Genomic DNA, 57,671 nt, shown 5'->3' on the forward strand with positions numbered 1-57,671 from the left:
GAATAAGGATGTGGTCTATCCCCCCCAAGGATGCATGAGCTTGGCCACTACAACCAACGTCATCCCTCATGACCGGCTGGCCAAACGTCTGCGCACCGGATCACAAGCGTCATAAGAGAGCAGAGGGTGGCCTATATAGCCACCCAGTGACGGCATAAGCCTGGCCGTCACGGTCAGCGTCATCCCCCATGATCGGCTGGCCAAGGGTCATCGGTCAGATTGAGCCCGCCTTTCCTGCTTGAGGCCCCGTAGAAAATCACTGTAGTAGTCGAGCAAGTGATTCTCCCGGTAGAGCCTGGTCAGCTCCCCGCTGTCGATGAGACGCGCCATGCCTCTATCCCACTCTTGCTGCAACTTGAGCCCGGCGTCGCTGCGCGCAAAGATGGGGTAGCTTGGCAGCCAGCGCAGGAAGACCCGGCTGACATCGGGTGGCAGAGGGTCATTGGCATAGAGCACTCCCGCACTCAGGTAATAACGGTGGCGCCCCTTGGGCAGCAGCGCCATGGCATCCTGATGGCTGTTCACTTCATGCCAGCGCATCGGCACCTTGATGTACTTGTCGAAGGCCCAGCCGCGCTGCCAGAGCACCCGTTGCTGGGCCAGACTCTGCTCTCCCTGCCAGCTCTTGCGCCACTTGTCGAGCATGAAAACTGTCACATCGTCGGCACCGTCCGGATAATGGGGCCAGTGCACCCCCTCCACCTCGTTGAGATAGACCCCCATGGTGATGCCATATCCACCCTTGACCACCATGGCCAGCGCCCGCTTGTAGGGCATGGATTGCGGCTTCACCCGGTAACCGAGCGGCTCATAGATGTGCCGTGCCAAATCCAGATAGAGCCCTCCCCCGTCCGCCTCGCAAAAGCCGGGCCAGTCATCGCAATAGACGGGGAGATCCTCGGCCCGACTCATCAGGGGACAGAGGCAACCGCAGAGCAACAGGATTCGTATCAGTATCTGCATTCCCTCTCCTCTCGCCTCCTGGCGCCATGCTTTGGATTATGCACGGCTTACCCAGAAGATCAGTCTGTTCAGGATCACACCGAGCACCATTTTTCAAATTTGCGAGCCAGTCGCAAGTTATTGTGCGGCAAGCAGGTATAACGGTAGGTGAGATTCATTGGTGGCCCATTTGCGATGGGCTACCCCTCATAAACCACTCGCGAAAGGAGCCTTCCATGTCTATCCGCACCCTGCTCTGTCCCGTCGATTTTTCCCAGATGTCCCAACCCGTACTGGACTATGCCGTCTTCATGGCCAAGAGCCACAATGCCAGCCTCAAGCTGATCCATGTGGTCGATCAGCTCCACGGCTTCGACAGCTACAAGATTCTGCACATGACCGCCATCGAGATCACCCACGAGATGGAACGCCACGCCAAGGAAGAGATACAACGGCTCATCGAGACCTTGCCGATCTCCGCCGACTTCGTCGTGCGCTTTGGCCGCGCCGCCGACGAGATCGTCGCCCAGGCCAAGGAGGACAAGGTGGATCTGGTGGTGATGGGCAGCCATGGCCGCTCCGGCATCAGCCACCTGCTAGTTGGCAGCGTGGCAGAGTCCGTGGTGCGTCATGCCCCCTGCCCCGTGCTGATCGTGCGCCAAGGTTAATGCACTAGCCAATAGTGCCAAGCGCCTCTTTAGGAAACAAACATGCCGACCCTGGGGTCGGCATGTCATTGACTGAGGCGCAGTACCAAGACTCAGGGGCGGGAGAGATAATCCGCCTGCCCCACCCACTTGTAGCTGGTCAGCTCGGTCAACCCCATGGGGCCCCGGGCATGCAGCATCTGGGTAGAGACAGCCACTTCGGCCCCCAGACCAAACTGGGCCCCATCGGTGAAGCGGGTCGAGGCGTTGACATAGACAGCGGCCGAGCCTGCGCCATTGATGAAGCGTTCGGCGTTGCCCAGATCATTGGTCAGGATGGCGTCAGAGTGACTGGCATTGTGCTCGCGCATGTGCGCCAGCGCCTCCTCCACACCGGCCACCAGCTTGACCCCCAGGGTCAGCGCCAACCATTCGGTATCGAAATCGTCGGCCCCCGCCTCCCGCATACCGTTGGCCCCGTTGAGCTGCGCCATGGCATTGGGGTGCGCCACCAGGGTCACCTTCTGCTCGTTCATCCGCGCGACCAGCTTGGGCAGCAACTCGGCGGCAATGGCGTCATGCACCAGCAGGGTATCGAGGGCGTTGCAGGCAGAGGGGCGCTGCACCTTGGCATTGTCGATGACGGCCAGGGAGCGGGTCTGATCCGCGCTCGCATCCACGAACACATGACTGATGCCAAAACCGCCGATGATGACCGGAATGGAGCTGTTCTCCTTGCACATCTTGTGCAGGCCGGCGCCACCGCGGGGGATGATCATGTCCACGTAGCGATCCAGCCGCAGCAGCTCGGCCACCAGCGCCCGGTCCGGGTTGTCGATGTATTGCACCGCCGCAATGGGCAGGCCAGTACTGGCCAGGGCGGCCTGGATCACCTTGACCAGCTCCAGGTTGGAGTGGAAGGTCTCGCGCCCGCCGCGCAGTATGCTGGCATTGCCGGTCTTGAGGCAGAGCGCTGCGATGTCGATGGTGACATTGGGACGCGCCTCATAGATGACCCCAATCACCCCGATGGGCACCCGGCGCCGGGAGAGACGCAGGCCATTCTCCAGCACGCGGCTGTCCAGCTCAGCGCCGACCGGATCGTCCAGGCTCACCACCTTGCGCACGTCGTTGGCAATGCCTGCCAGCCGCTCGGGGGTGAGCAGCAGGCGGTCCAGCATGGCCTCGGACAGGCCGGCTTCCCGACCCGCCGCGATGTCCTTGGCGTTGGCAGCCAATATGGTGCTCTGCCGGGCTTCCAGCTCCTGGGCGATGCTCAGCAGTGCCTGATTCTTCTGGGCCGTGTTGATGGTAGCCAGTTGATAGGCCGCCTCGCGGGCCGCTTGGCCCAATGTCTCCAGACTCATCTTTCGATCCTTTCATATGCCGGCGGGCCCCAGCCCACCACCTAGATTACAGCGATATCATCTCATCGCACGGCATCAACACTACAGCAGTATCATCTCATCGCGCGGGCCACTGCCCTGTATCGCGTAGATTACAGCGCCATCATCTCATCGCTCGGGCCATCGCCCTGCACCACGTAGATTACAGCGCCATCATCTCATCGCTCGGGCCATCGCCCTGCATCGCGTAGATCACAGAGCCATCATCTCATCGCACGGGCCATCGCCCGGCATCAAAACTACAGCAGTATCATCTCATCGCGCGGACCATCGCCCGGCATCAACACTACAGCAGTATCATGTCGTCGCGGTGAATGGCCACGGCGCCATAGCCATAGCCCAGCAGCGTCTCTATCTGATCCGAGTGAACCCCCCGCAGCCGTGTCAGCTCCTCGTGGTTATAACGGCAGATGCCACGGGCCAGCTCGCTGCCATGGGGATCGAGGATCCGCACCACATCACCGCGCACGAAGATGCCCCTGACCCCGGTAATCCCCTTGGGCAACAGGCTGGAGCCCTTGTCGCGCATGGCGACCACGGCCCCGAGATCGACCTGCACTTCGCCAAGGGGCGGTGGGCCCGCCAGGATCCAGCTCTTGCGCCCCTCAAGGGGAGAGGCCAGGGCCGGGAAGCGAGTGCCGATCCGCTCGCCATTGGCGAGACGCCCGACCACTTCCGGCACCTGACCCGTGGCGATCACCACATCGACCCCCGCCCGGCGCGCCACATCGGCCGCCTGCAACTTGGTCGCCATGCCGCCGGTCCCCAGGCCACTGACGCTGCCCCCTGCCAATTTACGCAGGGTATCGTCTATGGTCTGCACCTCCTCGATCAGCTGGGCATCGGGGTTGGTGCGCGGATCCGCGGTGAAGAGCCCGGTCTGATCGGTCAGCAGGATCAGCAGATCCGCATCGGCCAGAATGGCGGCACGCGCAGAGAGATTGTCGTTGTCCCCCACCTTGATCTCGGCGGTGGCGACGGCATCGTTCTCATTGATGATGGGGATGATGCGGTGGTCGAGCAGGGTGCGCAGGGTATCGCGCGCATTGAGGTAGCGCTCCCTGTCTTCCAGGTCGGCGCGGGTCAGCAGCATCTGGCCGACGTGCAGGTCATAGAGGTTGAACAGATCCTGCCAGACCCGGATAAGCTGGGTCTGTCCCACGGCCGCCAGCATCTGCTTGTTGGTCAGGGTCGGGGCCAGTGGGGGGTGCCCCAAATGGGCACGACCGGCGGCGATGGCCCCGGAACTCACCAGCACCACCCGGTGGCCCTGGCGGTGCAATGCGGCGCACTGGCGAACCAGTTCGACCATGTGGGCACGATTGAGCTGGGAAGATCCCCCGGTGAGTACACTGGTGCCCAACTTGACGACTATGGTTTTGTTTTCCATGGAATTGATAAGGCAAAAAGGTAAGGATTCCCTTTATACCCACGCCCCTGCTGCCCTGCAAGGCAATTAACCCCCGCAGGGCAGTCGGGTCAGGCGGCGGTGACGGATAACTCGCGGGTTACCTGCTCCGCGGGGGCAAGTTGGCACTCCAGTTGTGTCAGCTTGGTATTAAGCAGCCGATAGAAGAGTCGCAAGGAGCGGTCTACCTCGACCTGATGCTTCTTGGGGAGCGGCTTGTCTATCCAGTTGCCCTCGCCGTTATAAAAGCCGAGCTGATAGTGGTACTGGAAGTGGTGATCGTCTTGCTCCAATACCAGCCACCAGCCCCAGAACTCCCGCTTGTCCGGCGCCGCCTTGGCGCTGACGCAGACCGACAGGCAATCAAAGTAGTAGCGCCCCTCATGACAGAGGTCTTCCCTGAGATAAGGGCCAATGGCGGCAAATTGCCGCAGCAGGCGTTTATAGGTGACTCTTTCTGGCATGTTAACCTCCGTGTTGAACAAGCAGTGCCATCACATCAACCGGGATACTGACGGCGTAAAAAGAAGATATTCAAGTACATAGATGTTGCTTGAGCCAAGTTACCGTTTCATGAAGCGCCTGGTCATAGACCTCCCGCAACGGCTGCTTGTCAAACACCACCGCCTTGCCATTGCGGCTGCAGGCGGCCAGTGCCCTGACATCAGACTCTGGACAGATAAAGTCCCGCTTGTGACCGATGCTGAGGATGGGCACCGAGGTGCGCGTACTCATCAACCCCTGTTTTTTCAGGGAAAACACCTGACTCTTGGTGCGGATCTGTTCCCAGTCAGCGGCATTGGCACCCAGCCTGTTAGCCAGACTATCACGCATCATGCGCGGACACTTGGCAAAAAGCGATGGGTCGGCGAAGCACTGATTCACCCCGGCACCGATGCAGACCACGGTACGTAATTTGAACGGTTCAATGAAGGCGAGCCTGGCCGCTATGTTGCCCGCAAAGCGAAAACCCACCATGGCAATGCGCTGGTGATCGACCCAGGCCACCTCGGCCAGATAGTGCAACACGGCTTGATGCAGGCGGCTGGTGTCCTGCACCAGGGGCCAATGTTCGGCGTAGCCGATGCCCGGCATGTCGAGGGAGAGCATGCCAATACCATTCGGGGCCAAATACTTGCGATAAAAATTGAGGTAATCGAGCTGGAGTGAGTCGATGCCCCCGCTCACCATCACCAGTGGCACCGGCTTGTCGATGGTCGGCAGGTGCAAGTAGCCCTGAATGTGTTTGCCGCGAAACGGCACCTGTATCTCTTTGAGGGGCACCTCGAACAGGCGCCCCGCCTCCCGATAAGCGAGATTGCCGAGCAGTTGAGCCTGATCGGCCAGCTCATCGTGTTTGAGATGGGGATAACTGGCGATGGAGTAGTAGCGCACCGCCTTGAGCAGGGCATTGATTGCCTCCGGACGCTGACCTGCGTCGGCCAGGGCTCGCCCTTGCTTGAAGTGACCGCCGGCCTGCTGGCTCCATTCAAAGACCCAGTTGCCTGGCACATAGCCCTTGATGGTATCGAGCAACTCAGGGTGGCTCCGCTCCCCCTTGCCCATGGCGATCCGGGCCAGGGTCTGCTCCACCTCGACCGGATCCGCCCCTTGCCAGGCCCAGGAAGGGCGGCGCAGCAGACGATACCAACTGCGCACCGCAGAACCGTCGATGAAGTCCTCCGTCTCAGCCTGCGGCTCAAGGGGACTGCTGTTCGATATCTCCGAGGTCTCCTGGACCTTCTTGACTCGGGTAAAGAGTTGCTCGGTCAAGTTAATGTCGTCATTTGGCTTCACTGCATCGTCTCATCGCCATCAATCAGTGACCCATCTTACCCAGGTTTTGTCATGGCAGACCACCCCAGACTGGCCCCATTGCCACGCCACAACGAAACAGGGCCCCCGAAGGAGCCCTGTGTATCAACAAGCGGTGCCCGCAGAGGCCGTCGGCATTACTGCTCTTCGCAGATGGGCGTGGTGAACTCCAGCGCCATGTCCCAGGGTTGCTCAATCCAGGTGTCTTGCGGAATGGCGACTTCGAAGTCATCCACCAGCGGCTCGCCGAGGGGCTTGGCGAAGATGGTGATGAACTTGGCTCTTGGATAGAGCTCGCGAATGGCCTTGGCGGTACCGCCGGTGTCGACCAGATCGTCAACCACCAGCCAGCCTTCACCGTCCCCGGCGGTGGTTGCGGCCTTGACCACAGCCAGTTCGCGCTGGTTGTTGTGGTCATAGCTGGAGATGCACAGGGTCTCTACGTTGCGAATGCCCAGTTCACGGGCCATCAGGGCCGCGGGCACCAGGCCACCACGGCTGACGGCGATGATCCCTTTCCACTGGCTGACAGGCAGTTGGCGACGAGCCAGACGACGGGCTTCCCGCTGCAGGTTATCCCATGACACGTAGAATTTCTTAGGCATGCTATCGATCTCGACAAGTTATTTTAAAACAGATGAACACTTGAAATTTATTACCTGCCAACGCTCGTCCCCGGAGTGATACCACAGGGTCATGCACCAAATTCAGCTTGCACTCGATCCCGCTCGGGCTAAGCAGCCGGGCCGGAAACGAACAAAATAGAGAGGCAATCTGGGCTCACCATGACAACGCATCGCAAGGAATGGGCATGGACAGGCTATTGGGCGGCTATGTTAGCACCCTTTCCCGGTGAAAAGGTTGGCAAACGTATGCCTTTTTATCAGCAAACCGGAAGGTGAGTATCGTTTGATGCCGCCCTCTTGGCTCAGTGATCGGCGAGGAAGGGGGCGCTGTTCAGGCAGCCTTGGCAGGGAAACGAGACGGAGATGAGGGCAGCCCAAGGGGATATGGCGTTCAGCATGAGAAGAAGGCATAAATGGCGGGCAAAAAAAAGCAGGTGGAGGAGACCTCACGCCTGCTGTTTTCTCTACCTGGGTCCATGGCGCTCGCCTCTGGGCCCTATCGCCGCTTAACGACGATTGACAAAGGCATTCGGATAGCTGAAGCCCTGGGTGTAGAGAGAGGGGGTAAACCAATAAGTTGCGCTACTGCCTGACATATAAACTCCTGATTGCTTAACAAGTTACGTACCTTTATGCGTGCTTGAATCCTTAAGCTGACACTCGGTTCCATGGAGGCGCACTTGCTTTGCTTCGGTTCCCTGGAGGCACTTCTCGTCATCCTGACAGTGGTGGAGACCACGGAGGACAATTTACCAGCATCATCGTAAAACTCAATATTTTTGTGATGTGAGTCACAAAAATAAATCACCAGTTTTGGGCGTCACACCAGCTTGCCAGCCTGGCCAAGGCGAGTGACGGCCATGATTTGTGCTGATCGCTCACAGTTTTACGGGATTGACTGTATTATCGTTACCCTCTTCATCAGGCCCTGGTGGGCCCGGTTATTTCCCGTGCTGGTAAGGAGTCTGACGTGGCACCTCTTAGTTCTCTATCTCCCAAACTGATTTGGCACTTCTTCGAACAGATCTGCGCCATTCCCCATCCCTCCAAGCATGAGGCCAAGCTCAGTGCCTGGATCACCGAATGGGCCCTGAGTGAAGGGCTGGCGGTCAAACAGGATCCCGTGGGCAACCTCATCATCAAAAAGCCCGCCACCCCTGGCATGGAGAACCGCAAGGCCGTGGTGCTGCAAGCCCACATGGACATGGTGCCCCAGGCCAATGCCGACACCCAGCACGACTTCGCCACCGATCCCATCGATGCCTACATCGATGGTGACTGGGTCACCGCTCGCGGCACGACCCTCGGCGCCGACAACGGCATGGGCATGGCTGGCTGTCTGGCCGTGCTGGCCGACAAGAGCATCAAGCATGGTCCGCTGGAAGTGCTGCTGACCACGGACGAAGAGACCGGCATGACCGGCGCCTTCGGCCTGGAAGCGGGCTGGCTGGAAGGCGAGATCCTGCTCAACACGGATTCGGAAGAAGATGGCGAGGTCTACATGGGCTGCGCCGGTGGCGTGGATGCCAATATCCGCTTCCCCCTGGAGCAGGTTGCTGCCGGTGAGGGCGCAGGTTTCGAGCTGCACGTGAAGGGACTGCGCGGCGGTCACTCCGGGGTCGACATCCACCGTGGTCGTGGCAACGCCAACAAGCTGCTGGTACGCCTGCTCAAGGCGGCGGAGCCCCTGGGCGTGCGCCTTGGCGATATCAGCGGCGGCACCCTGCGCAATGCCATTCCCCGCGAAGCCCGGGCCAAGCTGCTGGTGCCCGCAGCCAGTGTCGCGGGCTTCAAAGCTTTGGTCGACCAGTATGCCGGTATCTACCAGAGCGAGCTGGCCGCCGTCGAGGCAAACCTGACGGTCTTGCTGCAAGAGCAGGATGCCCCGACCAAGCTGCTCTCTGACGATCTGCAGCGCCGCCTGCTCGACGCCCTGATGGCCTGCCCGAACGGGGTGATGCGCATGAGCGATGCCATCCCGGGGGTGACCGAGACGTCGACCAACCTGGGGGTCATCAAGACCCTCGACAACGAAGTCTATGTCCAGTGCCTGATCCGCTCCCTTCATGACACGGGTCGCGAGAGCGTGGAGCAGATGACCCGCTCCCTGTTCAGCCTGGCCGGCGCCAGCTGCGAGTTCACCGGTGCTTATCCGGGCTGGGCACCGAACGTCAACTCCCCCGTGATGGCGCTGGTGCGAAACAGCTACCAGACCCTGTTCGGCGACCTGCCCAATGTCATGGTGATCCATGCCGGTCTGGAGTGCGGCCTGTTCAAGAGCGCCTACCCGGATTGGGACATGGTCTCCTTCGGCCCGACCATCCGCGGCGCCCACGCGCCGGGCGAGAAGGTGCACATCCCGGCGGTCGAGCGCTTCTGGCAGCTGCTGGTCCATGTGCTCGAGCAGATCCCTGCCAAATAAGACCCAGGCAGTCCAACATGCCCCGCCTGGTGCGGGGCATGATCCAAGCCCCACTCATCTCTTCGCCTTCTCCCCCCGCCTCTCCTGCTTGCTTTTTGCTGACTCACAGACCGCAGCGGCTGCCCTGCCGCCAAGATCTTCCCCCTGAACCGACCTGCAACCGCTTTCTGAAAACCTATCCATGAGCCGACTTGCACAGGAAAACCTTTTCCAGGAGTTTTGTTGTTTAATTACCTCAAAATTTGATCTACATCACATTAATCGCTAGGATTGAACCGTGACCTTTGTCACAGAAACATCCCAGACAACAGAGCAACGAGGTGAATCATGTTTGAGAACCTGGCAGTGCTGTTCCACCTTAAAGGTGCCACCAGCAAGAAAAAAGGCAGTGTTGAAAAGGACACTTATGCCCCGGCCACTCGTAACTACTACTTCCGTTACGGTGCCTAATCACAACGGCAATCATGTCGTTATTAACCAACAAAATACCTATCAATACCACACACAGCCGCCATGCCATCCGGCACGGCAGTCCTGCCCAGGCCTCTGTGCGCACGCACTCCCAGGCCGAACCTGAACGCTACCAATGAAGATGGGGCCCACGGGCCCCATTTTTTAATTCCCTTGCCCCCGGCTCCCTCATCTCCAGGCACTCATCCTTCAGATCACCTTTCCCAGTGGCACCGGATCCTGCGTCGGCACCTCCTGAAGCGGCAGCGGGAAGTGGCAGGCAACCAGATGGGTCTCTCCCGCACAGGGGTCGAGCTTGGGTGACTGGCTGCGACAGCGTTCACCGGCATGGGGGCAACGCTGATGAAAATGGCAACCTGGGGGGGGTGAGATGGGCGAAGGCACATCCCCGCTCAGCAAGATCCGCTGATTGCGGCGCCGCGGATCCGGCACCGGAATGGCGGAGATCAGCGCCTGGGTATAGGGATGGCGCGGGTTGCGGTACAGCTGCTGGGCCGGGGCTATCTCGACGATGCGCCCCAGGTACATGACGGCGATCCGATCCGAGATATGCTTCACCACCGACAGGTCGTGGGCGATGAAGATGAGGGCCAGGTTCATCTCCCGCTGCAGGGTCAGCAACAGATTGATGATTTGCGACTGCACCGACACATCCAGCGCCGACACCGCCTCGTCGCAGACCAGCAGCTTGGGCTTGAGCGCGATGGCGCGCGCGATGCCGATGCGCTGACGCTGCCCCCCTGAAAACTCATGGGGAAAACGATCCGCCGCCGTCTCGGGCAGCCCGACCTTGCCGAGCAGCTCTCGCACCCACAGCTGGCGCTCACTGCGACTGCCCTTGCCGTGAATAATGAAGGGCTCTTCCAAAATCTGGCCCACGGTATGGCGACCATTGAGGGATTCTGCAGGATCTTGAAAGACGATCTGCATCTCCTGGCGCAGGGATCGCATATCCCCGGCACTCAATCCCGTAATATCCCTCCCCTCGAAACAGATTTGCCCCGCCGTGGGTTCGAACAGCTTGAGCAGGGAGCGACCCAGGGTCGACTTGCCACAGCCAGATTCCCCTACCAGCCCCAGCGTCTCCCCTTGCTTGAGATCGAAGCTGATGCCATCCACCGCGTAGACGGTGTACTTCTTCTGCAACAGGCCGCCGCCCATGACGAAGTGCTGCTTGAGCCCTTTGACACTCAACAGTGGCGTCATACCCGGATCTCCTTCCAATGATGGCAAGCCACGGCGTGCCGGTTTTGAAGCTGCTCCATGGGCGGCACCTGACTGACGCAGATGTCGCTGGCATGGGGACAACGGTTGGAGAAACGGCAACCCGCCGGCATCTCAAAGAGTGCAGGCACCTGGCCCTTGATGGTGTTGAGCAGGGTCTTGGGCTCATCTTCCAGGCGAGGGATCGAGTTCATCAGGCCATGGGTATAGGGGTGATGGGGCTGCTCGAACAGATCAAATATCTGGGCGCGTTCCACCGCGCGCCCGGCATACATGACCACCACCTCGTCGCACAGCTCGGCCACGACCCCGAGATCATGGGTGATGAAGAGAATGGCCATCCCTGTCTGGGCTTGCAGCTCCTTCATCAGCTCCAGGATCTGGGCCTGGATGGTGACATCCAGCGCCGTGGTCGGTTCGTCACAGATGAGCAAGTCCGGCTCGCAGGAGAGCGCCATGGCGATCATTACCCGCTGGCGCATACCGCCAGAGAGGTTATGGGGATAGACATTGAACCGCGTCTCGGGCTCCGGCATCCCCACCTTGCGCAACATGGCGATGGCGGCCTCCTTACGCTGGGCCTTGCTGTACGCAGGCCTGTGCAGGGTGAATACCTCCACCAGCTGGGCGCCTATGGTCTTGACCGGGTTGAGTGCCGTCATCGGCTCCTGAAAGATCATGGCGATCCGATTGCCGCGCACCTTGTACATCTGCTCCGGGCTTAAATTGAGCAGCTCCTCCCCCTGAAAATTGATGGATCCCGCCACCACCTGACCATGAGGCTTGGGCAGCAGTCCCATGATGGCCAGGGAGGTGACGCTCTTGCCGCAGCCAGACTCGCCGACTATCCCTAAGGTCTGGCCCGCCTGCACCTTGAAGCTGACGCCGTCCAGCACCTTGATCTTGCCGTCATCGACACTGAACTCCACCTCAAGATCCCGAACGTCCAGGATGGGCACCTTGCTTATCGACATCTGACTCACCCTCTCAACTGCGTGCATAGGTCTTGTCGACCATGTCTTGCGAGGGCAGGCTCTCGCCCGCATCCCTGGCCTGTCTGGTCTCTTCCTTTGCCTTGGGATCGAGCCAGAGCAAGCCACCACTGCTATAAGGGTAACCGTCCATCGGCCAATAGAGCTGATCCGGCGAATTTCGGGTGGCAGGCACCTCGGGCAACATCACATAACGCCAGGCACTGGCCCGCACATAGTTGAGCTGGGCACCGGGCACGAAGATGGCCAGATCGTAGATGCGCTGCTGAATTTGCTGGGAGAGCTTGGCACGCTTGTCGGTGTCGAACTCGCTGCCATAGGTATCGATCAGGGTATCGAGCGCCTTGTCCGCCACATTGAAGAAGTTGTTGGTCTGGGGCTTGTTGGCATTATCCGAGTGGAAGAACTCCCAATATTGCGGATAGAGGCCACCGCCACCCCAGCCGAGCCAGGCCGCCTCATGCTTCTTCTCCAGCATCACCTTGAAGCCGGTCGCGCCATCGACCAGGTTGAGCTCCAGATCCAGACCCGCCTTCTTGGCCTCTTCCTTGAGCGCGGTCAGCCGTTTGGTGTGCTCAGTGGTGGCATAGGTGATGGCCAGACTGAGCCGCTCCCCCTTGCCATTTTGCAAGATACCGTCCGGTCCCGCCTTGTCGAATCCACCCTTGGCAAAGTAGTCACGGGCCTGATTGATGTCATAGGTACGCTCGGGTAAGGCAACCTCGGTGAAGGCACCAAAGCCTGAGTCAAAGGTGGTGGCGCGCTGATAGTCGCCATAGAGCACCGTCTTGATCATCTTGTCGATGTTGAGGGCGTGCTGGATACCGAGCCGGACATTGATATCGGCCAGCTTGGGATTGGCAATGTTGAGGTGCAGCCCCTGAGCGCCCTGCTTGGTGTCCGTCATGGCCATCACCTTCTTGACCAGCCCCTGCTTGTACTCCTGGGTGTTGGCCTTCTCGTGCCACCAGTTCGGCAGCAGCATCTCGAAGCTGTCAAACTCCCCCTTCAGGAAGTGGCGAAAGGCGATGTTGCGATCACGAATGACCTGCACCTTGATGGTATCGACATTGAATCTGTGCTGGTTGTAGCGATCGCTTTGGGCCCACCACCCCTTCTGCTTGCTGAAGGTGATGGACTTGCCCTTCTTGACCTCTGTCATCACATAGGGCCCTGTGGTCGGTACCACGGCCCAGTTGTACTTCTTCACCCAGTTCTCATCGAGGGTGTAATAGTGCTTGGGTTGCGGCCACAGCTCAGTGGTATTGAGCAAGTCCAGTTTGGCCTTGGGGTTACCGGCCTTGACCAGGATGGTGTGCGCATCAATCTTCTCTACCGCCACCACCTCGGTGGTGTAGTAGTTGTTAAACCAGGGGCCCTTGATGTGCCTGGATCGCATCATCTCGTAACCGAAGGTGTAGTCATCGGCGGTGACCGGCTTGCCATCGGACCACTTGGCGCGGGGATCCAGCTTGAAATAGACGGTCTGATTGTCAGGGGCGATGGCCCATTGAGTCGCCAGCGACGGAATGGGGTTGCCGGTATTGGGATGAAAACTGATCAGCCGCAGCTGGTTATCCAGGATATAGGAGCGGAAGGCGCCATTGGAATCAGGCCCTACGGTGCGAAAGGTCAGCGGAAAACTGTCGACAAACATATTGAAGGTGCCGCCCGGCAGCGCCTTGGCAGAAGCAAACTGGGGATCCTGATCATTGGTCTCCCAGACCAGCCCCTCCGGCAACGTCGCCGCCCACACCCATTGCCCGTTCACCAGCAGGAAGAGGGCCCCTATCCATTTCATCTTGTTGTTCATCTTGACCTCCTGGTCACTGCATCCCTGCACGGGGCACTGATTGATAACGGGTAACATTCACAAGGTGCGCCCGCCTCTGCAGAGGCGTGGCGACCACTCATTGATAACGGGTAAATTTACGAGGATCGAAGGCTTCACGCACCGCTTCCCCGATGAAGGAGACCATGATCAGCACCAGACTCACCGCCACCACCACGGAGCTGACGATCCAGATGGCATCCAGATTGTTGATGCCTTGGGAGAGCAGCTCTCCCCAGCTGGGGGTCGGCGGCGCCAACCCGAAACCGAGGTAATCGAGCGCCGTCAGGGTCGAGATGTTGCCGACCACGGCGAAGGGCGCCAGGGTCACTATCATCACCAGGGTATTGGGCAGTATGTGGTTGAAGATGATCCGCTTGGTGCTGGCACCCTGGGCCCGCGCCGCCATCACATAGTCTCGCGCCCGCTCCTTGTAGGTGAGGGTACGCATGTACCAGGTGATCCCCATCCAGCCGAACAGCACGTTGATGCCGACAAAGAGGCCGAAGTTGGGCTTGGCCAGGGAGACCAGGATCATGATGACGTAGAGGAAAGGCACCTGGGACCAGATCTCGATAAAGCGCTGCAAGAAGAGATCAAACTTGCCGCCCAGAAACCCCATCATGCAGCCAATGCTGACACCGATGAGGTAACTCGCCACCAGGACGATGAAGGCAAACCCGATGGCGATGCGAAAACCGTACACCAGCCGCGCCAGCACATCGCGACCACTGGTGTCGGTGCCGAGGAAGTGGCGATCCGCCAGGCTGGGGGCGTAGGGCGGGTAGACATCTTGCTTGAAGTCTTGCTCGTAGGGATTCCAGGGCACCGGGGGCAGCAGCACCCAGTTTCCGTTGTTCTCCTGCTCGAACTTGCCCTGCAGCTGCCGGTAATTGGTCTCGTATTGGTAATCCAGCCCGAAGTGCTGGCCCGGGATCACGTCGCCATAGGTGGGGAAGTAGAGCTCCCCCTGATAGTTCACCACCAGCGCCCGGCTGTTGACCAGCAGCTCCGCCAGCAACGCCAGCATCACCAGGGTTGAGAAGATGATGAAGGAGTAGTAACCCCGCTTGATGGACTTGAAACGCTTGAGCTTCTTTAGCGTGACCGGATTCAGGTTCATGATCACTCTCCAAACCGCACGCGAGGATCGACGGCCGGCATCACCACGCAGATATCGGCAAGGATCATGCTGCTTGGCATCGCCATGATATTAAGGACAAGGTTCATGATCATTCTCCAAACCGCACGCGGGGATCGACGAGGGCAACGCAAATATCCGAGACGATATTGCCCACCAGCATCAGCATGGAAGTGATGGCGAGTATGCCCATGACGGTGGGGTAATCCCGCTCGACGATGGCCTCGTAACCGAGCAGACCGATGCCGTCGATGTTGAAGATGGTCTCAATCAGGAAGGAGCCGCCAAAGAAGACGGTGAGCACCGACCCCAGGTGGCTGGCGATGGGGATCAGGCTGTTGCGCATGGCGTGATCGGTCACCGCCTTGCGAAACGGCAGCCCCTTGGCCACGGCGGTGCGCACATAATCCGCCGACAGGTTCTCCATCAGGCTGTTTTTCATGGTCATGGTGAGGATGGCAAAGTCGCCGATGGCATAAGCGATAAGCGGCAACAAGGCGTGGGAGAAGACGACCACTATCTTGTCCCAGCTGCTCTCCATGTACTCGAAGTCATCGCCGGGGAAGCCCCCCATAGGCAGCCACTCCAGGTGAAACGCGAAGACGGTGATGAGGAAGATCCCCACCACATAGGCGGGCAAGGCATAGGCCATGTAGATGAGCATCGAACTGATGGAGTCGAAACGGCTGTTGTGTTTGAGCGCCTTGGCCACCCCGAGCGGGATGGATACCGCATAGCTGAGCAGGAAGGTCGCCAGCCCGAAGAAGGCGGTGACGGGTAGCCTGTCCTTGATGAGATCCCAGACCGGCTCGTAGTAACGGGTCGACTCCCCCAAGTCGAGCACCACCAGCTTCTGCAGCCACTCCCAATAAGCGATCAGCATCGGCTTGTCGAGACCATAGAAGGCCTTGAGTTCCTCGATCTGCTCGTCGGAGAGGGCCTGGCCGCCTTTGCTGCCGCTGGATCGCCCGGATTCATTTTGCGAGACCTGAGCTTGCAACAGCATGCGCTCGACCGGGCCGCCCGGTACGAAACGGGTGACGGTGAAGACCAGCAGCGTGATGCCTAGAAACGTCGGGATGATCAAAAGCATCCGACGTAAGAAATACGACAGCATGGTGGGTTAAACCTCGTCCTTGTTGTTATTGTGTGGCCAGTCATTTCCTGTGACTGGCCTCTCCTTCCTGGCACGACAAGCTGGATTGACTGGCAATTTGACAAACAATCCGCTCGGCCACTGTAAAACCTCTGCAACAAAAATCAAGTAAAACGAGCCCTTGGTCTCCTCTCACCCCCTTGCATGTCGCAACAGTGTAAATCACTGCACTTTTTTTGCTGAAAACTTAAATTCGAAATAAAAAACCACTATTAAAAAAAATATTTAAAGAATTTAAGTTTTGTTTCATTCATGTGACCAAAGAACAGAAGGCGCATAAAATCAATAGGTTAATACAGCTCATTAAAATAGCTATAAAGAAGCAATAGACAGCCATCTCATCTGACCAGCCAATCTATTTATCGGGCCACCCTCGACACTCAGCAGTTAAAAATATCGTGAACGGCTGGAAAAGTGAGATGAAACTCAACAAGACCCCATCGTTAGTAATAAGTTCCGTATTAATCAAATACTTCACCAATAAGCGCGTTAACATCACATTAACCTTTCATTTTGCCATGCGCCAGAATATATAACTAAGAAAACGTTGTGCATTTAATATTGTGCCGCCACAAAACGCGATCTCCCCATACAGTGCCCATCAATTGACTCCCGCCGCCAAAACTTGATAAGCCTTACGCACTGCTCCAACGAGGGCGGTTCAGGAAGCAAACAATAAACAACCAGGAAGGATACAAGCGATGCTTAGGAAAAGCAGGATCTCTGCTGCCATCGCGTTCGCGTTGGCGAGTGCAGCAGCAGTAGTGGCCCCCTCTGTCTATGCCGAAGAAGAGGGCCAATCCGTTGAACAGCTGCAGAAAATCAAGGTCACTGGCTCACGCATCTCCCGCGTCGATGTCGAAGGCTCCACCCCTGTCGTCTCCGTCAGCAAGGCCCAGATAGAACAATCCGGCCAGCAAACCGTCGCTGACTACCTCAAGCAGGCCTCCTACAACTCCTTCGGCGGCGTCTCCCCCTCTTCGGGCAGCTCCTTCCAGTCCCAAGGCACCGTCGGCCTGCGTGGCCTGGGGTCAGAGCGAACCCTGGTACTGCTCAACGGCAAGCGGGTCGCGGGCTCCCCCACCATGGGTGGCACCGCCATCAACCTCAATACCATCCCCATGGCGGCCGTTGAGCGGGTCGAAGTCAACCTGGACGGCGGCTCCGCCATCTATGGCTCCGACGCCATCGGCGGCGTGATCAACGTCATCCTCAAGCAAGACTACGAGGGTCTGCAATTCCAGGGTCGTCTCGGTAGCCCGTCTGAAGACGGCGGTGACGAGAAGAGCGGCTCCGTCATGGCCGGTATCACCGGGGAGAAAGGCTCCCTGATGGCCGTCTATGAGCACGACAAGAAAGACATCATCTACTCCCGGGATCGCGACTATCTCGTCAAGCAGGGCAAGGAGGCGCCGAGCGCCTATGGCCGCAACGTCGAGGGCGTCACCGGGGTAGACGGCAATGGCGATGCCCAGTGGAAATATGGTCCCCTGGCGGGCGCCACCGATGCCAATGGCACCTGCAAAGAGCCCTTCACCAACTTCGATGGCGGCTGTAACTATGACTACGGTCAGGTCGCCGCCAAGACGGCTTCGCGCAGCCGGGATACCCTCTATCTCAACGGCCGTTATCACATCAACGACAGCGTCGACTTCGTGCCGCAGATAGTCGCCTCCCGGGTCGAGAGCTTCGGGCGCTTCGCCCCGGCAGCAGGCTCCTTCACCGTGGATGCGGCCAACCCGAAAAATGCCGCCTTCTACCAGCAAAATGGCCTGGATGCCGCCGCCACCGAGAGCCTGGGGGAAGCCGCCTACGTCTACTACCGCTTCAACAACGTCGGCACCCGCGACAACCTGGTCACAGATACCACCGGCAGTCTCAACCTGGCGTTCGAGGGCACCCTGCCTACCGAAGCGGTCGGCGATCTGATCTGGAACGCCGGTTACATGTACTCCAAGACCGACAACAAGGAGAACGGTACCGGTTACGTGCTGGCCCCCGCCGCCCAGCAAGCGGTTGCCGATGGCAAGTTCGTCAATGGCGAGTTTGATGCTGACACCACGGCCTCCATGGCGGCCGATACCAGCCGCCGCGCCACCATGGACTTCTACCAGTGGTATGCCGGTGTGCAGTGGGACATGGGCGAACTGCCAGCCGGCCCGGTCAGCTGGTATGCGGGCGCCGAGTACAACGACTGGGTCTATGCCGACAAATATGATTCCCAATCGGAAGCGGGCAACATCATAGGGTCGTCCGGCAACTCCTCGGGGGGCGATCGCAACGTCACCGCCGTCTATGTGGAGACCCTGATCCCGATACTGGAAGAGGTCGAGCTGAGCGTCGCCGGTCGCTATGACAAGTACAGCGACTTTGGCAGCGCCTTCTCCCCCAAGGCCAGCCTGCGCTATCAGCCCCTGGACAACCTGATGTTCCGCACCTCCTGGTCGCAATCCTTCCGCGCCCCCAGCCTGCAGGATCTCTATGCTGCGGACTCTTATTCAGCGGACTGGGCCAAGGATTACGTCTACTGCCAGAACAACGGCATCTCGGCAGCCGACTGCCCGAACCAGCAGTACAATACCACCCGAACCTCTAACGAGGAGCTGCAGGAAGAGACGGCCAACACCTTGAACTTCGGTGCCAGCTACAGCCCAATCGACGACCTGAACTTCTCCCTGGATTACTACATCATCAAGATTGAGGATGTCATCCAGCTCAACTCCACCCAGTCCATCATCTATGACGAGCTGAACAACGGCGGCTCCAGCCTGGTCGAGCGCCGCAGCGACGGCAAGATCCGCAATGTCACCTCTCCCATGGTCAACCTGGGGGATCTGAACACCAGCGGCCTGGACTTCAAGGCGGATTATCGCTACGACCTGAACTTCGCCACCATCCGCTATGACTTCGGCAGCACCTACATCCTGGAGTACAAGGAAGGTCTCTACGCCGGTGGCCCGGAGATTGACAAGATTGGCCAGAACGGCAAGCCGCAACTGCGCTTCAACTCAGGGGTCGGCGTGAACGTGCCCCAGTGGTGGAACATGGATACCTATCTGAGCGCGAACTACATCGACTCCCAGAGCCAGGACTATCTCGCCGACAGCGGTGAAGAGACGGGCCACATCGCCTCCAACACCACCTGGAACCTGAACGTCGGGGTCGATACTCCCTGGGATGGCAAGCTGCAGGCCGGTGTGAAGAACATGTTCAACCGTATTCCATCTCTCGAGAGCGATGGCTTCACCTATGACGAAGACATCTACAGCATCGACGGTCGCATCTACTACCTCGACTACACCCAGAAGTTCTGATCCCTGTGCTGACATAACAGTAAGCCGGCCCCCGGGCCGGCTTTACCCAAGGTCCAAAGAAGTAACGGAGATAGGGTAATCCTATGAAAACAAGGACGATTACAATGAAGAAAGCGCTTCTGGGCAGCCTGATCTCGGCCGCTCTGTTGACCAGCTTCAACCTGAGTGCCGCCACCGCAGGCCAAGCCGTGGACACCCAGGCCGCCACCGACAATGCCTCGAAAGTGTCTCAGCAAAAGATTGATAGCTACGCCGAAACCGCAGAATCCGCCCTGGCCCAGTACAAGGCGAGTCTGCGTCAACTCGACAGCCTGCACGTCTATAACGAGCAAGTCGGCAAGATGGTCGACTCCCAGAGCAGCGAGCTGGCCTCGATGCAGCGCCAGATAGCCCAGATCGATCAGACAAGTACCGAAGTGGTGCCGTTGATGCTCAAGATGATCGACGCCCTCGACCAGTTCGTCAGCCTGGACTTGCCATTCCAGAAAGTGGAGCGGGAAGACAGGGTGGCCGCCCTGACCCACCTGATGGACAGGGCCGATGTCACCATCTCGGAAAAATACCGCAAGATCCTCGAGGCCTACCAGATCGAAGAGGGCTTCAGTCGCACCATAGAGGCCTACAAGGCCAGTCTGGAAAAAGACGGCGCCCAGAAGACCTATGAGTTCCTGCGCGTCGGCCGCATCGCCCTGCTCTACCAATCCCCGGACGGGATGGAGACAGGGGTATGGAACAAACAGACCCGCCAGTGGGAAGCCCTGCCCCAGGAGTATCGCAGTGCAGTTGAACAAGGCCTTCGCATCGCCAAGAAGCAGGCTCCCCCTGCCCTGATCAAGTTGCCGGTTCACACTGCGGAGAAAGCATCATGAAAGGACTCAGACTCACCATAGCCTCGCTGATAGCGGGTGCCGCCCTGTTTACTCTGCCAGTCACCGCCGCCGAGAAGCCGGTGGATCTCAATGCCCTGCTGAGCCAGATCAAGGCCGACAGCCTGACCGAATCTCAGCTCAACAAGGAGCGGGAGGCCCGCTTCCTGGCCGACAAGAACGAACAGGCCAACTTGCTGGCCAAGGCCAAGGCGGATCTCGCCGCCGAGACCGCCAAGGGCGATCGGCTCAAGGCCAGTTTTGACGCCAACGACAAGCAGCTGACCGAGCTGACCGAGACCCTGCGCCAGCGCGCCGGCAATATGGGGGAGATGTTCGGTGTGGTGCGTCAGTTCGCTGGCGAGTTCAAGGGCATCTTCAACGCCTCGCCGCTGCGGGTAGAACATCCCGATCAGGCGCCGCTGCTGACCAAGCTTGCCGATAGCAAGGAACTACCCTCCAGCCAGGAACTTGAAGCCTTCTGGACCACCATCCTCAGTCGCATGGTCGACGCGGGCAAGGTGAGCCAGATCCCGGCCACCGTCGTCTACGGCGAAGGCAGCCAGGCCGATAAAACCGTCACCCAGATTGGCGAGTTCAACACGGTCGCCGATGGCAAGTACCTGAACTTCGTCCCCGAAACCGGCAAGTTTGAAGAGCTCTCCCGTCAACCGGACAGCAAGATGACCTCCCTCATCGCCGACTTCGAGCAGGGCGGCGCCGGGCTTGAACCCATCTATGTGGATCCGTCGCGCGGCGTCATCCTCTCCCTGCTGGTGCAGTCCCCAACCCTGGCCGAGCGCATCGATCAGGGCGGCGTGGTCGGTTACGTCATCCTGGCGCTGGGCGCCGTTGGCTTGCTGATCGCCCTGTTCTGCGGTGCCCGTCTCTCCCTCATCGGCGGCGCCATGCGCAAGCAGATGAAGTCAGACTCCATCATCAAGGGCAACCCGCTGGGTGAGATGCTGACCGCCTATCAGGGCCACAAGGGCGACAACATCGAAGATCTGGAGTCCAAGCTCGACGAGGTGATACTGCGCCATGTGCCTACCCTGGAGAAGGGCGTGAGCATCATCAAGCTGATCGCCTCGGTCGCCCCCCTGCTGGGTCTGTTGGGGACAGTGGTCGGCATGATTGCCACCTTCCAGGCCATCACCCTGTTCGGTACCGGCGATCCCAAGCTGATGGCCGGCGGCATCTCCGAGGCCCTGGTTACCACCATGCAAGGTCTGGTGGTCGCGGTGCCCATGCTGTTCCTCTACACCGTGGTGCAGACCCAGAGCCGTCGCCTGATCCAGATCCTGGAAGAGCAGAGCGCGGGTTTCGTGGCCCGTTATCAGGAAGGTCTGCACGCCGCCAAAGCAGCAGCCTAAGGAGTCTTCCATGTGGTTCTGGTTGATTGAGGAAGTGGAATCCATCCGGCGCTTTCTGGGCATGGGGGGAGATGTGCTGGTCGCCATCTTCTTCCTCACCCTGTTGATGTGGGCCCTGTTGCTCGAGCGCTGGATCTATTTTCTGACCGTCTACCCGCAGCAAGCCAGGGGAACCCAACAGACCTGGCTGGCCCGCAGTGACCATGGATCCTGGTCTGCCAAGCAGATCCGCCGTGAACTGGTCTCCCGGGTTGCCCTGGCGGTGGACAAGGGGATGCCGGTCATCAAGGTGTTGATCGCCCTCTGCCCGCTGATGGGCCTGCTTGGTACCGTGGTCGGCATGGTGCAGGTGTTTGACACCCTCGCCATCACGGGCACGGGATCGCCGCGGGCCATGGCCTCCGGCATCTCCAAGGCCACTATTCCGACCATGGCGGGCATGGTGGCCTCCCTCTCGGGTCTGTTCTTCGCCAGCCGCCTCGAGCACAAAGGCAGGCTCGCGGTCGACAAACTGGAAGACAGCCTGAAGCACGGTTGAATCAGGGAATGATCCGGTGGCGAAGCCAGGCTTCGCCACCCGCGACAAGCAAGGAGTTTTTGCTATGAGAAAGCGTCACAGCGCAAGCAGCGCAGACGAGGCGGCGATCGATATGACCCCCATGCTGGACATAGTGTTCATCATGCTGATCTTCTTCATCGTCACCACCTCGTTCGTCAAGGAGGCCGGGGTCGAGATCAATCGCCCCAGCGCCAATACCGCCGAAACGGTCAAGAAGGGCAACATCATGGTGGCCGTGCGTGAGAACGGTCAGGTCTGGGTCGACAAGCGTCAGGTCGAGGTGGGCGCGGTGCGTGCCAACATCGAGCGGCTGCGTGCCGAGAACCCGGAGGGCGCCGTGGTGATCCAGGCCGATACCGAATCCAAGTCCGGTATCGTGGTGGAAGTCATGGATCAGATCCGCATGGCCGGGGTGCAGAACATCTCCATCGCGGCCAACAAAGAAGGCTGATGCCAGGGGTCACCAATGAGATACCTGATATCCTTCGCAGCCGCTTTTCTGGTGGTATTCGGCCTGTTCTGGGGAATGGACAAGCTGGTTAACCAGGATCGCCGGGAGCTGTTGGAACAAGACGACGTCAGCATGGTCGATTTTGTCCGCCTCAAGCCCCAGGAGACGCTGCAAGAGAAACAGAGAGAACTGCCCAAACCGCCGCCGCCCAAGCGCCCGCCACCTCCTCCCGAGATGGAAGTGTCGAGCCCGGACAAGCCGCAGATGCAGACCATGGCCATGGACATGCCCAAGCTGGACTTGCCGGTCAACATCGCCGGGGGCAATGCCCTCGGCGCCTACAGCACCGGTGGCGGTGGGGGTGGTCTGGGCGGCAATAACGGTGCCATACCACTGGCAACCTTCGAACCCATGATGCCGCGCAAGGCCGCCCTGGCGGGCCTGGCATCGGGCAAGGTGCTGCTGGAGTTTACCGTTACCGAACGGGGCACCGTCAGCAATGTCCGGGTCGTCAAGGAACAGCCCCGCAGCTACGACCTCGGCAAAGAGGCGCGTAAAACCGTGGCCAAGTGGACATTCAAACCGGCCATGGTCGATGGCAAGCCGCAGGCGAGTCGCATGCAGCAAGAGATCGAATTCGCGGTCAACTAAGGAAGGTGGCGATGAACAAATTACACAAGGGGATATTGGCCCCGGTCGCCCTGGCCGTGTTGATGAGCACAGCCAGCTGGGCCGCCGAACAACCCTCCCTCTCTGACCGAGCCTACCGCGCGGTCAACAAGGCTCAGGAGCTGATTGCCGCCAAGAAATATGGCGAGGCCAATGCCAAGCTGCAAGAAGCCCTGTCGGGGGCTGGCGAGAAGGTCTATGACAAGGGGGTGATACTGCAAACCCTGGGCTTCGTGGCGGCCCAGCAGGATCAATACGGCAAGGCGACCAAATACTTCGCCGATGCCATTGCGACCGGCGGTCTCCCCCAACCCGTGGCCCAGCAGGTGCGTTACAACCTGGCCCAGCTTTATATGGCCGATGGCAATTTCAAGGGGTCCGTGACGACCATGAAGGCGTGGTTTGCCAACCTTGGCAAGGATGACAAGCCAACCCCCCATGCCTACATCACCCTGGCCAATGCCCATGTCCAGCTCAAGCAGTATCGGGAAGCCATTCCGGCAGTGGACAGTGCCATCAAGCTGTCGGCGGGCAAGGCGCCGGAGTCCTGGTATCTGCTCAAGATGGGGGCCCACTACGAGCTGAAACAGTACAAGCCAGCCACCGAGGTATTGACTACCCTGGTCGGCATGTTCCCGGAGAAGAAGAAGTACTGGACCCAGCTCTCGGCCATGTATATGCAGGCGGGTAATGATGCCAAGGCGCTGTCCGCCCTGGAGAGCGCCTATCGGCTTGGCATGTTGACCGAGCAGGCCGAGTTGCTGCGCCTGGCCAACTACCTCGCCTTCGCCGGCATTCCCCATCGCGGCGCCCGCGTACTGGAGCAGGCCATGAAGGCGGGTCAGGTAGAGCGCAGCGTGGCGAACCTCAAGACCCTGGCCAACTACTGGCATCAGGCCAAGGAGCTCAACCCGGCCATCGATACCATGATGACGGCCTACCGCCAGGCGCCCAACGCCGAGCTGCAGCTCAAGATGGCGCGCATGATGATCCAGAGCAAGCGCTATCAGGATCTGGTCGCCCTGGCGGGCAAGCCGGCGGGCAATGCCAGCGGTGAGCAGCGGGCCGACCTCAAGTTCCTGACCGGGGTCGCCTACTTCGAACAGGACAAACCCCAGCAGGCGCTTACCGCCTTTACCCAGGCCGCCCAGAATGGCCAGGTCAGCGGCCGTGCCACCCCCTGGATAAGCTTCCTCAAGGAGCAGAGCCAGGAGGCAAACAGCAGCCAGACCCAATAGTCCCCGAGGGAGTTGCCTCTCTCACCTGTTCCAGGTGACCTGAACCGCTCTTCGGAGCGGTTTTTCTATAGGGAATATCCGACTATGGATATCCATATTTTAGACGTCTAGACGTAGAAACACGCATTGACATAGCCATCCAGACATCTTAGCATCATCCACCATGATGACAGAGCAAACCCAGTGTAACCTCTGCCCAATTTACCCGCCTGTAGCGCCCTGTGCTTTAAGGCTTTGGCACGGAAGAATCCATGATCAAGTTGAATGCCCTCAACAAAGTCTACGGGAAAGGCAGTGATGCCGTACACGCCCTGCGTGACGTGAGCCTGCATGTACCCCAGGGCAAGATTTTCGGTGTGATAGGTGCCTCCGGCGCCGGCAAGAGCACCCTCATTCGCTGCGTCAACCTGCTCGAGCGCCCCACCAGTGGCCAGGTCGTGGTCGATGGCCAGGACTTGACCGCCCTCGGCGAAGCCGAGCTGACCCTGGCACGCCGTCAGATCGGCATGATTTTCCAGCACTTCAACCTGCTCTCTTCGCGCACCGTCTTTGCCAATGTCTCCTTCCCCCTGGAACTGGCCGGTTGGGACAAGGCCCGCATCAAGGGCCGGGTCGATGAGCTGCTGGCACTGGTTGGCCTGGAGGCGCGCGCCCATGCCTATCCGTCCGAGCTCTCCGGCGGTCAGAAACAGCGAGTCGCCATCGCCCGTGCCCTGGCACCTGCCCCCAAGGTATTGCTGTGCGATGAGGCCACCTCGGCCCTGGATCCCCAGACCACCCGCTCCATCCTGACCCTGCTCAAAGAGATCAACGTCAAGCTGGGACTGACCATATTGCTCATCACCCATGAGATGGATGTGGTGAAAGGCATCTGCGACGAGGTCGCCATCATCAGTGACGGCAGTCTGATTGAGCAGGGCGAGGTCGCCTGGTTCTTCAGCAACGCCAAGACCCAGCTGGCCCGCGATTTTATCCACTCCACCATCCACCTGGATGTGCCCCAGGAGTACCAGGACCGCATGACCCCGACCCGGGTTGCCAACAGCTATCCGCTGTTCAAGCTCGGTTTCACCGGTGCCAGCGTCGACAGCCCGCTCATCTCCGAGGTGAGTCGCCGTTTCAATGTCGACATCAGCATCCTGGCGGCGGACATCGAATACGCCGGGGGCGTCAAGTTCGGCTTCCTGCTGGCCGAGGTATTTGGTGACGAGGCCCAGTGCGCGGCCACCCAACAGTTTTTCATCGACAACCATATACAGCTGGAGGTAATGGGTTATGTCCGACGCCATGACTAGTCCGCTGTTCACGGCTCCTGGGGCCAATCAGACGTACGCCTTGATCAACATTCGCATTCAGCTGGAGGTAATGGGTTATGTCCGACGCCATGATTAATCTGCTCATCACGGCGCTGGGCGACACCCTTGTCATGGTGTCAGCCTCGGCCCTGTTCGGTTGCCTGCTCGGCCTGCCCCTGGGCGTCGCTCTCTATGTGACCAAACCGGGTCAGATCCTGGCCAACCCGCTGTTGAACCGCCTGCTTGGCATCGTGGTCAACATAGGTCGCTCGGTGCCCTTCATCATACTGCTGGTCGCCATCATACCGCTGACCCGACTCATCGTCGGCACCAGTATCGGCACCATAGCGGCCATAGTGCCGCTGACCATAGGCGCCGTGCCCTTCATCGCCCGCCTGGTGGAAGGGGCCCTGATGGAAGTGCCGGATGGCCTGCTCGAGGCCGCCAAGGCCATGGGCGCCAAGCCGCTGCAAATCATCACCAAGGTGTTGCTGCCCGAGGCCCTGCCCGGCATCCTCAACAGCGTCATCATCACCCTCGTCACACTCGTGAACTACTCCGCCATGGCCGGTGCCATCGGGGGGGGCGGTCTGGGTGATGTGGGGATCCGTTACGGCTACCAGCGTTTCGACCCAACCGTCATGCTGGTCACCGTGGCCATTCTGGTAGTACTGGTTCAACTCATCCAGAGCGCAGGTGAGCGTCTGGTCAAGCAATGCGATCATCGCTGAGCATCGATTTCTAAACAGGAGGTTTTTATGAAATTAGGCATTAAATCCATCGCGGCGGCCCTGCTGGCTGGCCTGGTACTGACCGCTTGCGGCCAGAAAGAAGAGAGCCAGACCCTGAAAGTGGGCGCCATCGCCGGTCCCGAGACCGAACTTATCGAGACTGCCGCCAAGATTGCCAAAGAAAAATATGGTCTGAACGTCGAAGTGGTGACCTTCTCCGACTATGTCACCCCCAACGTGGCCCTGAACGATGGCAGCATCGACATCAACGCCTTCCAGCACAAACCTTACCTGGATGCCCAGATCCGTGATCGCGGCTTCAAGCTGGTGCCGGTCGGCAACACCTTCGTCTACCCGATTGCCGGTTACTCCAAGAAGATAAAAGCCCTGAGCGAACTGAAAGATGGCGACCAGATTGCCGTCCCGAACGATCCGACCAACCTGGGCCGCTCCCTGATCCTGCTGGAGAAACAGGGTCTGCTGACTCTGAAAGAGGGCGCCGGTCTGGAAGCGACTGTGCTGGACATCACGGCCAATCCACGCAACTTCAAGATTGTCGAACTGGAAGCCGCCCAGCTGCCGCGCTCCCTGGAAGATGTCTCTCTCTCCATCATCAACAACACCTTCGCCGGTCAGATTGGGCTGACTCCGACCCAGAATGGTCTCTTTGTTGAAGATAAAGAGTCCCCCTACGTCAACCTGATCGTCGCCCGTGAAGACAACAAGGATGACGAGAAGGTCAAACAGTTCGTGCAAGCGTTCCAGACCGATGAGGTTTACCAGAAAGGCATGGCGCTGTTCAACGGCGGACTGGTCAAGGGCTGGTAAGCAACCCGCCACACCAGCAAAAAAGGCCACGTCAACGTGGCCTTTTTTATCGCTGCCGCTATCATAGCCTCGGGCACGATCACGATAAGAAATAACAAGCATGAAACTATGGTATCTGGCCTACTGCAAGCCCAAGGAAGAGGCGCGCGCACGAGTCCATTTGGCAGCTCAGGGCATTGAATCCTATTACCCCATGGTGGAAGTCGAAAAGCTGCGCCGTGGCAAACGCGTACCGGTGCGCGAGCCCATGTTCCCGAACTACCTGTTCATCTATGTGGACCTCGAGGAGGTCACTCCGGTGACCCTCAAATCGACCCGGGGCATCAGTCGCATCATCCACTTCGGTCGGGAGTGGACCCCCATCTCCAGCCAATTGGTCTACCAGCTGATGAGCAAGGATGACAGCGATGAGGCGAGGGCCAGCTATGCCTGCCTGCCGAATCAGGGCGACAAGGTGCTCATCGAATCGGGTCCCCTGGCCGGATTCGAGGCCATCTATCTGGAGCCGGACGGCGAGAAGCGGGCCATCTTGTTGGTCAGCCTGCTCAATCAGGAAACCAGCAGCAGCTTCGACAACCAGGCCTTTCGCCGTCTGGACTGACATAAATCCCGATGGTGAGACGCGCACCCTCTCTGCTGGTCAGCCTGCTCAATCAGGAAACCAGCAGCAGCGTCGACAACCAGGCCTTCCGTCGTCTGGACTGACATAAATCCCGATGGCGAGAAGCGTACCCTCTCTGCTGGTCAGCCTGCTCAATCAGGAAACCAGCAGCAGCGTCGACAGCCAGGCCTTTCGCCGTCTGGACTGACATAAATCCCGATGGTGAGACGCGCACCCTCTCTGCTGGTCAGCCTGCTCAATCAGGAAAGCAGCAGCAGCGTCGACAACCAGGTCTTCCGTCGTCTGGACTGATAGCGCCCCAGCGGGCACAGGATCCGCCAATATAACAAGGCCCCGCAACCTGACAGGTTGCGGGGCCTTCTCGTTGTGGATCAGGTCATTGCAATTCGAAGCGGCTGATCGCCAGACTGAGCCGCCCCGTGTCTTGAGCGAGGCGGGCAACGATGGCCTCCCCTTGCTGGCTATGGTGGCTTGACTGGGCGCTGAGCCCGGCTATCTCCTCCACGGTGCCCGCCACTTCCCGGGCGGTGCGCGATTGCTGCTCAGTGGCCGTGGCGATGGTGGCAAGCTGAAGGCAGAGCGCCTGTACCTGGCCGATGGCCCCCTGCAGGGTCTGACTGACGCTGTCGACCGCGCGGCTCCCCTCCTCCACCAACAGGGTGCCACCGCGCACCGTGGCCACGGTCTGACGGGTCTGCTGCTGGATACTGGCGATGGTCTGGCTTATTTCGGCGGTGGATTGGCTGGTGCGACTGGCCAACTGGCGCACCTCGTCGGCCACCACGGCGAAGCCTCGCCCCTGCTCACCGGCCCGCGCCGCCTCGATGGCGGCATTGAGAGCCAATAAATTGGTCTGCTCGGCGATGGTGGCGATCACCTCGGTGACTCTGCCCACCTGCTCGCTCTGGGCGCTAAGCCGCATCATGGCGTCATTGGCCTCGGCTATCATGGCGGCGATGGCGCCCATGGTATCCACCATCTGGCCGAGTGCCTGATCCCCGGCCCGGCTCTGCACTTCGGCATCCGCCGCGGCGCGGGCGGCCTGGGCAATGCTGCCCGCCACCCCTTCGCTGGTGACCGAGATCTGGTCAATGGCTGCGGCGACATTGCCCACCCGCTGATGCTGGCTGGCGAGATCCGCCACTATGGTGCGAGTCGTGTGACTCACTTCACCGCAGGCCCCCTCCACCTGGTTGACCGCGCCCTGGATATCGGCCACCAGCTGGCGCAACTGGGCCGACATCTGGTTCAGAGAACCGGTCAGTCCCCCCAGCTCATCACGGCGGCGCACCGGCAGTGGTTCGGTGGGCAGGCAGCCGGATGCCACCAGACTGGCACGGCGCTCGAGCAGACGGATGTCCCCCGTCAGATGGCGACTGAGCCAGAAGGCCACCAGGGTGCTGAGCAGCAAGACGGCCAGGGTAGAGGCGATCAACATGGTGCGAATACGGCTACTGGCACCATCCATCTGCGCCCCCATTCGCGCCACCTCGGCATGGGTCTGACTGACCTGATCCGCAAGCTGGCCGGCCAGCTCGTGCAGCGCAGGCTCTATCTCTTTGGCCATCAGATAGTTGGCTCTGTTCCAGTCTGGCGCCTGACGCTTGGCGATCACCTGCCCGACCAGGTCACTGAAGGGGGTCGACATCTCCTCGAACAGCCCCCAAAGCCTCTTCTGCGCCTCGGTGAAGTCGGCAGCCTGCCCCCCGATCTCCGCGACCCGCTGGCGGTGGAACTGGTAGTAATCCTGATACTTCTGACGGTAGTCAGCCTCCCCCGAGATGAGGTAATCACGCAGCGCCGAGAGTGCGTTGGATAGACCGTTATAGGCATCCCCCACCTGTTTGAGCAGGCGGCGTCTGTCTCCGGGCAGCAGGCTCTCCTCGCTCGCCACCTCCTCGTTGGTGAAGGATTGCAGCTGATCCAGGGCAGCCTCCGCCAGGGGACCGGCTTCTTGCAGCATCAGGGTATGGGCAGGCAGGTTGTCATCGGTGTGGGCCAGATCCCACAGCTGCTGCTGACTCAGCTTGAAGGCGGCCAAGCGCTCGCCCAGCGCCGGGGCCATGGTCTGTCCCTCGATGCGCAGCCAGGCATCCTGCCACTCCTGCTTGAGCCGCTGTGCCTGGGCGGGATCCTCTCCGAGGATGAGATAACCACGCAGGGCTGAGACGGTGGCCACCAGCGCCTTCTGACTCGCTTCATCTCGCTGCAAGGCGGGCAGGGCCTGGTGCATCAGTGCCTGTTCCGAGGCACTTATCTTGTTTTGTTGATGATGAATGAGTACCGCTGACAGCAGGATCAGCAGATTGACGAAACCGAAGGCGAGTAACAATTTTGCGGCAATTTTCATGAACATCCTTGTTCCGGGGAGAGCGCTTGAGCGCTGCGTCGATGAGTCTGGCGGCCAGCGGATGCTACCTGTAGCGAGCTCTGCTGATGGCGGGGCGGATCCTTGCCAACCAGGTTCGAGACTATCACAGTCACAACTGGCAGGGGCAGCCACTGGACTCGCTACCAGATGGCCCTTCAGAACTTATCGGACCGGTGGCTAGGGTTCATGAGGAGAATTATCGGGAAGGGATAGGTGATTTTCGGGAAGGGATAGGTGATTTTCGGCGAAGCGGGCCCCGGGGGCCCGCTGTTAGCCGGGATGGGGGCAAGGCCCCCATCCATCAGGTTATTCGATTCCCAAGCCGGTAATCGGTTTGGTATTCCCGCTCACGCAGGTGGGAAACCTGCACGGCCTCTCCTTCCAGCCCAATGTCTTTGAGCAGGGCGGGCGAGAGGTTGAGCAGGGTACGGCGCTGCTCGATACGGGTGATACGAAACTCGATGAGGCGCGCGGCGCCACGCAGCAGGGTCAGTTCGATAGACATATGATCTCTCCGTTTGAACGTTGCAGTTCTCCCGAAGAGCGGGGAAATTCACCCGGCGGAAGAACCGCGGGTGATAAATAGTGACAGTGTTACCTGCTCACTCCACGCGGCAAAAGGGTACGAACGGACACACGGTCAGTGCCGTGTCGAGTCGCAACGTTGAACATTGAATGTTGCATATTCGTCTCCTTAACGTGAAAAGTGGAACAAGTGTCGAGAGTGTAAAAAAGCAGCGGATTCAATTCAAGCGTCCCCCTTGCCCTCACCCCCATCTGGGGAGGGAGACCACTTCAGCCTGTCACTGCAGGGATGACCGCCTCAGATGCCGGAGAGCAGCCGGTACTCCTCCAGCACATAGGTATCCGTCATGCCGCTGACGTAATCGAGCAGCAACCGCATCCGGTAATACCACTCCTGCTCGGCGCGACTCTGGAAACGCGCATCCAAGCTTGCCACCGCCAGGCGGTATGCCTTGAGGTGGCGCGCCGACAAGCGGTGGAACAGGCGACGGGCGAAGAAGAGTTCGGCCCCCCCCGCTCCTGCCAGCAAGCGGGCAAACTGGGGCTCTGGCAAGGCCAGCAGGCAGGAGTAGGTCGACAGCACGCCACGCAGGGCGGCATAGCCTTCGAGCTCCAGCGCCTCCACTTCCGGGCGCATGAACACCTGTTCACGGGCCACTTGCTTCAGGGTCTCGAGCACCCGGGCCGCCGGGGCCTGGCCACTGAGCAGCGCATGGGGGTAACTGCCGCAGAGGATAGCCTCATGCTCCGCCAGATAGGTCTGCGCCGCCAGGGCCACCAGATCATCGGTCAGCCGCTGCCGGAAATGAGGGAAGAACCCCTCGGGCGCCTGTCGGGATTCTTGCAACAAGGCCTGCATATACTCCCCCTCGTCGGCCCACGCCAAGGCGCGCCTCAGCTCGCTCTGGCTGAGAATGCGCCTGTCCACCGCATCTTCGAGATCCGCGATGCAGTAGGAGATGTCATCCGCCGCCTCCATGATGTAGACCAAAGGGTGACGACAGCCAGGGGCCAGCCCCAGGCTCAGGCTCAACTGTGCATAGAGGGGTTGCTCGCTGAAGAAGATGCCGCGCTTGGTCGCCCAGCCATGATGCTGGGCCTGGCCGCCGGCGTGGCTGAGCTGCTCCGGGTATTTGCACAAGGCAGCCAGCTGCCCCAGGGTCAGGTTGAGCTCATGCAGGCTGTGCACCAGGCGCAGGCTCTGGGCATTGCCATCAAAGCCGAGCAGGTCGGCGCGCAATAGCGGCCACTGCTCGCTCCCCTGCCCCACGGCCATCGCAAACAGAGGATCGAGCTGTTCGCCGAGCCACTGCCCCATCACCTGCTCACCAAAATGGCCGAATGGCGGGTTGCCCACGTCATGGAGCAGGCAGGCCATCTCCACCAGATTGATAAACGACCAGGGGCAGACGGCATCCAGGGGCAGTGCCCCTAAAATTTGGCGACTGATCTGGCGGCCGGTCTCCTGCACCTCCAGGGAGTGAGTCAGCCGGCTACGCACCGAGGCCTTGACATCAAGAGGGAACACTTGAGTCTTTTGCTGCAGGCGGCGCACCGGCGCCGCCTGGACGATGCGGGCCCTGTCAAACTCGGTCGCCGCCAGCAGGCTTTCCTCCCCCTCAGGCAGGATCCGGGGATGGATGCGCAGGGCCGGGATCAGGGTCTGGTACATGGGGTCACTCCTGCAGCCAGCGGCGTAGTCGGGCTATGTCGCCGGGATAGGCAAGACGCAGCGATTCAATCCAGTCTTCCACATTCTCCCACCAGGCGGGCTGATCCGGGGTCTGGATCAGCTGGGCCAGCTGTTGCAGGCGGCGCAGGCCGATGGAGCCGGCGGCGCCCTTGATCTTGTGGGCCTCCTCCACGACTCCCGCCTGATCCCTGGCAATCATGTTCGAGTCGAGCACGGCCATGTAGTCCGGCATCATCTTCTCGAACAGATCCACGCTCGACAGCAGGATCGGCTTGCCGACCGTGTCGGCGTAGTCAGTCAAAAAGCCCAGATCCAGCAAGTCGTTCTGCTGCGTCTGCTCGGTGGCGGCCTCAGCCTCCTCGTCGGCCAGATCGGCAAACAGGTGAGCGATCACGGCGCGCACCGCCTGGGAGCGCAGCGGCTTGTTGATCACATCCTGCATGCCGCGCGCGAGGTAATACTGACGATCACCGGTGACGTTGGCGGTCAGCGCCACCATGGGGGGCAGGCTGTCACCATACTGGTCCAGCAGGGTACTGGCGACATCGAATCCGGTCATGTCAGGCAGCTGGATATCGAGCAGGATCAGATCGAAATCATCCGGATTGGCCATGGCGATGGCCTCACTGCCGGTGCGGGCCACCTTGACCTCATGCCCCAGTTTACCGAGCAGGGCGCAGGCGACGGTGACATTGAGCTCGACATCCTCCACCAGCAGTATGTCGAGGGTGAGACCACTGTCGGGGGACTCGGGTTCGCTCACCGGCTCGACGCAGGCCACCTCCAGCTCGGCGGTGAAGCAGGAGCCCTCCCCGACATCGCTGTCCACATAGAGCTGACCCCCCATGGATTGCACCAACTGGCGGGAGACCGCGAGACCGATACCGGTGCCGGTGGCATGCTTCTGCCCCTCCACCTGGTAGTACATGGCGAAGATCTTCTCCTGCTGGGGACGGGGGATGCCGATGCCGGTGTCTTCCACCTCGAAGTGCAGTGCCAGCTTGCCCGGCGCTTCGCCCTCATGGGCGAGGCAACGGATGGTCACCCCCCCCTCGTCGGTGAACTTGACCGCGTTGCCCACCAGATTCCACAGCACCTGACGCAAGCGGGTTCCGTCGGCCATGACGAACTGCGGCATGTCGCCATCCCGGTCGAAATGCAGATAGAGCCCCTTCTGCTCGGCCTGGATGCGCGACAGGGTCTCCAGCTCATCGAGGAAGGCGGGCAGGTCAATGCGGGTCGGTACTATCTCCAGCCTGCGCCGGTCGAGTTTGTCGAGATCGATGATGTCGTTGAAGATGTTGCCCAGCGTCACGGCGCTCAGGTGGATGGTCTTGAGCTGCTGGTGCTGGGCGGGAGAGAGCGGCGTGTCCATCAGCATCCGGCTCAGGCCCACTATGCCATTGAGGGGGGTGCGCAGCTCGTGGCTGATGGTGGCGATGAAGGTGGTCTTGTCACGACTCGCCTTCTCCAGCTTGTCCTGATACTGCTTGCGCTCGGTGATGTCACGGCCAAAGCCGAGCAGGCCGAGCCGCTTGCCGAAACGGTCGAAGAAGGGCACCTTGCGCAGTTCGAAGTAAGCCTTGCGGCCATCGGGATATTCGAGCCACTGCTCATAGGTCATGGGTTCATTGGTGGCGAATACCTGTCGGTCGGTCTCCACCACTTTATTGGCGATATCCAGCTTGTAGACATCAAATGGCGTCAGACCGATCAGCTCAGCCTCGACCCGGCCGGTGAGCTGCTCCATGGCGGTATTGCAGCCGGAGAACTGCTCGTCCTCGTTGCGGTAATAGACCAGATCCGGGGAGCAATCGATGAAGGATCGCAACAGGGCGGTGCGCTCCCCCAGGTGCAGTTGGGCCTTCTCGCGCTGAAACACCTCATTCTCCAGATCTTCGATGGCCTGCTGGCGCAGAGTCTCGGCCCGGTTGGTCTCGGCTATCTGGACGTTGAGACGACTGATGTTCTCCTGCAGCTGGCTGTTGAGTTCGAGGTCGCGCTCGCGCATCTCTTGCAGCTTGCGCACCATACGGCTCAGCCGTTGCCGGGAGTCCTCGAGTTGATCCACCACGATGGAGAGAAAGTAAACGGCCCAGGGGGTGACCAGCAGACCGAAGAAGACGGAGCGCACCAGATCGACCACATCGATGGTGCCGCGCAGAAACAGGGTCACCCCCATCTGGATGGAAACCGCCAGCACTATGATGGCCGCCGCCAGGAACATGCTGAATCGCACCAGTCCCAGCTTGGTCATCAGATCTACATAATACTGGGCCCAGGATTTAATCTGCTTCATCTCGTTGTTTTCTCCCCGTTATTCGCTTCCCAGAATACCAGCCTCAACGCCGGAACGCTTGCCCTCCCTCACGGGGATGGCGCCTCGCCCCCGCCTTTGTGAGCCAAGCCCCACTGGCGTCCATGCGGCGATCTGCTCCTGGTCAGCCCCGGAGGAAGCAAGAGCCCGGCTCCCCCGCCCTTTACCTGACAAAAAACTCAGTAGAATGGGGCATCACGCCTCGGCCAAAACAGCCTCCATTGGCGCAGACAGCCGCCCATCAGCGCCCTATAATGCCCATCGCTTATTAGTTTGAAACGTTCTCGTTTGAGGAGTGAGAAATGCACAAGAGTCTGTTGCTCGGTCTCGGCTTGTTGGCCGCAGGTCCCCTTCATGCCGAGATCATCGAGATCCCGGCACAGTCTGGTTTCTCCGGCTTCCTGCTCGGTGGCATCAACGCCAGCAGCTACGAATCCAACTTCTACAAGGGACATGACAGTCATGACCGCATCGACAACCTGGGCTCGGCCGAGCGCTCCGATGGCCTGACCCCCCTGATCAATGCGGATCTGCGTTACACCTTCGCCGACTCCCGTACCCAGTTGTTCCTCGGTAACCTTATCCAGGATGCGGTGCGTTTCGACTTCACCCAGCAGTTCGGGGTGCGGCAGCAACTTGGCGACAAGGGCATCATCGCCGGCTCTTACGTGTTCAGTGCCCTGCCCACCGAACAGTGGCAGGATCCCTTCGCCACCGGGGTAGACAGAGAGACTACGGATCGCAGCTCCCGCGGCATACGTCTGAGCTGGGACAAGATCTGGGGCTCGAATTTCAACGGCAAGGCGACGGTGCGCAAGATTGATATCGACAACGAACACAGCGGCGAACGCTATGGCCGCGATGTCGCCCAGCAGCTGGATCGCAACGGTCATGAGTATGCATTTGAACTCGGTTACCTGTGGCGCTTTGCCCCGGGTCAGCTGCTCGAGCCTGCACTGGTCTACAAGCAGGCGGATCTCGATGGCCGCGCCGAGAGCTATGACAGCACAGGTGTGCAGCTGAGCTATGGCGTCAAGGGCAGCCAATGGTCTCTGGTCAGCAACCTCTATCTGGGCCAGCGTGACTACGATGCCGTCCAGCCCATCTTTGGCCGACGCGCCGATGCCAAAGAGTTCGCCCTCGGTGGATCCTTCTTCTGGCACCAGCTGTTCGGGGTCGCCCCCCTGTCCGGAGTGGTGAGCGCCAGCTATGCCAAGGCCGATTCGGACATCAGCTTCTATGACAGTAACGCCAGCTCCCTGAGCGCCGGCCTGCTCTACAACTTCTGAGTGCTGAGCTCATAGCAAGAAGGCCACCCTGGGGTGGCCTTCTTGCATCAGGGGTGGGCGGTCGGCCCACGCTGGCGAGCACTCGCTAACCCGGAACTAGAGGCCGAGGGAGTCGAGCAGATCGTCATGATCGTTGGCCATTGCGGCCTTGGGAGCGGCGCTCGGCGGCGCCACCTGGCCCTGTTTGGTGAGGGCAATCAGCTCGTCCGGGCTCAGCTCCTCCTGATCCCGTCCCTCATTGTGCAGACGGATGAACTCCGCCTTGTCCATCGCCAACTCCAGATAGAAGATGTTGTTGCGGGCGGTGAAGAAGGTGACACGGCGCGACTCGGGATTATCCAGGTTGGTATCGACGCTCAACATCACCTGCTTGTTCAGGGCCAGCATCTTGGGCTGGTTCTGGGTGATGTGAGTCTCCAGATCGCGACCCACCTTGTGGGTGAAGTTGCCGACTATCTGGTTCATCAACTCCCCCATCACGTTGCTCACCTCGTCGGAGGTGTGGGAGATGGCGAGATCCGCCTTGGAGAGGCCCATGCTCAGCATGTAGCTCTCGTAGAGCTCCATGGCCGCGGCGGCAGAGAAGTTGATCACCACCAAACCGGAGAAACCGCCGTCGAACAGCACGAAGCAACCGATGTCGGGCTTGAGACAGGTCTTGCTTATTTTCTGCACCATGCCGGAGAAGCGTACCTGACTCTGGCTGGCGGCACTCAGCACCTTGGTGACCGAGTTGCACAGGCTCAGTAGTACATCTTCCGTGGTCAGCACGGTATCGTCATCGGCTCTCGTTACTATCATGATCTCTTCCTGAACGGCGAAAATGGGCTTATCTATAGCACAACTCGGCGGCGCGCACTGCTCCTTGCCATCAGGCTGGGAGCCAGCGCCCTCTTGAGTCACTCATCAGCATTGACTGGAGTGAAGTCGACGAGGGTGGCGAGCGCCGTCCGCCATGTATCGGCCTCGCTCGCCAAAACTTGTGGATCATAGGCGATGACCGGGTGAGCCCCCCAGATGGGACCCGGCCAGGCCTTGTCGGCGATGAAGCGCGCCACATGATGCAAATGCAGTTGGGGCACCAGATTGCCGAGGGCCGCCACATTGAGTTTGTCAGGGCGCAGGCGCTGCTCCATCAAGGTCGCGACGGCGCAGGACTCTTGCATCAACTGCTGCTGCTGAAGGGGAGCCAGATGATGGATTTCCCGCAGATCGGCAACCCTGGGCACCAGGATCAACCAGGGATACTGACTCTCTTTGGCGAGCAAGACACGGCACAGGGGCAAGTCGCCGAGCACTCGGGTGTCGGCGGCCAGGCGGGGATGCAGTTCGAACATGAAAACCTCGGCGCGGTTAAGGGGGCACTGATGTGGGCCCACCTTACTGTATGCGCTTTGGCAAGGAAAGCAGGAGAGCGGACGGCAAGCGCGCTCTCCTGCTCGCCACGACACTAGAGCTGAGGAACGGCCCAGCCGATGAAGCGCTTGCGCAGCGCCGGATCGGCCTGCAGGAACAGTTGCTGCAACTGGGCTTCCAGGCCGCTGGCGCTCAGCGGCCGAGGGCTCACCCCCTGCACGGCCTGCGCCGGGGCGATCAGTGCCAGCGCCGCAACCCCGCCATCCCGGTTGTAATCGGCCAGGCGCTCGGGCCAATCGATGCCCAGTTGCAGACCCTGGCTGGCCAGCTCATCCTGAGTGAAGGCGACCGGCTGGCCCTGACCATCATCCAGGCTAAGCTTGGGCGCCTTGGCAAAGGCGGCCATCTGCTCGCCACTGTTCAGTGCACCGGAGACATCCGGCAGCAGTTGCAGCTGACCGCTGTGGCGTTCGACCCGAACCACCTGCGGCTCAGAGAGATGATGGGTGTCGTTGTCGCTGCTGGTGCGGCTCTCTTCCACCCCGTCATAGCGGATCAGCAGCTGAGCGACGCCCTCCTTCAGGGTGGCGTTGTGCTCATCGAGGATCTTGCCCTCTTGCACCGCCAGCAGCTGAAACGGCGCAGGCACCGATACCCTGATCTCGGCCAGCGCGGCCGCACTCCATGACCCTGCGCCCAATAACAGGGCAAGGCCCCATGCTCTGTTCATCCTGTCATCCATTATCTGTTGCACTCATGGCCCGCTACCTTAACGAGCCTTTGTGACAGGCAGATAACAGCCAGGAGTGGCCATCTGGCCGGGGGGATTGTTATTTGCGCACTGTGCGGCGGATATCCTCATCCCCCCTGTTTTACCCAAGGCTTGCGCGCCCTCACACCAGATAGTGCGGATGCTCCTGAAACCACGCCTGCAACAGTTGCTTGAACAGTTTGATCTTGCGCGGTACCCGCCGCTGCTGGGCATGGAGGATGTGAACGGGATGCAGCGCGCTTTGCCAGTCGGGCAGCAGCAAGCTCAGTTGGCCCCGGGCCAGCAGGGGCTCGACCAGCATCAACGGGCACTTGGTGGGCCCCATGTCGGCCACCGCCAGTTGCACCAGGGTGCTGTAGTGATTGGCGCGCACCCGGCCCTGCACCAGTATGCTGACCTCCTCCCCTTCCCTGTTGAAATGCCACTGCTCCCAGGCTGGATTATGATCCTGCAGCAAACAGGAGTGGGCGGCGAGTTCATAGGGGGTCGTCGGCAGACCATGGCCCGCCACCCAGGCCGGGCTCGCCACCACCACATCCCTGAGCCGTCCCAGCGAGAGGGCGACCAGATTGTCCGGGATCCGCTCCATGGCACGCAGGGCGATGTCATGTTCCCCCTGGCGCATGTCGAGGGCGGTATTGGTGAAGTTGAACTCGACCGTCACCCCGGGACAGAGGCGCGCGAAGCGCTCAAGCAGCTCGGCCGCCATCCTGTCTCCGGTGCTGACCGGGCAGGTGAAACGCAATCGGCCGCTGTCCTCTTCCGTCAGTGCCTGTATGTCCTGCTCAGCCTGCTGGGCCAGGGCAAAGATCTGACCCGCCTGCTGGTAGAGGGTCTTGCCTGCCTCGGTCAGGCTGAGCCTGCGGGTGGTACGCTGCAACAACTGGGCATTGAGGCTGCGCTCCAGGCTGCTGACATGGCGGCTGAGCATGCCTTTGCTCACCCCCAGTGCGTCGGCTGCGGCCGAGAAACTGCCCCTCAGTACTACCTGATAGAAGCTCGATAGATGGCCTATCTCCACTTAATTGACTCCAAAATGACAACAATTGGTTTATTTTAAGCGCTTTTTCTTCTTTTTTGGCGCGCTATTATCAACACATCCCAACAAGGAGTGCAGCCATGAAAATAGTGATTGTCGGTGCCAGTGGCACAGTCGGTTCCGCCGTCAGCAGCCTGCTGGCCACTCAACATGAGATTGTCCGGGTCGGCCGCAGCCAGGGGGATGCCACCGTCGACATGACGGATGGTGCCTCCATCGCCGCCCTGTTTGCAGGCATCGGCCAGTTCGATGCTCTGGTGGTCGCCAGCGGCAATGTGGCCTTCGCCCCTCTCACCGAGCTGACCGATGAGCAGTGGCAACTCGGTCTGGAGAGCAAGCTGATGGGCCAAGTCAAACTGACCCGCGCCGCCATTCCCTATCTGAACGAAGGGGGTTCCATCACCCTGATCAGCGGCATATTGAGCGAAGAGCCCATCAACTGGGGCAGCAGTGCCACCACCATCAACGGCGCCATAGAACACTTCGCCAAGGCGGCCGCCTGCGAGCTGCCCAAAGGGCTGCGCATCAATGTGGTGAGCCCGACCCTGTTGACCGAGTCGATGGATAAGTACGCAGCCTTCTTCCCCGGCTTCGAGCCCGTGCCGGCCGCCCGAGTGGCTCTGGCCTATCAGAAATCCGTGCTCGGGGTGCAGACCGGTCAGGTGTTCAGGGTCAATGCTTGATCCCTGCGGCCTCGCTGCCAAGCCAGATCAGCAATAAAAAACGGGCCCCGCAATGGGGCCCGTTCATTTATCAGCTGGCTGCTTTCATCGCCAGCAAACGTTTGTTTTTCGGCGATAAAAAAGCGTAGCCTCAGTCGATCAGGCCGTACTGCTCACGCAGCACCTCGATGATCTCCTGCTTGGGATTGGCACTGCGCACCAGCTTGTGGCCGATGATCTTCTCGGCGATACCCACGTAGGTGTTGGAGATATCCATCATCACCTCGGTAGGCAGCTTGTTGTCCCGAGCCAGGGCGAAGCGTTCCGGCATGCGGTGCTTGTTGAGCAGTATGTCCGGATCCGGGAAGTGGTTCAGCAGCCACTGACGGAAACCCTCTTTGGATTTCTCGATGATCTCGCCTTCGCGCAGGGCCGGGCCGTCCCAGATGCGGGAGCTGTCCGGGGTGCCCACTTCATCCATATAGATGAGCTTTTCGCGGCCTTCGGCATCATGGACGTAGCCAAACTCGAACTTGGTGTCGACAAAGACCTGATCCAGCGCGGCCAGGGCATCGCTGATGACACTGAAGCCTTCCTTGAGCAGCACTTCGTAGCGATCTATGTCATCCAGACTGCTGAAGTTGAAGCCCTGGTAGTGGCGCTCAATGTCGGCACGGGAGACGTTGACGTCATCGGCCTCGGGCACCCCTTCCAGACCGGTCAGCACACCCTTGGTAGAGGGGGTGATCAGGGTCTCAGGCAGCTTCTGATCCTTATTCAGACCTTCCGGCAGTGTGATACCGCAGAATTCGCGCTCGCCATTCTTGTAGGCACGCCACATGGAGCCGGTGATGTACTGGCGGGCAATGGCCTCGATCATCACGGGACGGGCTTTTTGCACTATCCAGACGAAGGGGTGCGGGATGTCCAGGATGTGGCTGTCGGCCAGTCCCTTCTCCTTGAACAACTTGAACCAGTGGCTGGAGATGGCATTGAGTGCCGCGCCCTTGCCCGGTACGCCGTTCAGTCCGTCCACCCCCTGCCAGATGCAGTCGAAGGCAGAGATACGGTCACTGATCACCATGATGGCCAGCGGCGCATCGGCCGGCACATCATAGCCTTTCTCTCTGATGAGCCGGGCACTGTCTGCCTGGGTCAACCAGTAGACGCTGCGCACTTTGCCGGAATGGACAGGTTTATCGGTACGGATCGGTAAATCGTCATTCACCGCCAATACTTGATCTGCAAGACTCATGGCTTTTAACACTTCCTGTTGTGGGGGTTGATAAAACACACATGCCAGGCCCCTGTTGCTGGGGACTAGCCAAACACACGCACCAAGCAAGCCCCCAGTTTGTAGGGGATTAACCTAATAAAACAGGGGCACTAGGCCCCTGTTTCTATTCTGCTGTTGCTGCGGCTTGATCGGCCTGGGCCTTGGCGAATGCCTCGGACAGACTGATATACATCTGGGAGATAGTCCCGGACGACACAGGTTTTTTATCCTTGTCGAACAGGGTGATGGAGGTCTTGCCCCCCGCCATCTCGCCGAGCTGGAAGCGGTATTTATCCTCCTCCAGCTTGAAGGGCTCAGCCCCCTTGGCTTGCCAGAAATCGCTGCCCGGATCGTCATACTCGACGTCGATCCAGCCCAGAGACTGTTGGGTATCCTTGATGACGAAACCGTAGCCAGGCAGGATCTGGTTGAGGCGACGCCACACCTGATCGAAGGATCCCCCGGCAATCCAGGCGCTCAAATCGTTGTTGTCCAGACCGAGCTGCAACGCCATGCCATCGCTGGATTTGTGCTGCTCGCGCGCCTTGAGCTCTTTGTCGTAATAGAGGGAGAACTGGTTCAGGGCGCGGGTCGCGTAGCGTTTGGCCTCGGCTGGCGTCAGGCTGGTCGTGGTCTCACCGTCGAGGATCTCTTCATGATCGACCACCTTCACCGACATGTTGACCGCATGGCGCTGGAGATCATTTTTCAAGACAAACTGGTAACGCTGACGGATCTGATAATCGTCATCTTCCTCACCCCAGCCATCGAGCGCCAAAGTGTTGTCGAACCAGCCGGTCTCCAGTACACCGCTCTGGCGATCCAGCGTCTCGGTAGTGACCTTGTATTTGGCCAGGAAGTTCATCAGGAAGGCCCAGGTATCATTCTGAATATCCTGCTGGGTGCTCAGGGCATAGAAAGAGACCGTGGGGTCGGCCGCATTGGCCACCACCTGGCTACCCGGTACCACAGTCAACAACTGGGCGGGTGGACGCACGTCCACCTTGGCGCCAATGGCGCCTTCGCGGCTGCTCTCGGGCAGGGCGGGGATATTGAAATCGCTGTTAAAGGCGGGGCTCTGCAACCCGGCAGGTATCAGGAAAGCGCGGCCTTCCAGGCGGGCTTCCTCATACTCGAAACCACGGTTGGCCATCTTGCGTTCTGCCGGTGAGCTGCAACCGGCCAGTACGGCCAGGGTCACCACACTCATGGCCAGACGCACTGCACTTCCCTTTCCGTTTGTTTTAAACACTCGCCATCAACTCCGCAGTCGTCAGAGCCTGCGTCATCGCCTGTTTGCCCTCGGGGGTGAGGTCGGTCAGCGGCAGACGCAGGGTCGCCGTCGCTATCAATCCCAATCGGGCACATGCCCACTTGACGGGGATGGGACTCGGCTCGCAGAACAGAGTCCGATGCAACGGCATCAATCGATTGTTGATGTCATGGGCCAGACCGGCATCGCCAGTCAGGGCAGCACGACACATGTCGGCCATCTGGGCCGCCGCAATATTGGTGGTGACGGAGATGACCCCATCGCCCCCTTGCAGCATAAAATCACATCCAGTCGCATCATCGCCACTGTAGAGAAGAAAATCGGATCCACACAACTCGCGCAGCAGCGGCGTGCGCGTCAGATCGCCGGTTGCCTCTTTCAAGCCGATGATCCCCGGCACCTTGGCCAGCCGAGCCACTGTCTCGGGTTTGAGATCGCAACAGGTGCGCCCCGGCACATTATAAAGAATTTGAGGCAGACCACTAGCCTCGGCGATCGCACAATAGTGACGATAGAGACCTTCTTGGGTCGGTTTATTGTAATAAGGGGTGACAGAGAGACCCGCTACCACGCCAGTTTGGGCGAGACGTTGAGAGAGCGCGATAGCGTGAGCCGTGCTGTTGGAGCCACAACCGGCGATGACAGGCACGCGTCCGCCAGCCAGGGCCACGGTCCTTTCCACAACGGCGATATGCTCCTGCTCACTCAGGGTAACCGACTCCCCCGTGGTGCCGACCGAGACGATGGCCGAGGTCCCGGCAGCCACGTGGTACTCGACAAGACGGGCCAGACTGGCCCAATCGACTTCACCTGAAGCCAGCATAGGGGTGACAAGAGCGACAAGACTACCGCGTAACATGGATATTTCTCCCGATTTTCAGGGGCGTAATGGTAAAGCTGACCCCTTTGAAAAACAAGGGAGGCAGGTGGCAAGCCGTGTTACCATCCGCCACAAAACGGCGCTATGTCCGCAATGGTGTTCCCCTGCGTGGACCACGGCTCACCCGAGCCTTCTTGCGCCAGAATAATGAATGGACGAGAGAGGACTTATGACGCATTACCTGGTCGTAACGGCCATCGGCACGGACAGGCCTGGCATAGTAAACGAAGTGACTCGCCACGTGAGTGGCTGTGGCTGCAACATTGTCGACAGCCGCCTTGGCATCTTCGGCAACGAATTCACCTTCATCATGCTGCTGTCCGGTGACTGGAACAGCCTGATGCAGCTCGAAATAAGCCTGCCCCTGCGCAGTCAGGAGTGGGATCTCATCACCATGATGAAGCGCACCGAGCGCCACCACTCCCTGCAATACGACACCAATGCCAGTGCCGAGATCCTGATCCGTGACGAGCCGGGCATCGTCAGTCAGTGCACCCAGTTCTTCATTGATCATGGCTGGGACATCCAGGCCATGCAGACCGAAACCCGGGAGCAGCAGCCTTACAACCGTTTCAAGGCCGCCTTTCAACTCAACCTGACCCGCACAGGCGAGGTCACCGATTCCGAGGCCGCCTTCGCGACCTTCTGTCAGAACCTGGGCGCCGAGTCGTTCGAATTTATCATCCACCGCAAGCATGCTTGAGGTGGGATCCCCCCGATTGCCCGCTTCACCAAGGAGCCAAGATGTCCGCCATTGAACCCATCAACCCCTTGTCAGCCGGTGCCATGGCACCCGATTTCACCCTGCAAGATCAGGATGGCCAACCAGTTCGCCTGAGCGATCTGCGCGGCAAGAAGGTACTGGTCTACTTCTATCCCAAGGCGATGACCCCGGGTTGTACCACCCAGGCCTGCGGCCTGCGCGACGTCAATGCGGAGCTGGCAGCCCTCAATGTGGAGGTGCTTGCCATCAGCCCGGATGCCAGCACGCGCCTCAAAAAATTCGCACAGCGCGACAGCCTCAATTTCCGGCTGCTCAGCGACGAAGACCATGCCGTGGCAGATGCCTTCGGGGTCTGGGGCCCGAAGAAATTCATGGGCAAGGAGTATGACGGCATCCATCGCCTGAGCTTCCTCATCGACGAGGAGGGCAAGATTGTCCACCGCTTCGACAAGTTCAAGACCAGCAACCACCACCAGGTGGTGCTGGACTTCGTCAAGGGCTAAGCCCATCCCCGCAACCGGGGCTGTCATCCCAGCCATGGCTGGGATGAGACAGATGAAACAAGAGAGGGCCCGGGGCCCTCTCTTGCTGTGTGCCGTTGTGTCGCACTCTCTTTGATACCCCCACGTTGGGCACGACCCGACTCACCGCCAGGTTTTTTGACGACAACTCCCCTTCGAGATCAAAAAATTCATCTGATATCTGGGTTAACTTGGTGCCAGTTTCATCTTGCAGCGAGAAAACCCATGAACATGAGCCACACCGAGCGCCTGATCCTCAGCAACCAGTACGAGATCCTGGCCAAGCTCAACCCGGAGCAAGCTGCCCACTATCAGCGCGCCAGTACCATCATCGAAAAGGGTTACTGCCTGCAGATCCTCGAGCTGGAAAAACACTTCGGCCACCTGGATCTGGCCACCTGCCAAGGGGTGCTGGACACCCTGGAGCTGCACCATGCCCTGGCCATCTCCTGGGGGAACCTGGATCCGGTCAATCAGGGGGAGATAGCAGCCAGTCGACTGCGCTTCAACGGCTACAGCCGCAGCCAGGAAGCCGCCCTGGCAGACTATGTCTGCTTCCTGCTCGAGGTGGACAAGCGCTTCCCCGAGCTGGACTGCCCCTGCGACGAACTCTCCAGCGACATTGCCATGGGTGACAAATACCAGCGGATGCTGGCGGTGTGGCGCCAGTGTCCACGTCAGTACAAGCTCTCCATCCAGGAGATCCGCAAGATCCTGGCCGCCTGAGGGTACCGCCGATGCACAACCCGACCGATAAAAAAGGCGCCCCGGGGCGCCTTGATGCATCGAGCTGGGCTCACTCGTAGAGGAAGGATTTATCGAGCTGCTTGAAAGCGGCGTTGAGGGTATCGGCCAGCTCTTCATAGCGAGGCTGGGCCACCAGCTGACGGCGGCCGCCCTGCTCGTTCATCTTGCTATTGATCTCCCGGTACCAACTGGCCAGAGAGGGCGGCAGGCGGGTGGCGGCACGCTGGCCGAGCCAGTAATAACCTTGCAGCGGCAGGCTGAGCAGGAAGAGCACGCTGGTGATGACCGAAGGCCAGTAGTAATCCTGACCAAACTGGAACTGCAGCATGATGCTGAGCACGGCCAGGGCCGGGATCACCTTGAGGGCAAACTCGGTGGCGCGGATGACACGGTTTTCAGGAAACAGCGGATTGAGCTCGGGACGGCGCGGCCAAATCGTCATATAATGTCGGCCTTGCTGTAACTTAGTTCCAAAAGAATTCATGCTCATATTACCTCCGAGCTAATTTTGAACGTATTAACGGCAAAACCGCGTAAAAATTTGATGGAACATAGCAAAGGTTTAGGATGACTTTGTTATTTTTCAACAATGAGGTTATCCTTTGTCCGCCTATTTTTACCGCCAGTGACCCCTCGGGCACCCATCGGCAGGCGTCAGGATTTCGGGTCTTGTATCACTATACAAGGGGCAAGCAACAGATTGCCAACCCTCATAAGGATAAGTTGAAGATGTTGGACGCCTTTGCGTCCGTGCAGTCCTCCTACACAACCCAATCTGCGATAGGATTTATTCATGAGTAAGCTGGTTCTTGTACTTAACTGTGGTAGCTCTTCCCTGAAGTTTGCCGTGATCGATGCCACCACAGGCGACGACCTGCTGTCCGGCCTGGCCGAGTGCTTCGGTCTCGACGATGCCCGCATCAAGTGGAAGCTCAACGGCGAGAAAGGCAGTGCCGATCTCGGCGCCGGTGCCGCCCACCAGGAAGCGCTGGACTTCATAGTCAACAAGATCCTGCCCCTGAATCCGGCCCTGGCCGAGAACCTGATCGCCGTCGGTCACCGTGTGGTGCATGGTGGTGAGAAGTTCACCTCCTCCGTGGTCATCACCGACGAAGTGGTCCAGGGCATCGAAGATTGCGCCACCCTGGCCCCGCTGCATAACCCGGCCCACCTGGTCGGCATCCGTGCCGCCCTGAAAGTGTTCCCGCATCTGGCCGACAAGAACGTGGCCGTGTTCGACACCGCTTTCCACCAGACCATGCCCCAGGAAGCCTTCCTGTATGCCCTGCCGTACAAACTCTACCAAGAGAACGGCATCCGTCGCTACGGCATGCACGGTACCAGCCACTACTACATCAGCCTGGAAGCGGCCAAGATCCTGAACAAGCCGGTCTCCGAGCTGAACATCATCAACTGCCACCTGGGCAACGGCGGCTCCGTCTGCGCCATCAAGAATGGCCAGTCCGTCGACACCTCCATGGGTCTGACCCCGCTGGAAGGTCTGGTGATGGGTACCCGTTGTGGTGATATCGATCCGGCCATCATCTTCCACCTTCATGACAATCTGGGCATGAGCGTGGCCGAGATCAACACCATGCTGACCAAAGAGTCCGGTCTGCAGGGTCTGACTGAAGTCACTTCCGACTGCCGTTTCGTCGAAGACAACTACGACAGCAAAGAAGAAGCCAAGCGTGCCATGGACGTTTACTGCTACCGCCTGGCCAAGTACATCGGCGCTTACGCTGCCGCCATGGATGGTCGTCTGGATGCCGTGGTCTTCACCGGTGGTATCGGTGAAAACTCCGCTCCTATCCGTGAGATGGCCCTGAACAAGCTGGCGCTGCTGGGCTTTGACGTCGACCACGACGCCAACCTGAAAGCCCGCTTCGGCAAGGGTGGCGAGATCTCCAAGGCTGGCTCCACCAAGGCCCTGGTTATCCCGACCAACGAAGAGTGGGTCATTGCCCACGACGCGCTGGATCTCGTCGGCGCATAATTTAGCTGTAGAGCAAGGCCGCCCCAGGGCGGCCTTTTCCTGATCCCAAAAAATGAACAAGGGGTAATAAGTGGCACGCACTATTATGCTCATCCCGGTCGGCACTGGTGTCGGCGTAACTTCCGTGAGTCTTGGCGTGGTTCGCGCCATGGAACGTCACGGTGTCAATGTCAGCTTCTTCAAACCGGTTGCCCAGCCGCGTCCGGGCGAGATTGGAGCCGAGCGCTCCACCGCCGTGATCCGCGCAGCTGCCAACATCAACCCGCCCGAGCCCTTCGCCCTCTCCTACGCCGAGAACATGATCACCACCAGCAACACCGATATCTTGCTGGAAGAGATTGTGGCTCGCTTCGAAGAGCACGTGAAAGCCAGCGGCGCCGAAGTGGTGGTGGTCGAGGGCATGGTGCCCACCGACAAACAGCCGTTTGCCAACAAGCTCAACTATGACGTGGCCAAGGCGCTGGACGCCGACATGGTATTCGTCACCCACCCGGGTCATGACTCCAGCCAGAAGCTCAAAGAGCGTATCGAGCTGGCCTGCTCCAACTTCGGTGGCGTCAACAACCCCCGCATCGTCGGCTGCGTGATCAACAAGGTGGGCGCACCGGTGGACGAGCACGGCGTGACTCGCCCCGATCTCACCGAGATGTTCGAGGCCCATCACCACACCACAGATGCCGCCCATAACCTGGAAGTGCTGCAGGTGTTTGGCAAGAGCCCGCTGCGCATCCTGGGTTGCATCCCCTGGAACACCCAGCTGATCGCCCCGCGCGCCAAGGATCTCTCCAAGCACCTGGCCGCCAAGATCCTGCACAAGGGTGAACTGGACAGCCGTCGTCTGCAGACCGTGACCTTCTGTGCCCGCTCCATCCACAACATGGTTGAGCACTTCCGTCCGGGCAGCCTGCTGGTTGCCTCCGGCGATCGCTCGGACGTCATCGTCTCCGCCTGTCTGGCCGCCATGAATGGCGTCAAGCTCGGTGCCCTGCTGCTGACCGGCAACTATCACCCGGAACCGCAAGTGATGGCCCTGTGCCAACAGGCCATGGCCACCGGCCTGCCGATCATGATCACCGGCACCAACACCTGGCAGACCGCGGTCAGCCTGCAGAACTTCAACGTCGACATCCCGGAAGATGACCGCGAGCGGATCGAACTGGTGCAGGACTATGTGGCTGGCCACATCGACAAGCACTGGATAGAGTCTCTCTCTGCCAAGTCCACCCGTTCTCGTCGTCTGAGCCCGCCTGCGTTCCGTTATCAGCTGACCGAGCTGGCCCGTCAGGCCAACAAGCGCGTCGTGCTGCCGGAAGGGGAAGAGCCGCGCACCATCAAGGCTGCCGCCATCTGTGCCGAGCGTGGCATCGCCCGTCCGGTGCTGCTGGGCAACCCGGAAGAGATCCGCCGCGTCGCCGAACAGCAGGGTGTGGTGCTGACCGATCGCGTCGAGATCATCGACCCGCTGGAAGTGCGCGAGCGCTATGTGCCGCGTCTGGTCGAGCTGCGCAAGAACAAAGGCATGACCGAAGTGGTCGCCCGCGAACAGCTGGAAGACAACGTGGTGCTGGGCACCATGATGCTGGAGCGTGGCGAAGTGGACGGTCTGGTTTCCGGCGCCGTGCACACCACCGCCAACACCATTCGTCCGCCGATGCAGATCATCAAGACTGCCCCGGGTTCGTCGCTGATCTCCTCCATCTTCTTCATGCTGCTGCCTGATCAGGTGCTGGTATACGGTGACTGCGCCATCAACCCGGATCCGAGCGCCGAACAGCTGGCCGAGATTGCCATCCAGTCCGCCGACTCCGCTGCCGCTTTCGGCATCGAGCCGCGCGTCGCCATGATCTCCTACTCCACCGGTACCTCTGGCGCCGGCGCGGACGTAGAGAAAGTGCGTGAAGCGACCCTGCTGGCCAAGGCCAAGCGCCCGGACCTCATCATCGACGGCCCGCTGCAGTACGACGCGGCCATCATGGAGAACGTGGCCAAGTCCAAGGCACCGAACTCACCGGTTGCGGGTAAAGCCACAGTGTTCGTGTTCCCGGATCTGAACACCGGCAACACCACCTACAAGGCGGTACAGCGCTCCGCCGAGCTGGTCTCCATCGGCCCCATGCTGCAAGGCATGCGCAAGCCGGTCAATGACCTGTCCCGTGGCGCCCTGGTGGATGACATCGTCTACACCATCGCCCTGACCGGTATTCAGGCAGCCCAGGCAGAGGCCGAGTAATAGCCCCGCTCTGCCATCTTGCAAAAACCCGCCTCCTGGCGGGTTTTTTTATGGCTGGCGGGCATTATGTTGATCCCCCAGATCAAATCCGGATCCGGTCAGATCTCGCCCCAGCGCCTAGAGCCTTCGCCAATAGTGGCGCAGCGCCTGAGCGAACACTCACATTCGCGCCAGGGGGTTGAGCAATTGCACTCCAGTTGAGATCAGAATGAAATACTCTTTTAAGATCAACTAACTAACGCTAGACACACCGCTAATCTACAGACTTTTCCACAGCTTTTGTGGATAGTTTCTGGATCATTTGAAAGAAAACAACAGATGCAGATGGTGCCTCTTGGTGTACCTTGCCTCATGCTCATGGCTTGTTCATCCCTTGCCGACTCACTAGAGTAGAGCCAGACAGAGAGGGGAAGACGAGATGAAGATACTGATCACGGGGGGGACAGGTTTTATCGGCCGCAAGTTAGTCGCCCACCTTAAAGTACAGCATCAGGTGGTGGTATTGAGCCGTCAGGGGAGCCATGCGTATCAACTGCTCGGCCACGATGTGCAGCTGATTGACTCCCTGGACCGGCTCGACCATCTCAACGACATCGATGTGGTGATCAACCTCGCGGGGGAGCCCATCGCTCAGGGGCGCTGGAACCCGGTTCGCAAGCAACAACTGTGCGATAGCCGCTGGCTGCTGACCGAACAGCTGGTCGATCTCATCAAGCTCTCCACCACCCCCCCCAAGGCATTGCTTAGCGCATCTGCCATCGGCTGGTACGGCCGCCAGGATGACAAGCCACTGGATGAGGGGTGCGATCACCCCAGTCTCGAGTTCACCCATCAGCTCTGCAACCGGTGGGAATCCCTGGCCCTGGCGGCCAGCAGTGAACAGACCCGGGTCTGCATCTTGCGCATTGGCCTGGTGCTGGGGCTAGATGGCGGCGCCCTGCCCAAGATGCTGCCGCCCTACAGGGTCGGGCTCGGCGGCCCCATGGGTGAAGGGCAGCAGGTAGTCTCCTGGATCCACATTCAAGATCTGGTGCGCGCCTGGCTGTTTCTGCTCGAGCATGACGATTGCCAAGGCATCTATAACGGCACGGCACCCACCCCGGTCAGCAACCGGGAGTTTAGCCAGCAACTGGCCAAGTCGTTGAAGCGCCCCCACCTGATGCGCATTCCCGCCTGGTCGCTGCAGCTCATGATGGGCGAGGCCGCCGACCTGCTGCTCACCGGGCAAAGAGTCCTGCCGAAACGGCTGCAGGACGCAGGCTTTCATTTCAGCTTCCCGGCCCTGCCCCAGGCGCTTTGCAATCTGCTGGAACGCCCCCCATCGAGCCCGTAACCAGAGATCCTCAAATAAAAACGCTTCATCCCGGCGGATGAAGCGTTTTTTCTTTTTCTCCGGTATCTACTTGGGTGGGCCCTTAGAGCAGCCCCTGGCCCAGGCCCCGTAGTCGATCGCTCAGGGTGCCCGCCAGCAACTGGCGCTGCATCCCCTGTCCGGCCAGGGTGACCAGCAAGGCACCCAGCACAGGCAAGCCCAGCCAGATGAACCAGTGGAACTGCCACTGCCCTTCAAACCAGAGCAGTTGCAGAGCCAGGGAACAGATCTCCACCACGGCCGCCCCGCACAATCCCGCCAGCAGGCCCGTCGCCACCAGCTCCCAACGCAACATGCGCTGCAGCAGCTCACTGCTCGCCCCCAGGGTGCGCATCAGCAGCAGCTCCCTGCGTCGGCTCGCCATGCTGGCCTGGGTCTGGGTCAGCAACACCAGCAGGGCCGCCACCGTCACCAGCCCCAGCATCAAGGCCAGGGCCCGGCTCACCTGTTGGGAGACCTGGGTCAGCCGGGCGATCAGATCATCCACATCGATGAGGGAGACGGTAGGGTACTGACGTATGAGCGCCACTTCGGCGCCCTTGCCGCTGCTTGGCAACCGATAGCTGCCAAGCCAGGTCGGCGAGAAGTCAGTCAGCAGATCCGGCGAGAAGATCATGTAGAAGTTGGGACGCATGTTGTCCCACTTGATATGGCGCAGGCTGGTGACGCTCGCCTCGAACTCGCGCCCCTCGATGTTGAAGCCCAGTGTGTCGCCCAGCTTGATGCCCAGCCGCCCGGCTACTTCATCATCTACAGAGACCTCGCCTTTGCCCGCCAGCCAGCGCCCCTGGGTGATGCGGTTATCGGCAGGCAACTGCGCCGTGCTGGTGAAGTTGAGTTCCCTGTCGATTCCCTCCCGGCCATTGGGCCCGATGAGGTCGCCGGCAATGCTGGTCAGGCGGCCACGCACCATGGGGTAGAAGTCCGAGGTGACGGCACCCGCTTCGCCGAGAGCTGCGAGTATGGGAATGCGCTCCTCGCTGCTGATGTTGACCAGGAAGCGATTGGGCGCATCGGCGGGCAAGCGGGCGGAAAAGTCGTCGAGCAGATCGACCCGGGCCGCCCACAGCAAGCCAAATAACATGAGTGCAAGGGCGAACCCCGCCAGCTGGAACAGACCGGCACCTCGCTCCCTGGAGAGATGCGCCAGGGCCAGACGCAAGGCGTGGGGCCCCTGGAGGCGGCCGCCGAGCCTGAGCAGGCCCGCTGCCATCACGGCCAGCAATCCCATCAGCAGCCCCATGCCCGCGACCAGCCCCAGGGACAAGCCCAGCTCGGCGGTGAAGCCCCACACCAGGGCGAACAGACCGAGCAGACCCACCGGCAGCGCCAACCAGGGGGGGACGCTCGCCGACAGCTCACGACGCAGGACCCGCAGCGGTGGCACCTTGAGCAGGCGCAAGAAGGGGATGAAGGCGAGCAACAGGGTGATAAAGAGCGCCACGGCCACCCCCAGGGCGAATGGACGCCAGGAGGGGGGCGGCAGATCCGCAGGCAAGAGGCCACCGAGCAGATGCAGAGTGAGCCACTGCATGGCGCTGCCCGCCACCAGGCCAAGCAGAGCGCCCACCAGGGTGAGGCAGAGCAGCAGGGTGCCCATCAGGCGCCACAGGGTCCCTCTCGAAGCCCCAAGTGTCTTGAGCAGGGCCACCATGCTGGTCTGGCGTTCGGCAAAATGCCGCACGGCTATGCCCATGGCCAGGGCACCGAGCAAGACCCCCGCCAGGGACGCGAGCCGGAAGAAACGCTCGGCATTGGCCAGGGAGCGCCCCACCTGTGAGCCTTTGTCATCCGGGGTGACCCACTTCTGCCCCGTCACCAGCTTGGGTTTTATCCAGGCTTCGAAGCGGCTGATGTCGGCCCGCGAGCCCTGAAACAGGTAGCGCCACTGCTGACGGCTGCCGGGCAGCAAGGCGCCGGTTGCCCCTATGTCATCACTGTGGATCAAGGCACGCGGCGCGAGCAGGAAGGGGCTAAATCCCTGATCCGGCTCACGGCCAAGCAGGCCCGCCACCTTGAGATGGGTATTGCCCACCTCAAGCGCCTCCCCCACCTTGGCATCGAGCAGTTGCATCAGCCGTGGCGACAGCCAGATCTCGCCCGGTTTGGGGGCTTGCTGAGGGGTCAGCTCCAGGGTGCCATAGAAGGGGAAACCACTCGGTACCGCACGAATAGAGGCGAGCTGAAACGCCTCGCCGTGAAACAGCATGCTGTTGAAGCTGACCGTGGCTTGCACCGCCACCTTGTCCTGCTGCGCCCTGGCCAGCAGATCGGGACTCAGGGCCCGGCTCGTGCCCAGGGCTCTGTCTGCCGCGATAAAGTCACGACCCGAGGCCTTGAGGCCAGCGTCCAGCCGATCGGCGACCAGGGCCACACTCAGCACGCAGGCGACGCAGAGCGCCAGCGCCAGTACGAACCAGCGCAGCTCGCCACTGGCCCCTTCCCGGCGCAGCAGACGCAGCGCCAATCGTAAATGCATCATTATTGAGGCTCCCTCACTGTCTGACGCTCATGCCATCCTGACCGCATCATTGCGATCTCCTCATGCGCTGACATCCTGTTAACTGGGTCATGACTGCTCTCTATCGACATAAAACCGGATCCCGGGGCCAGCGTCAGGCACGCACGGCGCTGCTGTCATCGCGCTCATCGCGGTCATCGCGGTCATCGCGGTCATCGCGGTCATCGCGGTCATCGCGGTCATCGCGGTCATCGCGGTCATCAGCATGGGACTCCTCACCCGGGCTGCCCTGCAAGCGGCCACTTGCCATGGTCAGTTGGCGCTGGCAACGCTGAGCCAGAGCCAGATCATGGGTGACCACCACTAGGGTGGTGCCATGGGTACGGTTGAGTTCGAACAGCAGCTCGATGACGGTATCCCCCGTCTTGCTGTCGAGGTTGCCGGTCGGCTCGTCTGCCAGCAGCAGGCTGGGTCTGGTCATGAAGGCGCGCGCGATGGCGACCCGCTGCTGTTCGCCACCAGAGAGCCTGGGGGGCAAGTGATCCAGCCTGTCTTTCAGGCCGACCGCCGCCAACAGCTCGCGGGCCCTGGGTTCGCAATCGCGCTCGCCACGTAACTCGGCAGGCAGCATGACGTTTTCCAGGGCGCTCAGGGTCGGCAACAGCAGGAAAGATTGGAATACGAAGCCGATGTGATCGGAACGCAAGCGGGCGCGCCCCTCTTCATCCAGCTCGCCGAGGGAGTGACCCTGAATGCGGATCTCGCCGCTACTGGGCAGATCCAATCCGGCCAGCAGGCCGAGCAGGGTCGACTTGCCCGAACCTGAGGCACCGACCAGAGCCAGAGTCTCCCCCGCCTTGACTTGCAGCGAGATCCCCTCAAGGATGGTCAGATTGTCACTGCCAAGGCGCACAGACTTGCCGAGGTTGCTAATCGAAATGATGGGAGTTGAAGTCATGGCGCGTATCCTGTTCGCCTTAATGTGGGTGATGGCCTGTGGCCAGTTGCAGGCACAGACACTGTTGGTGCTGGGCGACAGCCTGAGTGCCGGTTATCAGATGCAGGCCGAGCAGAGCTGGCCTGCCCTGCTCCAGCAACAGTGGCAGCAAACCGGTGGCCAGCATCAGTTGATCAACGCCAGCATCAGCGGCGAGACCACGCAAGGGGCCCTCACCAGACTGCCTGTCTTGCTCAAGGAGCACAAGCCGGACTGGCTGCTGATCGAGCTGGGGGGAAATGATGGCCTGCGCGGTTTCCCGCCCGCCATCACTCGCCAGAATCTGGCCAAGATGTTGACCATGGCCAAGCAGCAGGGGATCCACACCATCCTGACCCAGATCCAGCTGCCCCCCAATTACGGGGCCCGTTACCTGCGCCAGTTCGAAACCATATTCCCGGATCTTGCCAAGGAGAATGAGCGGCCACTGCTGCCCTTCTTCCTCGATGATATTGCCACTCGCCCTGAACTCATGCTGAATGATGGCATCCACCCCAAGGCCGAGGCACAGCCGCTCATCCGCGACAAGGTGGCCCGCTTCGTCGAGCCCTTGCTGACTCACTGACAGGCTCTTGTAGAACCAAAAAGGTCAGCAGATGCTGACCTTTTTGGTTGCTGAACCAGCCCGATAGTTTGTCAACCCAGCAACTGACGCAGCCGCTCCTGGGCGACCCCCACCAACAGGTCCGGCTGGAACTTTGAAATGAAGCGGTCACAGCCGACCTTCTTGACCATGGCCTCGTTGAAGTTGCCGCTGAGCGACGTATTGAGGGTGATGAAGAGATCCTGCATGCGCGGGTCGCTGCGCACCTCGTGGGTGAGGCGGTAACCATCCATCTCCGGCATCTCGGCATCGGTGATCATCAGCAGTATTTCGTCGGTCACTCTCTTGCCCGCATCGCACCAGCTCTTGAGCAAACGCAAGGCCTGCAGGCCATCCTGACATTCGATCACTTCGAGTCCGAGTTGCGCCAGGGTATCGCGGATCAGGTTGCGGGCCGTGCTGGAATCATCGACGATCAACACCTTGCGCCCCTGCATCTGCGGCAGCAGTTCTCTATCCAGCACGGCGTCGGAGATGCGGATGTCGTAGGTGATGATCTCGGCCAGCACCTTCTCCACGTCGATGATCTCGACGATCTGCTCGCTATCGCCCTCCCGCAGGCGGGTGATGGCGGTGAGGTAGTTGGCGCGACCCGCCGAGCGCGGCGGCGGCAATATGTCCTTCCAGGTCATATTGGCGATGTTGGCCACCTGGCCGACCAGGAAACCCTGAATGGTACGGTTATATTCGGTGATGATGAGGTTGGCCTCTCCCTCCTGGGCTTGGCCGCGCATGCCGATGGCGCTGCGCAAATCGATGACGGGGATGGAGACACCGCGGATATTGGCCACGCCGCTGATGTTGTGATGAGAGCCAGGCATCTTGTTCAGGTGGGGCAGTTTCACCACCTCGCGCACCTTGAACACGTTGATGGCAAACAGCTGACGGGAGCCGAGTCGAAACATCAGCAACTCCAGGCGATTCTCCCCTACCAGCTGGGTACGTTGATCCACTGAATCCAATATGCTCGCCATGATTGCCCTTCTCTCCCAATCCGAATGCGGTCCAGTATAGGGACTCGCCGATCCCGGTACTATGGCCATTACTATGTTATGTCGGCCGCCACCGGGGTTTTCTTGATAAAAAAACGGGGCCAGAGGCCCCGTTTGCATTGTTAATCTCTCTCTCAGTAGCTGCAAACCAGCTTCCAGCTGCCATCACCCGCCTTGGGCTCGGAGCTGGTCCACCAGTTCGCCTGCCAGACCGCACTGCCATTGGTCATGCGATCGTTGCCATTGGCATGGTCCCCTTGCGGCCAGCTCGGGTAAGCCGGATAGGCCGCCGGATTGACGCTCTGGGAGCTGCAGGTCGTGCCGCCCGGGCCAGGGTTGCTGCCGCCGCCCAGTACCGCCTCGGCCAGGGCCGGGAAGTCGGACTTCAGGCCTATGGTCTGGCTACCGCTGACGAGGCGCACGCCACTTGGCACACCGGCTGCCGGCAGGTAATAGGTCATGGCGACTTCAACATCCGTCCCCGGTGCCCAGGCCTTCCAGCCCGGCAGGGTCAGGGCCACCTTGTGGAAGTCCTTCTCATTGGCGATGCCGTCGGAGTTCTGGTTGCCACCGCTCTCGACCACTGTCAGCCCCATACCGCTCTGATCCGTAATGGTGTCAGAAGTGGAGGTGGGCATCAGGAACTCGATGCGGGTGCCGCCCGGAATGGTCTGGGTGGAGTTGTTGGTCAGCTTCAGGGTCGGATTGATGGGATAGTTGGAATCCCCCTCCTTGAAGCCAGTCAGGCTGACGGCGATGTCGAGCTGAGCGGCCGGGGCCGGCAGATCGTTCTGCTTCAGGCTAGCTTTGCTCGCCGTGGCGAACTTGTCATAGGCCAGGCTGGTGAGGGTGCTGCCCATGACATATTCGTTCTTGGCGGGATCGAAATCATAATCCCCCGCCATCTCCCAGAACATGACGCCACCCAGACCGCGCTTGATGATGTAGTCCAGCTTGTGACCCATGGACTCTTCATCTTCGGTGGAGAGGAACACTTTCTTCTCTTCGTTCCACAGCCAGGGCGCATGGGCCTTGTCATCGTAGTAACGCACGTACTGACCCTGGATCACGTCCGCCGGGTTATTGGCATCCAGCCCCCAAGCCGCGCCGTAGCTGGGCAGGGTAGTGATGCCGAGGCTGGCCGCATGCTCCAGGTTCTTGGCATGCCACATGGGCACGGCGCCGCCACCTATCTCATTGCCGTTCTTGTCCAGATCGTGCCAGATGTTGTCGATACCGACCGCGCCATTGCCACAAGGGATGGTGCTGCCCCCGGTACCCGGTTGGCAGTCGCTCTGGCTTGGCAAGGCTGCCTTGCCATTGAGACCATGGGTACCACCGGTGACCCCCTGCCAGCCACGGGTGTAATAAGGAACACCCACGTTGATCTTGCCAGCCGCCATGGCACCACGGAAGTAGTGCGCCGCCCAGGCTGCGTTCAGGTAACCGATGGCACCGAACTGAGCCTGGTTATAGACACCCCACTGGGCCAGTTCCGGATCTGCCTTGTTGTCGAACAGCGCGGCATTATGGGCCACGAAGTTGTT

At 60.2% G+C, this 57,671-nt stretch carries 49 protein-coding genes and 2 pseudogenes (1 of these 51 running past the window's edge); 24 read left to right on the forward strand and 27 right to left on the reverse strand.

The features are described from left to right. Nucleotides 1-207: 207 nt before the first annotated feature. Complete coding sequence (locus M2366_RS18680; RefSeq protein WP_259270391.1) at nucleotides 208-963, reverse strand: ABC transporter substrate-binding protein; 756 nt, start codon at nucleotides 961-963, stop codon at nucleotides 208-210. Nucleotides 964-1,178: 215 nt separating this feature from the next. Here M2366_RS18680 and M2366_RS18685 point away from each other — a divergent pair, with 215 nt between their 5' ends. Continuing rightward, nucleotides 1,179-1,610: a universal stress protein gene (locus M2366_RS18685; RefSeq protein WP_042039764.1), complete on the forward strand. Its 432-nt coding sequence runs from the start codon at nucleotides 1,179-1,181 to the stop codon at nucleotides 1,608-1,610. A gap of 92 nt (nucleotides 1,611-1,702) precedes the next feature. On the opposite strand, the gene M2366_RS18690 is transcribed toward M2366_RS18685, so the two are convergent. The 5 genes from M2366_RS18690 to gpt all read right to left on the reverse strand — a co-directional run bounded on the left by M2366_RS18690 (nucleotide 1,703) and on the right by gpt (nucleotide 6,823). After that, complete coding sequence (locus M2366_RS18690; RefSeq protein ID WP_259270392.1) at nucleotides 1,703-2,956, reverse strand: glutamate-5-semialdehyde dehydrogenase; 1,254 nt, start codon at nucleotides 2,954-2,956, stop codon at nucleotides 1,703-1,705. Between the two features lie 325 nt (nucleotides 2,957-3,281). Beyond that, complete coding sequence (proB, locus tag M2366_RS18695; RefSeq protein WP_224432209.1) at nucleotides 3,282-4,385, reverse strand: glutamate 5-kinase; 1,104 nt, start codon at nucleotides 4,383-4,385, stop codon at nucleotides 3,282-3,284. An 89-nt stretch (nucleotides 4,386-4,474) separates the two neighbouring features. Then, the gene (crl, locus tag M2366_RS18700) at nucleotides 4,475-4,867 is read right to left on the reverse strand and encodes a sigma factor-binding protein Crl (protein ID WP_042039768.1); all 393 of its coding nucleotides are present in this window, start codon (nucleotides 4,865-4,867) and stop codon (nucleotides 4,475-4,477) included. A 70-nt stretch (nucleotides 4,868-4,937) separates the two neighbouring features. Then, the gene (frsA, locus tag M2366_RS18705) at nucleotides 4,938-6,200 is read right to left on the reverse strand and encodes an esterase FrsA (RefSeq protein ID WP_259238159.1); all 1,263 of its coding nucleotides are present in this window, start codon (nucleotides 6,198-6,200) and stop codon (nucleotides 4,938-4,940) included. A gap of 155 nt (nucleotides 6,201-6,355) precedes the next feature. Continuing rightward, nucleotides 6,356-6,823, reverse strand: coding sequence for a xanthine phosphoribosyltransferase (gpt, locus tag M2366_RS18710; RefSeq protein ID WP_259238160.1), 468 nt, complete (start codon nucleotides 6,821-6,823; stop codon nucleotides 6,356-6,358). Between the two features lie 991 nt (nucleotides 6,824-7,814). On the opposite strand from gpt, the gene M2366_RS18715 reads away from it, so the two are divergent. Together M2366_RS18715 and M2366_RS18720 are read left to right on the forward strand one after the other, a co-directional pair. Beyond that, on the forward strand, nucleotides 7,815-9,266 hold the full coding sequence (locus tag M2366_RS18715) for an aminoacyl-histidine dipeptidase (RefSeq protein WP_042039770.1): 1,452 nt from the start codon (nucleotides 7,815-7,817) through the stop codon (nucleotides 9,264-9,266). Nucleotides 9,267-9,593: 327 nt separating this feature from the next. Next, entirely contained in the window at nucleotides 9,594-9,716 is a 123-nt protein-coding gene (locus M2366_RS18720) for a hypothetical protein (protein WP_157013844.1), read from the forward strand. Nucleotides 9,717-9,926: 210 nt separating this feature from the next. Here the strand turns inward: M2366_RS18720 and M2366_RS18725 are convergent, their stop codons facing one another. The 5 genes from M2366_RS18725 to M2366_RS18745 form a co-directional block, all read right to left on the reverse strand. After that, entirely contained in the window at nucleotides 9,927-10,943 is a 1,017-nt protein-coding gene (locus M2366_RS18725; RefSeq protein WP_259270393.1) for an ABC transporter ATP-binding protein, read from the reverse strand. Continuing rightward, on the reverse strand, nucleotides 10,940-11,935 hold the full coding sequence (locus M2366_RS18730) for an ABC transporter ATP-binding protein (RefSeq protein ID WP_259238168.1): 996 nt from the start codon (nucleotides 11,933-11,935) through the stop codon (nucleotides 10,940-10,942). Before M2366_RS18730 ends, M2366_RS18725 begins: the two co-directional genes overlap by 4 nt. Before the next feature lie 13 nt (nucleotides 11,936-11,948). After that, nucleotides 11,949-13,766 (reverse strand): extracellular solute-binding protein, encoded by a 1,818-nt coding sequence (locus M2366_RS18735; RefSeq protein ID WP_259270394.1) that lies wholly within the window; start codon nucleotides 13,764-13,766, stop codon nucleotides 11,949-11,951. Between the two features lie 97 nt (nucleotides 13,767-13,863). Continuing rightward, entirely contained in the window at nucleotides 13,864-14,907 is a 1,044-nt protein-coding gene (locus tag M2366_RS18740; RefSeq protein ID WP_224432945.1) for an ABC transporter permease, read from the reverse strand. 109 nt (nucleotides 14,908-15,016) lie between these two features. Then, nucleotides 15,017-16,042 (reverse strand): ABC transporter permease subunit, encoded by a 1,026-nt coding sequence (locus M2366_RS18745; protein WP_310504100.1) that lies wholly within the window; start codon nucleotides 16,040-16,042, stop codon nucleotides 15,017-15,019. Between the two features lie 740 nt (nucleotides 16,043-16,782). Here M2366_RS18745 and M2366_RS18750 point away from each other — a divergent pair. The 12 genes and pseudogenes from M2366_RS18750 to M2366_RS19870 form a co-directional block, all read left to right on the forward strand. Beyond that, complete coding sequence (locus M2366_RS18750) at nucleotides 16,783-19,395, forward strand: TonB-dependent siderophore receptor (RefSeq protein WP_042039779.1); 2,613 nt, start codon at nucleotides 16,783-16,785, stop codon at nucleotides 19,393-19,395. A 104-nt stretch (nucleotides 19,396-19,499) separates the two neighbouring features. Next, on the forward strand, nucleotides 19,500-20,264 hold the full coding sequence (locus M2366_RS18755) for a DUF3450 domain-containing protein (RefSeq protein ID WP_042039781.1): 765 nt from the start codon (nucleotides 19,500-19,502) through the stop codon (nucleotides 20,262-20,264). Further along, nucleotides 20,261-21,634 carry a MotA/TolQ/ExbB proton channel family protein gene (locus M2366_RS18760; protein ID WP_224432152.1) on the forward strand — a complete coding sequence of 458 codons (1,374 nt, stop codon included), beginning with the start codon at nucleotides 20,261-20,263 and terminating at the stop codon, nucleotides 21,632-21,634. The genes M2366_RS18755 and M2366_RS18760 overlap by 4 nt, the downstream gene beginning before the upstream one ends. Nucleotides 21,635-21,644: 10 nt before the next feature. Then, a complete protein-coding gene (locus tag M2366_RS18765) occupies nucleotides 21,645-22,172 on the forward strand; it encodes a MotA/TolQ/ExbB proton channel family protein (protein WP_042039784.1) in 528 nt (175 codons plus the stop codon). 64 nt (nucleotides 22,173-22,236) lie between these two features. Beyond that, nucleotides 22,237-22,644, forward strand: a complete 408-nt coding sequence (locus tag M2366_RS18770; RefSeq protein WP_005892521.1) for a biopolymer transporter ExbD — start codon at nucleotides 22,237-22,239, stop codon at nucleotides 22,642-22,644. Between the two features lie 15 nt (nucleotides 22,645-22,659). Further along, nucleotides 22,660-23,295: an energy transducer TonB gene (locus M2366_RS18775; protein ID WP_042039786.1), complete on the forward strand. Its 636-nt coding sequence runs from the start codon at nucleotides 22,660-22,662 to the stop codon at nucleotides 23,293-23,295. Nucleotides 23,296-23,306: 11 nt separating this feature from the next. Beyond that, nucleotides 23,307-24,551, forward strand: coding sequence for a lipopolysaccharide assembly protein LapB (locus M2366_RS18780; protein WP_042039787.1), 1,245 nt, complete (start codon nucleotides 23,307-23,309; stop codon nucleotides 24,549-24,551). A gap of 251 nt (nucleotides 24,552-24,802) precedes the next feature. Then, on the forward strand, nucleotides 24,803-25,846 hold the full coding sequence (gene metN, locus M2366_RS18785; RefSeq protein ID WP_259270395.1) for a methionine ABC transporter ATP-binding protein MetN: 1,044 nt from the start codon (nucleotides 24,803-24,805) through the stop codon (nucleotides 25,844-25,846). Nucleotides 25,847-25,923: 77 nt separating this feature from the next. Continuing rightward, nucleotides 25,924-26,577, forward strand: coding sequence for a methionine ABC transporter permease (locus M2366_RS18790; protein WP_042039789.1), 654 nt, complete (start codon nucleotides 25,924-25,926; stop codon nucleotides 26,575-26,577). 27 nt (nucleotides 26,578-26,604) lie between these two features. Then, entirely contained in the window at nucleotides 26,605-27,405 is an 801-nt protein-coding gene (gene metQ, locus M2366_RS18795; RefSeq protein WP_042039790.1) for a methionine ABC transporter substrate-binding lipoprotein MetQ, read from the forward strand. Nucleotides 27,406-27,505: 100 nt separating this feature from the next. Then, nucleotides 27,506-28,006, forward strand: coding sequence for a transcription/translation regulatory transformer protein RfaH (rfaH, locus tag M2366_RS18800; RefSeq protein WP_042039791.1), 501 nt, complete (start codon nucleotides 27,506-27,508; stop codon nucleotides 28,004-28,006). Nucleotides 28,007-28,111: 105 nt separating this feature from the next. Beyond that, nucleotides 28,112-28,214: pseudogene (locus M2366_RS19870) on the forward strand (transcription/translation regulatory transformer protein RfaH); the annotation flags it as partial. Nucleotides 28,215-28,403: 189 nt separating this feature from the next. Here M2366_RS19870 and M2366_RS18810 read toward each other — a convergent pair. The 4 genes from M2366_RS18810 to arcB all read right to left on the reverse strand — a co-directional run bounded on the left by M2366_RS18810 (nucleotide 28,404) and on the right by arcB (nucleotide 34,915). After that, nucleotides 28,404-30,377, reverse strand: a complete 1,974-nt coding sequence (locus M2366_RS18810; protein ID WP_259270396.1) for a methyl-accepting chemotaxis protein — start codon at nucleotides 30,375-30,377, stop codon at nucleotides 28,404-28,406. A 322-nt stretch (nucleotides 30,378-30,699) separates the two neighbouring features. Beyond that, nucleotides 30,700-30,903, reverse strand: coding sequence for a DUF1127 domain-containing protein (locus M2366_RS18815; protein WP_005892507.1), 204 nt, complete (start codon nucleotides 30,901-30,903; stop codon nucleotides 30,700-30,702). A gap of 318 nt (nucleotides 30,904-31,221) precedes the next feature. Next, on the reverse strand, nucleotides 31,222-32,595 hold the full coding sequence (gene dgt, locus M2366_RS18820; protein ID WP_259270397.1) for a dGTPase: 1,374 nt from the start codon (nucleotides 32,593-32,595) through the stop codon (nucleotides 31,222-31,224). A 4-nt stretch (nucleotides 32,596-32,599) separates the two neighbouring features. Continuing rightward, nucleotides 32,600-34,915, reverse strand: coding sequence for an aerobic respiration two-component sensor histidine kinase ArcB (gene arcB, locus M2366_RS18825; protein WP_259270398.1), 2,316 nt, complete (start codon nucleotides 34,913-34,915; stop codon nucleotides 32,600-32,602). 320 nt (nucleotides 34,916-35,235) lie between these two features. Here arcB and M2366_RS18830 point away from each other — a divergent pair, with 320 nt between their 5' ends. Then, nucleotides 35,236-36,222: a DUF2860 domain-containing protein gene (locus tag M2366_RS18830; protein WP_259270399.1), complete on the forward strand. Its 987-nt coding sequence runs from the start codon at nucleotides 35,236-35,238 to the stop codon at nucleotides 36,220-36,222. Between the two features lie 96 nt (nucleotides 36,223-36,318). Here M2366_RS18830 and M2366_RS18835 read toward each other — a convergent pair whose 3' ends face one another. From M2366_RS18835 to M2366_RS18850, 4 genes are all read right to left on the reverse strand, one after another. After that, entirely contained in the window at nucleotides 36,319-37,023 is a 705-nt protein-coding gene (locus M2366_RS18835; protein WP_042040320.1) for a DUF3334 family protein, read from the reverse strand. A 98-nt stretch (nucleotides 37,024-37,121) separates the two neighbouring features. Then, nucleotides 37,122-37,559 (reverse strand): HIT domain-containing protein, encoded by a 438-nt coding sequence (locus M2366_RS18840; RefSeq protein ID WP_259237981.1) that lies wholly within the window; start codon nucleotides 37,557-37,559, stop codon nucleotides 37,122-37,124. 113 nt (nucleotides 37,560-37,672) lie between these two features. Next, a complete protein-coding gene (locus M2366_RS18845; RefSeq protein ID WP_259270400.1) occupies nucleotides 37,673-38,308 on the reverse strand; it encodes a DUF2057 domain-containing protein in 636 nt (211 codons plus the stop codon). 163 nt (nucleotides 38,309-38,471) lie between these two features. After that, nucleotides 38,472-39,371: a LysR family transcriptional regulator gene (locus tag M2366_RS18850; RefSeq protein ID WP_259270401.1), complete on the reverse strand. Its 900-nt coding sequence runs from the start codon at nucleotides 39,369-39,371 to the stop codon at nucleotides 38,472-38,474. A 98-nt stretch (nucleotides 39,372-39,469) separates the two neighbouring features. Between M2366_RS18850 and M2366_RS18855 the strand changes: the two genes are divergently transcribed. Then, on the forward strand, nucleotides 39,470-40,072 hold the full coding sequence (locus M2366_RS18855; protein WP_259270402.1) for a short chain dehydrogenase: 603 nt from the start codon (nucleotides 39,470-39,472) through the stop codon (nucleotides 40,070-40,072). 130 nt (nucleotides 40,073-40,202) lie between these two features. Here M2366_RS18855 and M2366_RS18860 read toward each other — a convergent pair whose 3' ends face one another. The 3 genes from M2366_RS18860 to dapA form a co-directional block, all read right to left on the reverse strand. After that, entirely contained in the window at nucleotides 40,203-41,306 is a 1,104-nt protein-coding gene (locus M2366_RS18860) for a phosphoribosylaminoimidazolesuccinocarboxamide synthase (protein ID WP_042040325.1), read from the reverse strand. Between the two features lie 145 nt (nucleotides 41,307-41,451). After that, nucleotides 41,452-42,579, reverse strand: a complete 1,128-nt coding sequence (gene bamC, locus M2366_RS18865; protein ID WP_157013878.1) for an outer membrane protein assembly factor BamC — start codon at nucleotides 42,577-42,579, stop codon at nucleotides 41,452-41,454. Next, nucleotides 42,572-43,459, reverse strand: a complete 888-nt coding sequence (dapA, locus tag M2366_RS18870; protein ID WP_259237992.1) for a 4-hydroxy-tetrahydrodipicolinate synthase — start codon at nucleotides 43,457-43,459, stop codon at nucleotides 42,572-42,574. Before dapA ends, bamC begins: the two co-directional genes overlap by 8 nt. Before the next feature lie 190 nt (nucleotides 43,460-43,649). Here dapA and M2366_RS18875 point away from each other — a divergent pair, with 190 nt between their 5' ends. From M2366_RS18875 to M2366_RS18885, 3 genes are all read left to right on the forward strand, one after another. Continuing rightward, entirely contained in the window at nucleotides 43,650-44,183 is a 534-nt protein-coding gene (locus M2366_RS18875) for a glycine cleavage system protein R (RefSeq protein WP_224432138.1), read from the forward strand. Nucleotides 44,184-44,242: 59 nt separating this feature from the next. Next, a complete protein-coding gene (gene bcp, locus M2366_RS18880) occupies nucleotides 44,243-44,707 on the forward strand; it encodes a thioredoxin-dependent thiol peroxidase (protein ID WP_259270405.1) in 465 nt (154 codons plus the stop codon). Between the two features lie 243 nt (nucleotides 44,708-44,950). After that, the gene (locus M2366_RS18885; RefSeq protein WP_259237994.1) at nucleotides 44,951-45,451 is read left to right on the forward strand and encodes a YfbU family protein; all 501 of its coding nucleotides are present in this window, start codon (nucleotides 44,951-44,953) and stop codon (nucleotides 45,449-45,451) included. A gap of 70 nt (nucleotides 45,452-45,521) precedes the next feature. Here the strand turns inward: M2366_RS18885 and yfbV are convergent, their stop codons facing one another. Continuing rightward, entirely contained in the window at nucleotides 45,522-45,962 is a 441-nt protein-coding gene (yfbV, locus tag M2366_RS18890) for a terminus macrodomain insulation protein YfbV (protein ID WP_042040332.1), read from the reverse strand. Nucleotides 45,963-46,265: 303 nt separating this feature from the next. Here yfbV and M2366_RS18895 point away from each other — a divergent pair, with 303 nt between their 5' ends. From M2366_RS18895 to M2366_RS18905, 3 genes are all read left to right on the forward strand, one after another. Further along, nucleotides 46,266-47,468 (forward strand): acetate kinase, encoded by a 1,203-nt coding sequence (locus tag M2366_RS18895; protein WP_042040335.1) that lies wholly within the window; start codon nucleotides 46,266-46,268, stop codon nucleotides 47,466-47,468. Between the two features lie 70 nt (nucleotides 47,469-47,538). Further along, entirely contained in the window at nucleotides 47,539-49,698 is a 2,160-nt protein-coding gene (gene pta, locus M2366_RS18900; RefSeq protein ID WP_042040337.1) for a phosphate acetyltransferase, read from the forward strand. Between the two features lie 418 nt (nucleotides 49,699-50,116). Further along, nucleotides 50,117-51,031, forward strand: a complete 915-nt coding sequence (locus M2366_RS18905) for a TIGR01777 family oxidoreductase (RefSeq protein ID WP_259270403.1) — start codon at nucleotides 50,117-50,119, stop codon at nucleotides 51,029-51,031. Between the two features lie 82 nt (nucleotides 51,032-51,113). Here the strand turns inward: M2366_RS18905 and M2366_RS18910 are convergent, their stop codons facing one another. Continuing rightward, nucleotides 51,114-53,552 carry an ABC transporter permease gene (locus M2366_RS18910; protein WP_259270404.1) on the reverse strand — a complete coding sequence of 813 codons (2,439 nt, stop codon included), beginning with the start codon at nucleotides 53,550-53,552 and terminating at the stop codon, nucleotides 51,114-51,116. Between the two features lie 268 nt (nucleotides 53,553-53,820). Next, nucleotides 53,821-54,489, reverse strand: a pseudogene (locus M2366_RS18915) (ABC transporter ATP-binding protein); the annotation flags it as partial. Here M2366_RS18915 and M2366_RS18920 point away from each other — a divergent pair. After that, nucleotides 54,488-55,093 carry an arylesterase gene (locus M2366_RS18920; protein ID WP_259238005.1) on the forward strand — a complete coding sequence of 202 codons (606 nt, stop codon included), beginning with the start codon at nucleotides 54,488-54,490 and terminating at the stop codon, nucleotides 55,091-55,093. The pseudogene M2366_RS18915 and the gene M2366_RS18920 overlap by 2 nt on opposite strands. Nucleotides 55,094-55,164: 71 nt before the next feature. On the opposite strand, the gene M2366_RS18925 is transcribed toward M2366_RS18920, so the two are convergent. Next, entirely contained in the window at nucleotides 55,165-56,106 is a 942-nt protein-coding gene (locus tag M2366_RS18925) for a chemotaxis protein CheV (protein ID WP_042040342.1), read from the reverse strand. A 152-nt stretch (nucleotides 56,107-56,258) separates the two neighbouring features. After that, a protein-coding gene (locus M2366_RS18930; RefSeq protein ID WP_404972812.1) for a glycosyl hydrolase family 18 protein crosses the window boundary here: on the reverse strand, nucleotides 56,259-57,671 show its 3' portion. The gene runs 1,617 nt beyond the window's last position; 1,413 of the gene's 3,030 nt are visible here — the last part of the coding sequence; its start codon lies off the right edge, out of view; the stop codon is at nucleotides 56,259-56,261.

Origin of the sequence: Aeromonas sp. BIGb0405 (genome assembly GCF_024807335.1) — a bacterium.
In the GTDB taxonomy this organism is placed as follows: Bacteria; Pseudomonadota; Gammaproteobacteria; order Enterobacterales; family Aeromonadaceae; genus Aeromonas; species Aeromonas rivuli.

Coding starts and splice junctions, on each gene's coding strand:
- M2366_RS18730 (WP_259238168.1), bottom strand. CDS start 11,935: ATGTCGATAAGCAAGGTGCCCATCCTGGACGTTCGGGATCTTGAGGTG.
- M2366_RS18885 (WP_259237994.1), top strand. CDS start 44,951: ATGAACATGAGCCACACCGAGCGCCTGATCCTCAGCAACCAGTACGAG.
- M2366_RS18765 (WP_042039784.1), top strand. CDS start 21,645: ATGTGGTTCTGGTTGATTGAGGAAGTGGAATCCATCCGGCGCTTTCTG.
- M2366_RS18685 (WP_042039764.1), top strand. CDS start 1,179: ATGTCTATCCGCACCCTGCTCTGTCCCGTCGATTTTTCCCAGATGTCC.
- arcB (WP_259270398.1), bottom strand. CDS start 34,915: ATGAAGCAGATTAAATCCTGGGCCCAGTATTATGTAGATCTGATGACC.
- M2366_RS18910 (WP_259270404.1), bottom strand. CDS start 53,552: ATGATGCATTTACGATTGGCGCTGCGTCTGCTGCGCCGGGAAGGGGCC.
- dapA (WP_259237992.1), bottom strand. CDS start 43,459: ATGTTACGCGGTAGTCTTGTCGCTCTTGTCACCCCTATGCTGGCTTCA.
- M2366_RS18895 (WP_042040335.1), top strand. CDS start 46,266: ATGAGTAAGCTGGTTCTTGTACTTAACTGTGGTAGCTCTTCCCTGAAG.
- M2366_RS18745 (WP_310504100.1), bottom strand. CDS start 16,042: ATGCTGTCGTATTTCTTACGTCGGATGCTTTTGATCATCCCGACGTTT.
- M2366_RS18835 (WP_042040320.1), bottom strand. CDS start 37,023: ATGATAGTAACGAGAGCCGATGACGATACCGTGCTGACCACGGAAGAT.
- metN (WP_259270395.1), top strand. CDS start 24,803: ATGATCAAGTTGAATGCCCTCAACAAAGTCTACGGGAAAGGCAGTGAT.
- proB (WP_224432209.1), bottom strand. CDS start 4,385: ATGGAAAACAAAACCATAGTCGTCAAGTTGGGCACCAGTGTACTCACC.
- gpt (WP_259238160.1), bottom strand. CDS start 6,823: ATGCCTAAGAAATTCTACGTGTCATGGGATAACCTGCAGCGGGAAGCC.
- M2366_RS18810 (WP_259270396.1), bottom strand. CDS start 30,377: ATGAAAATTGCCGCAAAATTGTTACTCGCCTTCGGTTTCGTCAATCTG.
- metQ (WP_042039790.1), top strand. CDS start 26,605: ATGAAATTAGGCATTAAATCCATCGCGGCGGCCCTGCTGGCTGGCCTG.
- M2366_RS18680 (WP_259270391.1), bottom strand. CDS start 963: ATGCAGATACTGATACGAATCCTGTTGCTCTGCGGTTGCCTCTGTCCC.
- M2366_RS18720 (WP_157013844.1), top strand. CDS start 9,594: ATGTTTGAGAACCTGGCAGTGCTGTTCCACCTTAAAGGTGCCACCAGC.
- M2366_RS18760 (WP_224432152.1), top strand. CDS start 20,261: ATGAAAGGACTCAGACTCACCATAGCCTCGCTGATAGCGGGTGCCGCC.
- M2366_RS18775 (WP_042039786.1), top strand. CDS start 22,660: ATGAGATACCTGATATCCTTCGCAGCCGCTTTTCTGGTGGTATTCGGC.
- M2366_RS18905 (WP_259270403.1), top strand. CDS start 50,117: ATGAAGATACTGATCACGGGGGGGACAGGTTTTATCGGCCGCAAGTTA.
- yfbV (WP_042040332.1), bottom strand. CDS start 45,962: ATGAGCATGAATTCTTTTGGAACTAAGTTACAGCAAGGCCGACATTAT.
- M2366_RS18925 (WP_042040342.1), bottom strand. CDS start 56,106: ATGGCGAGCATATTGGATTCAGTGGATCAACGTACCCAGCTGGTAGGG.
- M2366_RS18845 (WP_259270400.1), bottom strand. CDS start 38,308: ATGAACAGAGCATGGGGCCTTGCCCTGTTATTGGGCGCAGGGTCATGG.
- M2366_RS18855 (WP_259270402.1), top strand. CDS start 39,470: ATGAAAATAGTGATTGTCGGTGCCAGTGGCACAGTCGGTTCCGCCGTC.
- rfaH (WP_042039791.1), top strand. CDS start 27,506: ATGAAACTATGGTATCTGGCCTACTGCAAGCCCAAGGAAGAGGCGCGC.
- dgt (WP_259270397.1), bottom strand. CDS start 32,595: ATGTACCAGACCCTGATCCCGGCCCTGCGCATCCATCCCCGGATCCTG.
- M2366_RS18830 (WP_259270399.1), top strand. CDS start 35,236: ATGCACAAGAGTCTGTTGCTCGGTCTCGGCTTGTTGGCCGCAGGTCCC.
- M2366_RS18690 (WP_259270392.1), bottom strand. CDS start 2,956: ATGAGTCTGGAGACATTGGGCCAAGCGGCCCGCGAGGCGGCCTATCAA.
- M2366_RS18725 (WP_259270393.1), bottom strand. CDS start 10,943: ATGACGCCACTGTTGAGTGTCAAAGGGCTCAAGCAGCACTTCGTCATG.
- M2366_RS18875 (WP_224432138.1), top strand. CDS start 43,650: ATGACGCATTACCTGGTCGTAACGGCCATCGGCACGGACAGGCCTGGC.
- M2366_RS18860 (WP_042040325.1), bottom strand. CDS start 41,306: ATGAGTCTTGCAGATCAAGTATTGGCGGTGAATGACGATTTACCGATC.
- M2366_RS18815 (WP_005892507.1), bottom strand. CDS start 30,903: ATGTCTATCGAACTGACCCTGCTGCGTGGCGCCGCGCGCCTCATCGAG.
- M2366_RS18770 (WP_005892521.1), top strand. CDS start 22,237: ATGAGAAAGCGTCACAGCGCAAGCAGCGCAGACGAGGCGGCGATCGAT.
- M2366_RS18755 (WP_042039781.1), top strand. CDS start 19,500: ATGAAGAAAGCGCTTCTGGGCAGCCTGATCTCGGCCGCTCTGTTGACC.
- M2366_RS18750 (WP_042039779.1), top strand. CDS start 16,783: ATGCTTAGGAAAAGCAGGATCTCTGCTGCCATCGCGTTCGCGTTGGCG.
- M2366_RS18840 (WP_259237981.1), bottom strand. CDS start 37,559: ATGTTCGAACTGCATCCCCGCCTGGCCGCCGACACCCGAGTGCTCGGC.
- crl (WP_042039768.1), bottom strand. CDS start 4,867: ATGCCAGAAAGAGTCACCTATAAACGCCTGCTGCGGCAATTTGCCGCC.
- M2366_RS18740 (WP_224432945.1), bottom strand. CDS start 14,907: ATGAACCTGAATCCGGTCACGCTAAAGAAGCTCAAGCGTTTCAAGTCC.
- M2366_RS18790 (WP_042039789.1), top strand. CDS start 25,924: ATGTCCGACGCCATGATTAATCTGCTCATCACGGCGCTGGGCGACACC.
- M2366_RS18735 (WP_259270394.1), bottom strand. CDS start 13,766: ATGAACAACAAGATGAAATGGATAGGGGCCCTCTTCCTGCTGGTGAAC.
- M2366_RS18780 (WP_042039787.1), top strand. CDS start 23,307: ATGAACAAATTACACAAGGGGATATTGGCCCCGGTCGCCCTGGCCGTG.
- M2366_RS18920 (WP_259238005.1), top strand. CDS start 54,488: ATGGCGCGTATCCTGTTCGCCTTAATGTGGGTGATGGCCTGTGGCCAG.